The 57,671-nt window shown below is 69.3% G+C and carries 43 protein-coding genes and 3 rRNA genes (2 of these 46 running past the window's edge); 18 read left to right on the forward strand and 28 right to left on the reverse strand.

The window, feature by feature from the left end; genetic code table 11:
- From QF037_RS25110 to QF037_RS25125, 4 genes are all read right to left on the reverse strand, one after another.
- Nucleotides 1–1,111: the 5' portion of a PrsW family intramembrane metalloprotease gene (locus QF037_RS25110; RefSeq protein ID WP_307028831.1), read on the reverse strand. The gene continues 200 nt to the left of window position 1, outside the view; the window shows 1,111 of its 1,311 coding nt (coding positions 1–1,111); the start codon lies at nt 1,109–1,111; its stop codon lies beyond the left edge, outside the window.
- Nucleotides 1,112–1,221: 110 nt separating this feature from the next.
- On the reverse strand, nt 1,222–2,034 hold the full coding sequence (gene trmB, locus QF037_RS25115) for a tRNA (guanosine(46)-N7)-methyltransferase TrmB (RefSeq protein WP_307028833.1): 813 nt from the start codon (nt 2,032–2,034) through the stop codon (nt 1,222–1,224).
- 251 nt (nt 2,035–2,285) lie between these two features.
- Nucleotides 2,286–3,527 (reverse strand): L-2-hydroxyglutarate oxidase, encoded by a 1,242-nt coding sequence (gene lhgO / locus QF037_RS25120; protein ID WP_373463816.1) that lies wholly within the window; start codon nt 3,525–3,527, stop codon nt 2,286–2,288.
- Between the two features lie 259 nt (nt 3,528–3,786).
- Nucleotides 3,787–5,211, reverse strand: coding sequence for an MFS transporter (locus QF037_RS25125; RefSeq protein WP_266890456.1), 1,425 nt, complete (start codon nt 5,209–5,211; stop codon nt 3,787–3,789).
- 683 nt (nt 5,212–5,894) lie between these two features.
- Here QF037_RS25125 and QF037_RS25130 point away from each other — a divergent pair.
- Both QF037_RS25130 and QF037_RS25135 read left to right on the forward strand, forming a co-directional pair.
- Nucleotides 5,895–7,994: an asparagine synthase-related protein gene (locus QF037_RS25130; RefSeq protein ID WP_307028836.1), complete on the forward strand. Its 2,100-nt coding sequence runs from the start codon at nt 5,895–5,897 to the stop codon at nt 7,992–7,994.
- 247 nt (nt 7,995–8,241) lie between these two features.
- Nucleotides 8,242–11,577: an ATP-binding protein gene (locus tag QF037_RS25135; protein ID WP_307028839.1), complete on the forward strand. Its 3,336-nt coding sequence runs from the start codon at nt 8,242–8,244 to the stop codon at nt 11,575–11,577.
- Nucleotides 11,578–11,622: 45 nt separating this feature from the next.
- On the opposite strand, the gene QF037_RS25140 is transcribed toward QF037_RS25135, so the two are convergent.
- Nucleotides 11,623–13,509, reverse strand: coding sequence for a sigma-70 family RNA polymerase sigma factor (locus tag QF037_RS25140; protein WP_307028841.1), 1,887 nt, complete (start codon nt 13,507–13,509; stop codon nt 11,623–11,625).
- Nucleotides 13,510–13,789: 280 nt separating this feature from the next.
- Nucleotides 13,790–14,551 (reverse strand): TetR/AcrR family transcriptional regulator, encoded by a 762-nt coding sequence (locus QF037_RS25145; protein ID WP_307028843.1) that lies wholly within the window; start codon nt 14,549–14,551, stop codon nt 13,790–13,792.
- 376 nt (nt 14,552–14,927) lie between these two features.
- Between QF037_RS25145 and QF037_RS25150 the strand changes: the two genes are divergently transcribed.
- The gene (locus QF037_RS25150; protein WP_307028845.1) at nt 14,928–16,307 is read left to right on the forward strand and encodes an NAD(P)/FAD-dependent oxidoreductase; all 1,380 of its coding nucleotides are present in this window, start codon (nt 14,928–14,930) and stop codon (nt 16,305–16,307) included.
- Between the two features lie 171 nt (nt 16,308–16,478).
- Nucleotides 16,479–18,119, forward strand: coding sequence for an ATP-binding SpoIIE family protein phosphatase (locus QF037_RS25155; protein ID WP_307028847.1), 1,641 nt, complete (start codon nt 16,479–16,481; stop codon nt 18,117–18,119).
- Nucleotides 18,120–18,198: 79 nt separating this feature from the next.
- Here the strand turns inward: QF037_RS25155 and QF037_RS25160 are convergent, their stop codons facing one another.
- Nucleotides 18,199–19,455 carry an MFS transporter gene (locus QF037_RS25160; protein ID WP_307037361.1) on the reverse strand — a complete coding sequence of 419 codons (1,257 nt, stop codon included), beginning with the start codon at nt 19,453–19,455 and terminating at the stop codon, nt 18,199–18,201.
- Nucleotides 19,456–19,607: 152 nt separating this feature from the next.
- On the opposite strand from QF037_RS25160, the gene QF037_RS25165 reads away from it, so the two are divergent.
- From QF037_RS25165 to rrf, 4 genes are all read left to right on the forward strand, one after another.
- Nucleotides 19,608–20,168 (forward strand): MarR family winged helix-turn-helix transcriptional regulator, encoded by a 561-nt coding sequence (locus QF037_RS25165; protein WP_307028848.1) that lies wholly within the window; start codon nt 19,608–19,610, stop codon nt 20,166–20,168.
- Between the two features lie 645 nt (nt 20,169–20,813).
- Nucleotides 20,814–22,339 (forward strand): 16S ribosomal RNA (locus QF037_RS25170).
- Nucleotides 22,340–22,653: 314 nt separating this feature from the next.
- Nucleotides 22,654–25,777, forward strand: a 23S ribosomal RNA gene (locus QF037_RS25175).
- Between the two features lie 95 nt (nt 25,778–25,872).
- Nucleotides 25,873–25,989: ribosomal RNA gene (rrf, locus tag QF037_RS25180) — 5S ribosomal RNA — on the forward strand.
- Together the 16S, 23S and 5S rRNA genes form the textbook arrangement of a ribosomal RNA operon.
- A 42-nt stretch (nt 25,990–26,031) precedes the next feature.
- On the opposite strand, the gene QF037_RS25185 is transcribed toward rrf, so the two are convergent.
- Together QF037_RS25185 and QF037_RS25190 are read right to left on the reverse strand one after the other, a co-directional pair.
- Nucleotides 26,032–26,691 carry a response regulator gene (locus QF037_RS25185; protein WP_307028850.1) on the reverse strand — a complete coding sequence of 220 codons (660 nt, stop codon included), beginning with the start codon at nt 26,689–26,691 and terminating at the stop codon, nt 26,032–26,034.
- Entirely contained in the window at nt 26,688–27,929 is a 1,242-nt protein-coding gene (locus QF037_RS25190; RefSeq protein ID WP_307028852.1) for a sensor histidine kinase, read from the reverse strand. Before QF037_RS25190 ends, QF037_RS25185 begins: the two co-directional genes overlap by 4 nt.
- Before the next feature lie 95 nt (nt 27,930–28,024).
- On the opposite strand from QF037_RS25190, the gene QF037_RS25195 reads away from it, so the two are divergent.
- Nucleotides 28,025–28,588, forward strand: coding sequence for a GNAT family N-acetyltransferase (locus QF037_RS25195; RefSeq protein ID WP_307028854.1), 564 nt, complete (start codon nt 28,025–28,027; stop codon nt 28,586–28,588).
- A 19-nt stretch (nt 28,589–28,607) separates the two neighbouring features.
- Here the strand turns inward: QF037_RS25195 and QF037_RS25200 are convergent, their stop codons facing one another.
- From QF037_RS25200 to QF037_RS25240, 9 genes are all read right to left on the reverse strand, one after another.
- On the reverse strand, nt 28,608–30,053 hold the full coding sequence (locus tag QF037_RS25200) for a TraM recognition domain-containing protein (RefSeq protein ID WP_373463817.1): 1,446 nt from the start codon (nt 30,051–30,053) through the stop codon (nt 28,608–28,610).
- A gap of 14 nt (nt 30,054–30,067) precedes the next feature.
- On the reverse strand, nt 30,068–31,492 hold the full coding sequence (locus QF037_RS25205) for an ATP-binding protein (RefSeq protein ID WP_266825211.1): 1,425 nt from the start codon (nt 31,490–31,492) through the stop codon (nt 30,068–30,070).
- 13 nt (nt 31,493–31,505) lie between these two features.
- The gene (locus QF037_RS25210) at nt 31,506–33,065 is read right to left on the reverse strand and encodes an SCO6880 family protein (RefSeq protein WP_307028857.1); all 1,560 of its coding nucleotides are present in this window, start codon (nt 33,063–33,065) and stop codon (nt 31,506–31,508) included.
- Nucleotides 33,062–34,390, reverse strand: coding sequence for a hypothetical protein (locus QF037_RS25215; protein ID WP_307028859.1), 1,329 nt, complete (start codon nt 34,388–34,390; stop codon nt 33,062–33,064). Before QF037_RS25215 ends, QF037_RS25210 begins: the two co-directional genes overlap by 4 nt.
- Nucleotides 34,380–35,180: a hypothetical protein gene (locus QF037_RS25220; protein WP_307028861.1), complete on the reverse strand. Its 801-nt coding sequence runs from the start codon at nt 35,178–35,180 to the stop codon at nt 34,380–34,382. The genes QF037_RS25215 and QF037_RS25220 overlap by 11 nt, the downstream gene beginning before the upstream one ends.
- Nucleotides 35,181–35,366: 186 nt before the next feature.
- Nucleotides 35,367–35,675, reverse strand: a complete 309-nt coding sequence (locus QF037_RS25225; RefSeq protein WP_046262904.1) for a hypothetical protein — start codon at nt 35,673–35,675, stop codon at nt 35,367–35,369.
- Nucleotides 35,676–36,026: 351 nt separating this feature from the next.
- Entirely contained in the window at nt 36,027–37,319 is a 1,293-nt protein-coding gene (locus QF037_RS25230; RefSeq protein WP_307028863.1) for a S53 family peptidase, read from the reverse strand.
- 280 nt (nt 37,320–37,599) lie between these two features.
- Nucleotides 37,600–38,949 (reverse strand): S53 family peptidase, encoded by a 1,350-nt coding sequence (locus tag QF037_RS25235; RefSeq protein ID WP_307028865.1) that lies wholly within the window; start codon nt 38,947–38,949, stop codon nt 37,600–37,602.
- A gap of 245 nt (nt 38,950–39,194) precedes the next feature.
- Nucleotides 39,195–39,809 (reverse strand): TetR/AcrR family transcriptional regulator, encoded by a 615-nt coding sequence (locus tag QF037_RS25240; RefSeq protein WP_307028867.1) that lies wholly within the window; start codon nt 39,807–39,809, stop codon nt 39,195–39,197.
- A gap of 89 nt (nt 39,810–39,898) precedes the next feature.
- Between QF037_RS25240 and QF037_RS25245 the strand changes: the two genes are divergently transcribed.
- The gene (locus QF037_RS25245; protein WP_307028869.1) at nt 39,899–40,816 is read left to right on the forward strand and encodes an oxidoreductase; all 918 of its coding nucleotides are present in this window, start codon (nt 39,899–39,901) and stop codon (nt 40,814–40,816) included.
- An 18-nt stretch (nt 40,817–40,834) separates the two neighbouring features.
- On the opposite strand, the gene QF037_RS25250 is transcribed toward QF037_RS25245, so the two are convergent.
- Complete coding sequence (locus QF037_RS25250) at nt 40,835–41,611, reverse strand: SDR family NAD(P)-dependent oxidoreductase (protein ID WP_307028871.1); 777 nt, start codon at nt 41,609–41,611, stop codon at nt 40,835–40,837.
- A gap of 76 nt (nt 41,612–41,687) precedes the next feature.
- Entirely contained in the window at nt 41,688–42,941 is a 1,254-nt protein-coding gene (locus QF037_RS25255; protein WP_307028873.1) for an RNA polymerase subunit sigma-70, read from the reverse strand.
- A 138-nt stretch (nt 42,942–43,079) separates the two neighbouring features.
- On the opposite strand from QF037_RS25255, the gene QF037_RS25260 reads away from it, so the two are divergent.
- From QF037_RS25260 to QF037_RS25270, 3 genes are all read left to right on the forward strand, one after another.
- Nucleotides 43,080–43,796 (forward strand): trypsin-like serine peptidase, encoded by a 717-nt coding sequence (locus QF037_RS25260; protein WP_307028874.1) that lies wholly within the window; start codon nt 43,080–43,082, stop codon nt 43,794–43,796.
- Between the two features lie 68 nt (nt 43,797–43,864).
- On the forward strand, nt 43,865–44,872 hold the full coding sequence (locus QF037_RS25265; RefSeq protein ID WP_307037366.1) for a C40 family peptidase: 1,008 nt from the start codon (nt 43,865–43,867) through the stop codon (nt 44,870–44,872).
- A 197-nt stretch (nt 44,873–45,069) separates the two neighbouring features.
- Nucleotides 45,070–45,774 carry a phosphatase PAP2 family protein gene (locus QF037_RS25270; RefSeq protein WP_307028876.1) on the forward strand — a complete coding sequence of 235 codons (705 nt, stop codon included), beginning with the start codon at nt 45,070–45,072 and terminating at the stop codon, nt 45,772–45,774.
- Between the two features lie 26 nt (nt 45,775–45,800).
- On the opposite strand, the gene QF037_RS25275 is transcribed toward QF037_RS25270, so the two are convergent.
- Nucleotides 45,801–47,375, reverse strand: coding sequence for an FAD-binding oxidoreductase (locus QF037_RS25275; RefSeq protein ID WP_307028878.1), 1,575 nt, complete (start codon nt 47,373–47,375; stop codon nt 45,801–45,803).
- A gap of 685 nt (nt 47,376–48,060) precedes the next feature.
- Here QF037_RS25275 and QF037_RS25280 point away from each other — a divergent pair.
- The gene (locus QF037_RS25280; protein WP_307028880.1) at nt 48,061–48,903 is read left to right on the forward strand and encodes a hypothetical protein; all 843 of its coding nucleotides are present in this window, start codon (nt 48,061–48,063) and stop codon (nt 48,901–48,903) included.
- A gap of 97 nt (nt 48,904–49,000) precedes the next feature.
- Nucleotides 49,001–49,180, forward strand: a complete 180-nt coding sequence (locus tag QF037_RS25285; RefSeq protein ID WP_046262891.1) for a hypothetical protein — start codon at nt 49,001–49,003, stop codon at nt 49,178–49,180.
- Between the two features lie 51 nt (nt 49,181–49,231).
- On the opposite strand, the gene QF037_RS25290 is transcribed toward QF037_RS25285, so the two are convergent.
- Complete coding sequence (locus QF037_RS25290; protein WP_307028882.1) at nt 49,232–49,573, reverse strand: metal-sensitive transcriptional regulator; 342 nt, start codon at nt 49,571–49,573, stop codon at nt 49,232–49,234.
- 213 nt (nt 49,574–49,786) lie between these two features.
- Here QF037_RS25290 and QF037_RS25295 point away from each other — a divergent pair, with 213 nt between their 5' ends.
- From QF037_RS25295 to QF037_RS25305, 3 genes are all read left to right on the forward strand, one after another.
- Nucleotides 49,787–50,407 (forward strand): DUF47 domain-containing protein, encoded by a 621-nt coding sequence (locus QF037_RS25295; RefSeq protein ID WP_030043659.1) that lies wholly within the window; start codon nt 49,787–49,789, stop codon nt 50,405–50,407.
- Between the two features lie 5 nt (nt 50,408–50,412).
- Nucleotides 50,413–51,411 (forward strand): inorganic phosphate transporter, encoded by a 999-nt coding sequence (locus tag QF037_RS25300; protein WP_307028883.1) that lies wholly within the window; start codon nt 50,413–50,415, stop codon nt 51,409–51,411.
- Between the two features lie 101 nt (nt 51,412–51,512).
- Complete coding sequence (locus tag QF037_RS25305) at nt 51,513–51,935, forward strand: hypothetical protein (protein WP_307028885.1); 423 nt, start codon at nt 51,513–51,515, stop codon at nt 51,933–51,935.
- A 114-nt stretch (nt 51,936–52,049) separates the two neighbouring features.
- Here the strand turns inward: QF037_RS25305 and pstB are convergent, their stop codons facing one another.
- From pstB to QF037_RS25335, 6 genes are all read right to left on the reverse strand, one after another.
- On the reverse strand, nt 52,050–52,826 hold the full coding sequence (gene pstB, locus QF037_RS25310; protein ID WP_307028887.1) for a phosphate ABC transporter ATP-binding protein PstB: 777 nt from the start codon (nt 52,824–52,826) through the stop codon (nt 52,050–52,052).
- A 70-nt stretch (nt 52,827–52,896) separates the two neighbouring features.
- Nucleotides 52,897–53,943, reverse strand: coding sequence for a phosphate ABC transporter permease PstA (gene pstA, locus QF037_RS25315; protein WP_307028888.1), 1,047 nt, complete (start codon nt 53,941–53,943; stop codon nt 52,897–52,899).
- Nucleotides 53,940–54,944, reverse strand: a complete 1,005-nt coding sequence (pstC, locus tag QF037_RS25320) for a phosphate ABC transporter permease subunit PstC (protein ID WP_307028890.1) — start codon at nt 54,942–54,944, stop codon at nt 53,940–53,942. Before pstC ends, pstA begins: the two co-directional genes overlap by 4 nt.
- A 110-nt stretch (nt 54,945–55,054) precedes the next feature.
- Nucleotides 55,055–56,179, reverse strand: a complete 1,125-nt coding sequence (gene pstS, locus QF037_RS25325; RefSeq protein ID WP_307028892.1) for a phosphate ABC transporter substrate-binding protein PstS — start codon at nt 56,177–56,179, stop codon at nt 55,055–55,057.
- A 348-nt stretch (nt 56,180–56,527) separates the two neighbouring features.
- A complete protein-coding gene (locus QF037_RS25330) occupies nt 56,528–56,950 on the reverse strand; it encodes an NUDIX hydrolase (RefSeq protein WP_307028894.1) in 423 nt (140 codons plus the stop codon).
- Between the two features lie 25 nt (nt 56,951–56,975).
- Nucleotides 56,976–57,671 carry the 3' portion of a CHAD domain-containing protein gene (locus QF037_RS25335; protein WP_307028896.1) on the reverse strand. Its footprint extends 360 nt past the window's final position, so only the last 696 of its 1,056 coding nucleotides appear in the window; the start codon falls outside the window, past its right edge; its stop codon occupies nt 56,976–56,978.

Raw genomic sequence — 57,671 nt, forward strand, 5'->3', positions numbered from 1 at the left:
GGCCGCGGCGCCCCCGGTGACGGAGGAACGCCAGGGACGTCGCGTACGCCTCGTACTGCGCCACCGCCCGCGCCGCCCCCTTCCCGGCGTGGGCGCGGGCGTACTGGCGGGCGATCCGGCGGGCCCGCATCGAGCCGAGGGCGAAGGGTTCGGCGGGGGTGAGCCAGCCGGCGACGGCGTAGGCGGGCAGTTCCTCGCGCACGGTGCGCAGTTCGCGCTGCCGGGTCCAGATGACGAGCCAGGTCAGCAGGCCGAACGCGGGGACCATGAAGGCCGCGTACACGGCGAAGAAGCCGTACTCGCCGAAGGTCGAGGAGCCGTTCCAGACGGCGTGCATGCCCATCGCGAGCAGCAGGCCGGAGAGCGGCAGCAGCACGCGCCGTACGTGATGGCGGTCCGCCGACAGTGCCGCGATGCCGAAGCCGATGCCGGTGAGGACCGTGAACAGCGGGTGCGCGAACGGCGACATGATGACGCGGACGAAGAACGTGGCCGCGGTGACGGAGGCGATGCCGCTGTGGCCGGTGAGCTGGTCGGTGCCGAAGGCGGTGCCGAGATAGAGGATGTTCTCGGTGAAGGCGAAGCCGGTGGCGGTGACCCCGGCTATCACCACGCCGTCGACGATGCCGGTGAAGTCCCGTCTGCGGAAGAGGAAGACGAGCAGGACGGCCGCGGCCTTGGCGGTCTCCTCGACGACGGGCGCTATCACGGTCGCGCCGAGGGTGTCGGCGCTGGACGGATCCGCGGTCGCCGTCGCTATCCATCTGGTCGCGAAGCTGTTGGCGACGATCGCTATCAGTGCCGCCGCGCAGGCGCCCCAGGAGAACGCGAACAGCAGATTCCGCCAGGGGCCCGGCTCGACCCGGTCCAGCCAGCGGAAGGCGGCTATCAGCAGCGGTACGGGCAGGATCGCGAGGCCGAGCCCGACCAGGAAGCCCTCGGTGCCGGTCTGTTCGCGCACCAGGGCGAGGATGACGAGCCCGGAGAGCGCGAGCAGGGTGATGAGCGCGCCGTATCGCACCCACTTGCGCTGCCACCAGTGCGCGTGCCGGAGCGCACCGCCGCCGGGAGGACCGGTGGGATGCGTCGGGTACGGGGGAAAGGTGGCCACGGCATCGACCCTAACGAGTCAGGGGCGCCGCCCGCAGGTGGGCGAGGTGGTCTCGGGCGCCGGTGGGGGTTGGTCGTCGTGCGGTTCCTGCTCCCGCCCTTACTGCTGTCCTACCGCTGTACGCGACGGAACAACAGGTCGTTCACGACATGTCCCTTGTCCAGTCCCTGGCCCTCGAAACGGGTCAGCGGCCGGTAGTCCGGACGGGGCGCAAAACCGCCGTCGGCCTGTGTGTTCTCGAAGTCCGGGTGCGCCGTGAGCACCTCGAGCATCTGCTCGGCGTACGGCTCCCAGTCGGTGGCGCAGTGCACCACGGCCCCCGGCTTCAGCCGGGTCGCGGCGAGGGTGAGGAACTCCGGCTGGATCAGCCGCCGCTTGTGGTGCCGCTTCTTGGGCCAGGGGTCGGGGAAGTAGACGCGCAGCCCGTCCAACGAGTCCGGGGCCAGCATCTCGCGCAGCAGGATGATCGCGTCGCCGTTGCCCACGCGGACGTTGGAGAGGCCGCTCTGGTCGGCGAGGTTGAGCAGGTTGCCCTGACCGGGGGTGTGCACGTCGACGGCCAGGATGTTGGTGCCGGGATCGGAGGCCGCCATCCGCTCGGTGGCCTCGCCCATCCCGAACCCGATCTCGAGCACGACCGGGTTGTCGTTCCCGAACAGCTCGGCCAGGTCGAAGACCTGCTGCCCGTCGATGTCCAGCCCCCACTTGGGCCACAGCCGCTGCAACGCGTCGGCCTGCCCCGCCGTCACCCGGCTCCGCCGCGGCTGAAAACTCCGGATCCGCCGCTCGAAGTGCGACCCGGCCGGATCGGGCTTGGGCCCGTCGGGAAAACGGGGCTCGCCCTTGGCCCGGGTGTGCCGGACGGGCTCACCGTGGGCGTGGGCGGACTGGGACGCGTCGGGCGCGTTGCGGGAGTCAGACACAGTGAGGTCGATTTTACGGGGAGGAGGGAGAGCACATCCCGGGGGCGGCTGTGCGTCTCGACGTCGGTCCAGGCATTTCAGCCCGGGGGTGCCCCTCTGGGGGAGTTTGAGGACGAGGCCCCTCAAGGGCCGACGGGGGTCCGGGGGCGGAGTCCTCAGAGGCCGGGGTCGAAGGGGCGGCAGCCCCTGGAGGATGGGACGGGTAGGGGCGGCGGGGGCGAGAACCTCCGCACCGCAACCACCACGCCCCGTCACACGCCCCCCAGCGCGGCCAGCGCCCTCCTCGCCACCTCCCGCCCGATCGGCAGCGAGGCGGTCGCAGCCGGAGACGGCGCGTTCAGCACATGCACGGTCCGCGGCCCCTCCTTGATCAGAAAGTCGTCGACAAGCGTCCCGTCCCGCAGCACTGCCTGCGCCCGCACCCCCGCGGCAGACGGCACCAGATCACCGTCCTCGACCGCCGGCAACAGCCTGCGCACCGCATCCGCGAACGCCGCCCTGGACACCGACCGCCGCAGCTCACCCGCCCCGTACCGCCAGTGCCGCCGCGCTATCCGCCACGACCCCGGCCAGGCCAGCGTCGCCCCCAGCTCCCGAGGCCGTACGACCCCCCACCCGTACCCCTCCCGGGCCAGCGCCGGCACCGCGTTGGGCCCGATGTGGACGCCGCCGTCGATCCCGCGCGTGAGATGCACGCCGAGGAACGGGAACGCCGGGTCGGGCACCGGATACACCAGCCCCTTGACCAGCTCGGGGCGCGCCAGCGTGAAGTACTCACCCCGGAACGGCACAATCCGCATCCCGGGCTCGTCCCCGGTCAGCCGGGCAACCTCGTCGCAGTGCAGCCCGGCACAGTTCACCAGCACCCGCGCCCTCACGATGTCCCCGTCGGCCGTCCGCACGGCCACCCCGAGCTCCGGCCGCCGGTCGACGTGGACGACCCGGGCGCCGTACCGGATGTCCGCCCCCGAGGCCTCCGCCAGCTGCCGGGCGACCCCGACGAAGTCGCAGATCCCGGTCGTCCCGACGTGTATGGCCGCCAGGCCACGCACCTCCGGTTCGTACTCCATGATCTGCGCGGGTCCCAGCTCGCGCACCGGAATCCCGTTCTCCCGGCCTCGCTGGACCAGTGCGTGCAACCGGGGCAGCTCCGCCTGCTCGGTCGCGACGATCAGCTTGCCGGTGACGGCGTGCGCGATCCCGTACTCCGCGCAGAACTTCACCATCTCGGCCGCGCCCTTGACGGCGTACCGCGCCTTCAGCGATCCCGGCCGGTAGTAGATCCCGCTGTGGATGACCCCGCTGTTGCGCCCGGTCTGGTGCCGGGCCGGCCCCTGCTCCTTCTCCAGCACGGTCACCCGCGTCCCCGGCGCGGACCGAGTGATCGCATACGCGGTGGACAACCCGACGATCCCGCCCCCGATGACGAGCACGTCACAGTCGTAAGCGACCTCCGCCCGCACCTGCACCACCTCCCGCTTCCGATAGTGCACTGCGCCACTGACAGTGCCTTCAAACGCGGGGATGCGGGCGGACCCACTCCTAGGCCCTGTCGTCAAATTCCCGCCTGCCCCGCGACGCCATGCACGCTCCCCCACTGCCTTGAGGGCGTGGGAGGGGCCCCCACTCGCCGCACCGGGCACAGACCCACGTACAACCAGTACGAGGGCCTGTGCCCGGCACGCCGAGAGCACGCACCTGACGCCGCGGGGCCCGCCCTTCGGGCGGACGACGGGAATGTGACGACAGGGCCTAGGCCGGAGCCATCAGCAAAGGCCGTGCGCGCTCCCGCAGCTCCACCACGCGCGGCTCGTCACCGTACGGCTCCAGCCGATGGAGCAGGTCCTTGACGTACTCGGTGGTCCGGGCCGACGAGATACGCCCCGCGACCTCCACGGCCCGCACGCCCTGTTCGCACGCCGCGTCGAGATTGCCGGACTCCAGTTCCGCGACCGCCGAGACGACCAGCCGCAGCCCGTGCGACCGGACGAACTCCTCCGTCGGCTTCGACAGGGCCTGCTCGGTGAACCGCCGCACCTGGCGAGGCGCCTTCAGGTCGCGGTAGCACTCCGCGGCATCCGCGGCGAACCGGTCGTAGGAGTAGAAGCCCAGCCACGACGGATCCTGGTCCCCGTCCCGGGACCGCTCCAGCCACCCCTCCGCCGCCTTCAGCGCCGCCCCCGCCGCCTGCGCGTCACCCGCACGCGCGTGCGCACGAGCCTCGACGAGCCGGAAGAAGCTCATGGTGCGGGCGGTCGCCAGCCCCCGGTTCCGCTCCAGCGCGGCCTGCGCGAGGTCCACGCCCTCGTCGCCGAACCCGCGGTAGGTCGCCTGCAGGGACATCGACGCCAGCACATACCCGCCGAGGGGTACGTCGGCCGCCGCGCGGGCCAGGCGCAGCGCCTGGATGTAGTACCGCTGCGCGGCCTCCTGCTGACCGGTGTCGAAGGCCATCCAGCCCGCGAGACGGGTCAGTTCCGCGGAGGCGCCGAACAGCGCCCGGCCCACCTCGTCGGAGTACGAGCCGAGCAGCAGCGGTGCCGCCTCCACCCGTAAGCACTCCGGCACCATGGACGAACGCCAGTCGCCGCCTCCGTACTTGGAGTCCCAGCGCCTGGCGTCCTCGGCGGCCTCCCGCAGCTTCTGCACATCGCTGTGGCCGACTTTGAGCGGTGCGCCGGATGCCTCCGCGGAGTTCATCTCGCGCGCGACCGAACTGTCGGCCGGGGTTATCAGCCACCGTGAGGCAGGCGTTGCGTATGCGCTTACTGCGAACGATCCGGCCAGCGACTGCCAGATGCCACCGGCGCCCGAACGGCGGCCGGCGAGGTCGAGCCGGTACAGCTCCGTCGCCGAGCGGACGGCCTGTCCGACGTCCCTGGGGAAGGCGAGGCCCACCTCGGGTGCGGGATCCGCGTCCGCCAGACCGATCTCGTGGAGCGGCACCGGGCGGCCGAGCTTCTGGCCGATCGCGGCGGCGATGAGGTGCGGCGCGGCGCCCTGCGGCACCATGCCCTTGGACACCCAGCGCGCCACCGAGGTCTTGTCGTAGCGAAGAGTCAACCCGCGTTGAGAGCCAAGATCGTTGACGCGTCGCGCGAGCCCTGCGTTGCTGATTCCCGCGAGGGCGAGAACGGCGCCGAGTTTTTCGTTCGGCCCGCGTTGCTCCCTGGACATGAGCCACCCCTCGACACAGACGGCTGCCGCGCTGGCATAACCACGCGGCATTCGTAAACCCAGCGTAGTTCGCCGCATCCCATGCGTTAAGAGGCATTGTTCCGGATGGCGGGATTGTGGTCCGTACGCACGTACGGCCCCCTTACGCACCGTCGCGGCGTGCCCCCGTTGTGTGGCCGTGCGCCCGTGCGTGCGCTCTTCTCCGGCCATCGGGGGAGCGGTTCCATGGATCGTGCGTGGGTCGGCCCGCTGTACTGGATCCAGTGGGCTGGGGGATTCTGCCACCTCCATCCCCGCGGGTGGCGGAACGGTCCGGGGGGCGAACTCCGTTCCCCGGACTGCGCGTTACCGATGCGGTGCGCAGAGCCTGTACGGAGCGTGCGCGAGCCTGTCCCCGCTCCGCCAAGTTGGCTGAAAACAGACCCCGCATCTCCAGGGCAATTACCGCTCCTACCATGGAAATTGACGGCGCGAAGGGCGTCTTGGGGGAGCGTATCGGGGGCGCATTCGCGCCGCACTCGCCTTGTCCTGTACGGGCGTTCGCTTCCTCACGCGCAGGTGTACGGGGGCGCATTCGACGGAGCCCAAGCGGCTCCACCGCCTCTCCGGTGCGCCTCCTTCATGGCAGCATGGGGAACCGGTTCGTACGGTGCACTGGTTGTCCACAGTCTGTGGAGGCGTCCATGCGGTGGTTGGTGGGGTGGAGCAGCACCGCAGCGGGGGCAGCCGTGATCGGCTCCGCGGGGGCGACCGGAGGCGACGGCGAGACCGTGCATCCGGTGGGTTCCCACTTGCTGTGGGGCGACCCTGATCCGCTGTGGGCGGTCGGGGACTGGCGTCCCGACGAGGTGCGGGTGGTGAAGGCCGACGCGCAGAATCGAATCGCCGTCCTCGGTACCTGCGGGGCGACGGACGAACAACTGCGGGTCGGTCTCTTCGCCGCGCGCGGAGGCGCCCTGCGGCATCTGACGGCCTGGTCCGGCAGTTACACGGCCGTCGTCCAGGTGGGCCGCCGGATCACCGTCAGCGGCGATCTCGCGGGCGCCCGCCCGGTGTTCTACACCCCCTGGGCCGGCGGCACCGCCTACGCGACGGCGGCCCTCCCGCTGGCCGACCTCATCGAGGCCAACCTCGACTTCGGACATCTGGCGGCTCTCCTCGCGGCCCCCGACGTCCCTGCCGCGCTGCACGACTCCACTCCGTACGACGGCGTACGGCGCATTCCGCCGGGGCACGCGCTGATCCTGCGCAACGGGGCGCGTGAGATCGCGGGGTACGAGGCGGTCGCCTCCCTGGCGGTGGCGGCACCCTCCGCCGACCCGGACAGCGCGGTGGACGCGGTGCGGGACGCGCTGGTGGAGGCGGTACGCGCGCGTCTGTCGGCGCCCCGGCACGTGCCCGGCGCCGACATAGACCCGGGCCCGGTCCCGGGAATGGGCCCCGCCGAACGCCGTGCCGCGCGCGGGATGCCGGTCCCGGGAATCGGGGCGGACCTGTCGGGCGGCCCGGCGTCGGGAACGCTGGCGCTGCTGGCCGCCGGCCTGCCGGGCATGCCGGGGACGGTGCTGGGGCACGGCACGGGTGCGGGCGAGCGACTGCTGGCGGTCACCTTCAACGACCTGGTGGTGCGCGGGCGGGAGGCCGAGGTGGAGCGGGCGGGCTCGCTGGCGGCCAACCCGCGGCTGCACCACGTGGTGGTGGCCGGTGGCGAGGAGACACTGCCGTACGCCGACCTGGACGGCCCCCTGACGGACGAGCCGGGCCCCTCCCTGGTGACGGCGGCCCGCCACCGCGCACGCCTGGCGTCGGGCAGCGCGGACCACTTCACGGGATACGGCGCCCGCCAGGTCCTGGACGCACACCCGGCCCGCCTGGCCGACCTCCTGATGGACCGCAAGCGACGCCATCTGGTCCGCCCGGTGGCGGCGCTGGCGAAGGCGGACGGCTCGGTGATGGTCCCCGCGCGCGTGTACGGAGCGGCACGCCGCCTCGCCCGTACGCCGTACCGGACGGGCCTGGAGGTCCTCGCCGACCGGCTGATGGACCGCCGCTTCGACGAGCCGGGGGGCGCCGTGGGGGCGTCACTGGCCGCCCTGTCCTGGGCCAGACCCGGCCCCGCGGCGCGCTGGCTGACGGGGGAGGCGCTGGCTGAAGTATCGGTTCGCCTGCAAGGTGCGACGAGCCGCTCCGGGGTCGGCCCGGGCCAGCGCCCCGGCGACTACCGCGCGCGTGCGGCTCTGGCGAGGACCGCCGCCGACGTGCGCATCCTGGAGCAGGCCGCCGAGATCCGCTTCCAACGCCTGCACGCCCCGTTCCTCGACAACCAGGTCGTCCGAGCCTGCCGAGCCCTCCCGGAGGCGTTGCGGGTCCAACCGGGCGCACGGGCCGCGATCTTGCGCACGGTCCTCCAGGGCGCGGGCATCACCGACCTCCCGCCCGGCTGGGGCGCACCGTCCCACGCCTCGGCGGCGGTGGCGGCCCGCACCGGCCTTCGCGTGGCGGCGGACTCCCTGATGTCCCTGTTCGGCACACCCCTGCTCGCCGAGGCGGGCCTGGTGGAGGCAAGGGTCGTCCGCAAGGCGCTCCGCGCGGCAGCGGAGGGCGAACCCCTCCCCCTCGACGGCCTCGCCGACCTGGTCTCCCTGGAACTCTGGCTCCGCCGCCTACTGGCCCGCCGCGGAACCTGCTGGACAGGAACCCCGGCACGCGCCCGCGCGGTACCGGCGGGGATCACACCCCAGAGGGGGGCGTTGGGGGCGGGGGCGACGGCGAGGAGGGGCTAGGGGCTACGCCTCCCGACGCCGGTCCGTTTCACTCAGCCCGTCTGGGGGTGCCCCCTCTGGGGGAGTTTGAGGACGAGGCCCCTTCAGGGCCGAAGCGGGGGTCTGGGGGCGCAGCCCCCAGGGACGGGCCGGGTAGGGGCGGCGGGGGCGAGAAAAGCCCGGCGCGCACCCCCACCACCCCGCACCCACCCACGCCCAGGTCCCGAAAACCTGTGCCCCCCACAGCCGCCCCGGCGACAATGACCCGGTGCGGTACAGAATCCTGGGCGTCACCCAGGCCGAGGACGACCACGGCACCGTCGTAACCCTCGGCGGCCCCCGCCTACGCGCCCTGCTCACCGCCCTCGCCCTCCGCCCAGGAACCGCCACCACCCCCGACACCCTGATCGCCGACATCTGGGCCGACACCCCGCCCCAGGACGCCCCGGCCGCCCTCCACGCCCTCGTAGGCCGCCTCCGCCGCACCCTCGGCAAGGACACGATCACCTCCGCCCCCGGCGGCTACCGCCTCACCGCGACCCACGACGACGTAGACCTCTTCGTCTTCGAACGGCTCACCCGCCAGGGCACCGCGGCCCTCCACCGGGACGACCCCCGAGCCGCCGCCCACGCCCTGGACGAGGCCCTCACCCTGTGGCGCGGCCCCGCCCTCGCCGACCTCCCCGACCGCACCCCCGCGACCCGCCCGGAGACCCGCCGCCTGGAAGCGCTGCGCGCCCGAGCCGACGCGGCCCTGAGACTCGGCCGAGCCCAGGACGCCGTACCGGAACTGACGGAACTGACCACCGCGCACCCGTACGACGAGCCGCTGCACGCCCTCCTCATCCGCGCCCTGCGCGACACCGGCCGCAACGCCGACGCACTCGCCGCGTACGAGTCGGCCCGCCGCACCCTGTCCGAGGGCCTCGGCGCCGACCCGGGCCCGGAACTCCGCTCCCTGCACGCCGAACTGCTCAACCCGGCACCCGCGCTCCCTCCGACACCGGCCCACCCGGGTCCCGTGAGCCCTCACACCCCGGCGCCCGCCACCCGGCGCGGCAACCTCCGTCCGCGCCTTACCTCTTTCGTGGGCCGGGAACCCGAACTCGACGCCATCCGTTCCGGATTGCACAGGGCCCGCCTCGTCACCCTCACCGGACCGGGCGGCTCCGGAAAGACCCGTCTCGCCGAGGAGGCCGCCGCCGGGCGACCCGAGGCGTGGCTCGTCGAGCTGGCGCCGCTCGACCGGCCGGAGGCGGTGCCAGGGGCGGTGGTCAGCGCGCTCGGTCTGCGGGAGACCAAGCTGATCACCACCGAGCTGACGGACCGGCAGGACGACCCGCTCGCCCTGCTCGTCGAGTACTGCGCCCCGCGCAGCCAACTCCTGATCCTTGACAACTGCGAACATGTCATCGAAGCGGCGGCCCACCTCGCCGAGACCCTGCTGACCCGCTGCCCCGGGCTCACGATCCTCGCCACCAGCCGTGAACCCCTGGGCGTCCCCGGCGAGTCCGTGCGCCCGGTCGAGCCCCTCCTCCCCGCCCAGGCGCACCGCCTCTTCACCGAGCGCGCGACGGCGGTCCGCCCCGACGCGGACGTCGTCCTCCGCGACACCGAGGCCGTCACCGAGATCTGCCGCCGCCTCGACGGGCTGCCGCTCGCCATCGAACTGGCCGCGGCAAGGCTGCGGCTGCTCACCCCCCGCCAGATCGCCGACCGCCTCGACGACCGCTTCCGCCTCCTCACCTCGGGAAGCCGCACGGTCCTGCCCCGCCAGCAGACCCTGCGCGCGGTCGTCGACTGGTCCTGGGACCTGCTCGACGAGCGGGAGCGGACGGTGCTGCGCGAGGCGTCCGTGTTCGCGGGCGGCTGGGACCTCGCCGCCGCGGAGGCCGTGTGCACCGGCCCCGCCGCCGAGCTGATCGGGGCGCTCGTCGACAAGTCCCTGATCGTCGCCGCCCCGTGCGAGCGGACCGGCGACGCCATGCGCTACCGCATGCTGGAGACGATCCACGAGTACGCGGTCGAACGCGCGGCCGAGGCTCCCCACACGCGCGCCGACGCCCTGCGCAGGCACCGAGCGTGGGTGCGCGCCCTCGTCGAGGAGGCCGAGCCCGAGCTGCGTTCCGCCGGCCAGCTCCCGTGGATCTCCCGCCTGGAGACGGAGCTGGACAACATCCGCGCGGCCCTCCACCGCGCGGTCGAGGCCGGCGACGAGGCCGAGGCCGGTGCCCTGGCCGTCGCGATGACCTGGTTCTGGTGGCTGCGGAACTACCGCAGGGAGGGCGCGGACTGGACCGGCCAGGTGCTGCGGCTGGGCGCGGCCCGCGACGCAGCCGGGGGCACGCTCCCGGCGGAGCAGGACGCGGCGTGCTCCCTGGTGACGTCCCTGGACCCCGTCGACACCTTTCTGGCCCACCCGGACAGCGAGAGGCACCACCCGCTGCACACCCTGCGGATGGACCTCCGGATGCTGCATCTCTTCCTCATGGCCGAGGTCGACCCGCCCCTGGACGGGCTGGACGAGCGGATGCACGGGTACGTGGCACGGATCCGGGACCACTTCGGGAGCGGCGGCCCCCAGGCGGCCCGCCTCCCCGGCCTCGCCTGGCCGGTGACGGTCTTCCTCCCTCCCGCCCCGAGAGAGGACGCCCGGACCGTCCTGGACAGGGCGGTCGCCAACTGCCGTGCCCACGGCGGCGACTGGGAGACCGGCGTCGTCCTGATGTTCCGCGCGCACATGGTCGTCGACTCCCCGGGCGGCATGCCCGGCATCGACGGCGACCTGGCGGAGCTGCGGGTGCTGAGCCGGCGGGTCGGCGACCGCTGGCTGCGGGCCCAGGTGTGCAGCGCCGCGGGTGAGGCGGCCATGGCGCGGGGCCGCTTCGAGGAGGCCAAGGGGGAGTACGAGGAGGCCCTGCGGCTCGCCCACGAGGTGGGGGCCCACACCGAAACGCCGTTCCTCCTCGCCCGGCTCGCCGAGATCGCCTACCGCGCGGGCGACCGTACGACGGCACTGGCCACCCTGGACGAGGCGAGCGCCGCCGCCGAACGGTACGCCGTGGCGGACTCCCGGGCGTTCGTGCTGCTCCAGCTGGCCCTGATGGCGCTGGACGACAAGGACATCGACCATGCTCGCGACCTGTACGAAGAGGCGCGCGACGCCGTCGGGCGGGCGACGCCGCCACCGCAGTTCAGGGTCATGCTGCTGTCGGTCGACGCCATGGTGTCGGCGGCCGTGTCCGGCCCCGGGACCGCTCTGCCCAAACTGGCCCAAGCGCTCCGGACGGCGGTCGAGACGCGCTGCTCCGACGCGATGAAGGCGGCGCTCGCCGACGGCACGGCGGACCTGATGTCCCGCCTCGGCGACCATTCACGCGCCGCCCGGCTGCTCGCCGCTGCCGCCCGCTGGCGCGACGGTCTCCCGCGCCCCATGCCGGAGGGCGTGGCCGCGGAACGGGCCGAGGCCGAGGCCCGCGCGGCCCTCGGTGACGAACGCTACACGGCGGAGTGCGCCAAGGGCTCGGCGCTCACCCCGAACGACGTGCTCGGCGAAGTCGACGAGGCCCTGCGCACACACTCCGCGGACACGGCGGCGTCATGAGGCGAAGCCCCGAGCATCCGCCCGGCACCAGGAGCCCGCCCGGCGCTACGCACACCTGAACTTCGACTCCGCCCAGTCCGCGAGCGCCAGGTCGTCGAAGGAGCTGTGCGGCTCCACCACCACCAGCCGAACGGTCTCGCGTCCGGCGAGGTTCACATGGACCGGCACCGCCGCGTCCCCGCCCTCGACCAGCCCGGACTTCCACAGCTGGACCCCGTCCGCGTGGACGGAGTGGCAGACCTTGCCGAGCCCCAGCGCCATGTCGTCCACGCCGACCGTCGCGTCGTAGGAGGTGCACTCCCGGTTGAGGTCGATGGTGACGGAGGTCCGGCCGTGCACGGTGACGCCGTGCTCGTACTGCGTGCCGCCGACCGAGACACCCCACCGCTGCCACACCCAGCTGCTCTCGGAGATCCGCATCCCGGGCTCGCTGCCGTCGCCGTTGATGTCGTACGCCGGCTCGCTCCACTGGTAGACGGCTGGCGCGGGCGGAGGAGGCGGCGGCGGTGTGGGGGTAGGGGTGGGCTTGGGGGTCGGCTTCGGCGTCGGGGTGGGCTTCGGCGTCGGGGTGGGCTTCGGCGTCGGCTCGAGCGCGATGACCGGCGGCGCGGGCCCGGGCTCCTTCTTCGGCGGCTCGGGGATGTTCTCTGCGGGCTTGACCACCGGTGCGGTCGCGGGGGGCTGGGCCACGGGTTTGTCGTCGGCCGGCGTGTCGTTGCCGGACAGGGCGAGCGCCACCACGACACCCGCCGCGACCAGCGCACCGGCCGCGATACCGACCTTCACCGGCATGCCCACGCCCTCCGAGGCCGCCGCACCGCCCCCCGCGCCCGCGCCGCCCGACGAGCCGCCGCCCGACGAGCCGCCGCTCGCCACCGCCGCGCCCGCGACACCCGCCGCGCCCGCTCCCGTGCCACCGGTGATGAGCGCGGCGACCTTGGCGTACCCGGCGGCACCGAACCAGCCGATGACCGCGACCGGCACGACGGCGGGGATGCTGCTCGCGACCTCGGCGATCTGGCTGGCCGCGAGGCGGCACTCGGCGCACTCCTCCAGGTGTTTGCGCAACCCGCGTTCGGCACGGGTGCGCAGCCGGCCGCGGGCGTAGGTGCCGAGCTGGTCGGCGTAGCGGGCGCACTCCTCGTCGTCGGCGAGGGCGGCACTGACGTGGGCCTGGAGATAGGCCTGCTTGAGGCCCTCGCGGGCGCGGCTGGCGAGCACGCGCGTGCCGTTGGCGTCGAGCCCGAAGAGGGTGGCGACATCGCTCGGCGACTCGTCCTCGACCTCGGTGTGCCACAGCACGGCCTGCCAGCGCTCGGGCAGCGACCGGAAGGCCTGCATGGCCATGGACTGCTCGGCCACGTGCATGGCGCGCACATCGGCGCCCAGGTCCAGAGTGTCGTCGTGGGAGACGTCGGTCACGCGCGCGGACTGCGCGGCGAACACCGCGAAGTCGTCGACCAGTTGCTCCCGTTTGGCTGACTTCGTCCAGTTCGCGGCGACGCGCCGGACCGTCGTCAGGAGATACGCGCGTACGGCGTGCTCGGGGCCGGAGCCGCCGCGCACCGCCTGGAGCATACGGGCGAAGACCTCGGCGGTGAGGTCGTCCGCGGTGTGGGCGTCGCGACAGCAGGTGCGGGCGTACCCGCGGACCGCGTCCGCATGGCGTCGGTACAGCTCCTCGTAAGCGGTGTCGTCGCCCGCGCGCATCCGGCCGATCAGGTCGGCGTCACCGGGCGACAGCTCGATCGGCGGCGGCAGGACGCTGTCCTCACGGCGGTCGCGCTGGGTCGGGACGCGGCCCTCCATCGGGTTACCGCCGACCGGCGGGCGGCCCGCCCGGCCCCCCTGGCTCGGCACCTGGGGCGATGCCAGGCCACCGGCCTCCGCGTCCCCCTCGCCCTGTGACTCGTCCCGCCCGTCAACGCCCATCGCGGAAAGCCCCCGCCGCCTGCCCACCAGTCACGAACACCGGGTCAGCGTGCCATATTGGCTTTTGGTCAGGACCCGGCTGTGCGGGGCTTCCACTCGTCCGTGGGGTTTTGCCGCACCGCAGTACTAGCAGTCACCCATCCGGGGAAGGCTCGACTCTCGTGTGATGAGCGAGAGTTGGGGACACGCCGGGAAATCCGGGCATGCGAACGAGGCGCGGGCGGCGCAGCACCCACACCTCGTCGTCACCTGATCGAGGCACCGCGTCAAGCGGCCTTTACTACGGCCGCGACCGCAGCCCCTCCAGCAGGATGTCCAGCAGCCGCGCCGAGGCCGCCGCCTGCTGCGCCGCATCCGGCAGCGAGGGTGCCGCCGTCGCGATCACCAGCAGCACATCCGACACCGAGACATCGGCCCGCAGCTCACCCGCCGTCCGCGCCCGCTCCACGAGCTGGCCCACCACGTCGAGCAGCGCCGCCGCCCCGGAGTCGTCCTCGACCCCGTTCCCCGGGTTCTCCGACACCAGCCGCAGCTCGCCCGAGCCCGGCTGCGTCCGCTGCTGCGGCACCCGCGCCTCGTCGTACCCGGCACCGTCCTCGTGCTCGTCGGCCACCCCGACCCGCAGCACCTGCGGCGGCAGCAGCCGCCCGGCACCCGAGGCCACCGACGTCCGCAGGAAGCGCGACAGCGCCGACCACGGCTCGTCCTCCTGACCGAGTGCCGTACGCGCCTGGTCCGTCAGCCGGGAGGTCTCCTCCTCGGCTATCCGGCGCACCAGGACGTCCTTGCTCGGGAAGCGCCGGTACACCGTGCCGACACCGACCCGCGCGCGTCGCGCCACATCCTCCATCGGCGCGCCGTACCCCAGCTCGCCGAAGACCTCGCGCGCCGCACGCAGTACGTGCTCCAGATTGCGCTGTGCGTCCACGCGCAGCGGCGTCGAACGCGAACCGTCGCGTCCGTTCCCCACCGCCGCGCTCATCGCTCCGCCACCTGGTCCGATGGCAGACGCGGAAGACCAATGAGAGTCCTGAACATGCATAAGCGATCCCCCGGTAATGACGTCTCCCCCCGGAGACTTTCCCCGCCACTGAAAGCCGGAGCGCTATGGGGAACAAACCGCTTCACGGACCGCCCGTCGCGGATCCGATGAGTGCATCCCCCTACACCCCGTCGACACACGAACATAGTTGAGAGGGGGTCAATTCAGAAGGGGCAGGTTCCGCACGGAGCGCCCCCCGATCGGAGTACGGGTCGTATACGTCCCGATTACACCCCCTCAAGACCCCCGGCGCACACCCGCTGACCTGCAAATATTCCCCGCACGTCGCCGATTCGGCCAACCCGCTCGCGCAAAACGCGCGGTCACGCAAATTGCCGGGGCTGTGGACAAACTCAAGCGTCGGGTGCGTCATGGGGTGGTGAAGGAACGCGCGCGCATTCTCGTTGTCGGTGGCGGCTACGTCGGGATGTACACAGCCCTGCGTCTTCAGCGGAGGCTGAAACAGGAACTGAGGCGCGGCGACGTCGAGATCACGGTCGTCACCCCCGACCCGTACATGACCTATCAGCCGTTCCTTCCCGAGGCGGCCGCCGGCTCCATCTCCCCCCGCCACGTGGTCGTCCCCCTGCGCCGCGTCCTGGACCAGTGCCATGTCGTCATCGGCGAGGCCACCGCCATCGACCACGCCAAACGCACCGCGACCGTGACCACCCTCGCCACCGAGGAAGAAGGAACCGGGGCCCGGCAGCTGACGTACGACGAGCTCGTCCTCGCCCCCGGCTCGATCTCCCGCACCCTGCCCATCCCCGGCCTCGCCGACCACGCCATCGGCTTCAAGACCGTCGAGGAGGCCATCGGACTGCGCAACCACGTCATCGAGCAGATGGACATCGCCTCCTCCACCCGCGACCCCGCGATCCGCGACGCGGCCCTCACCTTCGTCTTCGTCGGTGGCGGCTACGCGGGCGTGGAGGCGCTCGGCGAACTCGAGGACATGGCCCGCTACACCGCGCGGTACTACCACAACGTCCAGCCCGAGGACATGAAGTGGATCCTCGTGGAGGCCTCCGACCGCATCCTCCCCGAGGTCGGCGAGGAGATGGGCCGCTACACCGTCACCGAACTGCGCCGCCGTAACATCGACGTACGCCTGGGCACCCGCCTCGAATCCTGCGCCGACCGCGTGGCCGTCCTCAGCGACGGCGCCCGCTTCCCGACCCGTACGGTCGTATGGACCGCCGGCGTCAAACCCCACCCGATCCTCGCCGCCGGCGACCTCCCGCTCACGGACCGAGGTCGGCTGAAATGCACCCCCCAGCTCACCGTCGAGGGCGCCACGCACGCGTGGGCGGCCGGAGACGCCGCCGCCGTCCCCGATGTGACGGCCGCCGAACCCGGCAGGGAGACCGCCCCCAACGCCCAGCACGCGGTACGCCAGGCCAAGGTCCTCGGCGACAACATCGTGCACGCGCTACGGGGCGAGGAACTGGAGACGTACTCCCACAAGTACGTCGGCTCGGTGGCCTCCCTGGGCCTCCACAAAGGTGTCGCACACGTCTACGGACGCAAGCTGAAGGGCTACCCTGCCTGGTTCATGCACCGCGTCTACCACCTCAGCAGGGTGCCCACCTTCAACCGCAAGGCCCGCGTCCTGGCCGAATGGACGCTGGCCGGGCTCTTCAAAAGGGAGATCGTCTCGCTGGGTTCCCTCGAACATCCCCGAGCGGAGTTCGAACTCGCGGCCGGTGGAAAGCCTCCTCAGGACCCCACGAACGACCCGAAAGGGTCGTCCTGACCGGACCCAGGAACTCCATCGGCAAGGTAGGCGTCTGACGGATGTCGACCCGGTCGGCCACACTGCCACACTGATCCCCGACCCAGGACGGGTGGACGCCCGCTCTCCGCACCACGAGGACCCAGGCCGGGTCCGGAGCCGGCCGAAGACGACGACACGAGGCAAGGATTCGTGAACTTCACGCGCTGGAGCGCCCGGCTCCCCGGAACACAGCGCCGCGCCGCAGCGCGGACCGACCATCCGGTCACCCCCGACCGACTCGGGGAGGGCGCCGTACCCGCTGCCCGCGCCGAACAACTCACCGACGAAGCAGTGCACGTGCCCGCCGTCGACGAACTCCCCGTGCGCGAGGTACTCGACCGCGTCCCGGCCCTCGTCGCCCTCGTCCACGGCACCGATCACCGCCTCGCCTACGTCAACGCCGCCTATGTGACGGCGTTCGGCGTACGAGACCCCGGCGCCCCCGCCCGCGAAGCCCTCCCGGAGCTCGACGAGATCGGCCTCCTCCCCCTCCTCGACCAGGTCCTGCGCAGCGGCAAGGCACGCACGGTCAAGTCCCGCAAAGCCCCCGACGGCCACTCCTACACCTTCACCTGCACCCCGGTGACGGAGGGCGACACCGGCGGCGTCCTCGTCTTCGCGACCGACGTCACCGACCACGCCGAGGCCGCGGAACGCCTCAGAGCCAGCGAACGCCGCCAGCGCGAGACGGCCGTGACCCTCCAGCGCTCCCTGCTCCCCCAGGTCCTGGAGGAACCCGACGACCTCCGCATCGCCGCCACCTACCAGCCAGGCGGCACCGAGGCCGCGGTCGGCGGCGACTGGTACGACGTCATCACCCTCGGCGGCGGCCGCACGGCCCTGGTCATCGGCGACGTCATGGGCAGAGGAGTCCGCGCGGCAGCGGTCATGGGCCAATTGCGTACGGCGGTCAGGGCGTACGCCCGCCTCGACCTCCCCCCGCACGAGATCCTCCAACTCCTGGACGGCCTCGCCGCGGAGATCGACGCCAACCAGATCGCCACATGCGTCTACGCCATCCACGACCCCAACGAGGGCCGACTGGTGTACGCCAGCGCCGGCCACCTCCCGATCCTCGTCCGCGACGAGAGCGGGGCGGTGCTGCGCGCCGACGAACCGACGGGCCCCCCGCTGGGCACCGGCGGCTGGATGCACGCGTCCGGCTCGATCCCGCTCGGCCCGGGCTCCACGGCCGTCCTCTACACGGACGGTCTGGTCGAACGCCGGGACGAAGACCTGGACGAGGGCATCGCCTCCCTGGAACGCGCCCTGTCCGGCGCGACCGGGACACCCCAGGTCGTCTGCGACCGCCTGGTCCGCTCCGCGGGCGTCACCGCGGACCACGACGACGACGTGGCGGTCCTGGTCCTCCAGCACCCCGCCCGTACGGGCCCCGACAGTGACCTCTTCCGCAACGCCGCACTGGAACTCCTCGGCGGCATGGAAGCGGCTCCACGCGCCCGTGCGTTCGCCTCCGGCGTGCTGACCAGCTGGCGGTTCCCCGCGGAGCTGCATGACCTGGGAGTGCTGGCGGCGAGCGAGCTGGTCGCCAACTCGCTTCAGCACGGGACGCCCCCGATGCGGTTGCGGCTGCGCCGGACGGACCGACGGTTGATCATCGAGGTGACCGACGGGGACGATCACCTGCCCCGGCGCCGGCGAGCCGAGCCCGGTGACGAGTCCGGTCGGGGCATTGCCATCGTGGCGACGATCGCCTCGAACTGGGGGTCTCGTCGGACGCCGGGGGGCGGGAAGGCCGTGTGGTGCGAGTTCGTGCTGCCCAAGGGGTAGAGGCACAGGGGTCGCTTGGCGGCTGCGGGTGCGTTGTGGCTGGTCCGCAGTTGCCCGTGCCCCTGAAGGGGCGCTCCGGTTACGCGGCGATGGACTCCACCGTCGCTCCACCCTTCGCCACCACGCGACTCCTGGCTCGCCAGGGGTGGTCCTGCACCGCGGTGAGCTGCCGTCCGAGCCGTAGGCCCAGGAACGTGATGCCCACCGAGAACACCAGGAACGTCACGATGTACGGCGCGTGCAGTGAGGCGCCCATCGGGCCGCCCACCGCCGGGCCCACGGCCAGGGCGAGCTGCTTGACCAGGGCGAAGGCCGAGTTGTACTGACCGGCCATCCCGCTCGGGGCGAGATCGGCGACCAGGGGAGCGACGGTCGGGGACAGCATCGCCTCGCCCAGCCCGAAGAGGGCGTACGTCGAGACGAACGCGGCCGTGGCCATGGCCTGGCTGCTGTGACCGAGACCGGCGTAACCGGCGGTGATCCACGCGACGGCCCAGATGATGCCGACCGCGGCGATCACCCTCGAGCGCCGACGCCGCTCGACGAACTTCAGCACGGCGAACTGCGCGATGACGATCATCGCGGTGTTGGCGGCCAGGGCCGACCCCAGCGCGGAGGTGGAGATCCCGGCGGCCTCGACGCCGTACGCGGCCAGGCCCGACTCGAACTGGCCGTAACAGGCGAAGAACAGCACGAAGCCCAGAACGCACAGCTGCACCATGGCCCGGTTGCCGAGGAGCTGCTTCCAGCTGCCCTTGGCCGAACCGGCGGGCGCGTCCCCGATCCGCGGCGCGCGCGGGATCCGTACGGTCGCCATCACCACGGCCAGCAGCAGGAACATCGCCGCCTCGATCGCGAAGAGCAGGGTGAAGGAGGAGGCGCTCGTCGTGTCGACGAGGTGACCGCCGATGAGACCGCCGACGCCCAGCCCGAGGTTCTGCAGGAAGAACTGCATCGCGAAGGCACGGGAGCGGGTCTCGGCGGTGGAGCAGTCCACGATCATCGTCGCGAGCGCCGGCTGCATCACGGCCTGCCCGGCGCCGAGCGCGGCCGCCGACAGCAGAACGGTGGTCGCATTGCTCGCGAGCCCCAGGCTCAGGGCACCGATCGCGGCGGTGACCAGGGCGGTGAGCAACACCGGAAGCGGGCCCTGCCGCACGATCGCCCGGCCGGCGAACGGCAGCACGATCAGCGCGGCCACCGCGAAGACGGCGAGGACGAGCCCCGCCGTCATGGCTCCCAGCCCCCGCACCTGCGCCACGTAGACGTACAGGTAGGGGACGGTGAAGCCGAGCCCGAACGCGCTGAGTGCGTTACCCACGTGAATCCGGCGCATCGCTGCGCCCATCGCCCTGGTCACGGTCACCTCAATCAGGTAGTTGGAGTCCCTCAGTACTTGAACCGAAGACTTCAAAGCTAAAGTTAGAAGCTAAACAGTACACCCAGAAGAACTTCAACACCAAGCAGCCCCGTGCGATACTTCCGCCCATGGGTGACACCCCCGGCAGCATCGGCATCGGCAGTGAGCCGACCCTCGAAGAGCAGATCGCCGCGTACCAGCGCGAGTTCCAGGACCTCGATCCCCAGGTCGAGCAGATCGTCTCGGCGCTGTCCCGGCTGAACCGCCGTATGAACGTCGCCTACGGCCGTCAGACCTCCGCCCTCGGCATCAGCAACGCGGAGTGGGAGGTGCTCAAGGCCCTCGTCCTCTCCGGCGCCCCCTACCAAATGGGCCCCAGCGACCTCGCCAAGGGACTCGGCCTGACGCCGGCCGCGATGACCCACCGCATCGACCGGATGGTCGCGGAGGGTCTGGTCACCAGGGAGCGGGACGAGTCCAACCGTGTCCGCGTGATCGTGGAGCTGACGGACGAGGGGCGCGAGAAGTGGCTGGAGGCCATGCGGCTCGCCACGGTCTTCGAGGAGGATCTCCTCCAGGACCTCTCCCCGGAGGAGCGGACCAGCCTCGGCGATGTCCTCACCCGTCTCCTGCGTCGGGTGGAGCATGCCCAGCCGGACGCCGGTGGTCGGCTCAGTGACCTGGGCTGATGTGCCACCCGAAAAGATCTTGACAGGCTTGGTTGACAGCCCCCCGTGCGATCCGTAGAGTTCTTCGGGTTGCCGCAGAGCCGTAACGGTTCTTCGACAACACCTCCCGCCGCATCAGCGGCACACAAACCACAGCACGACCTCCCAACGGGATCGAATTCGGCGTGCCCGAATTCAATTCGATTTGGGTTCGGCAGCTCGATTAGGAACTGCCGAGAGGATCCGCTAAGGTTTGAGACGTCGGAACGGCCTAACAGCCGGGAAGGCAAGCCCCTCTGACTGGGAGTCAGGCCCGAAAGGATCTGATAGAGTCGGAACCGCCGGAAAGGGAAACGCGAAAGCGGGAACCTGGAAAGCACCGAGGAAATCGGAGCCGGAAACGGTCTGATAGAGTCGGAAACGCAAGACCGAAGGGAAAAGCCCGGAGGAAAGCCCGAGAGGGTGAGTACAAAGGAAGCGTCCGTTCCTTGAGAACTCAACAGCGTGCCAAAAATCAACGCCAGATTAGTTGATACCCCGTCTCCGGCCGTCATGGTCGTAGATGAGGTTCCTTTGAAGAAAAACACAGCGAGGACGCTGTGAACCATCGGCTTATTCCGCCGGTGGTTCCGCTCTCGTGTGTGTGCACCCGATTACGGGTAAACATTCACGGAGAGTTTGATCCTGGCTCAGGACGAACGCTGGCGGCGTGCTTAACACATGCAAGTCGAACGATGAACCACTTCGGTGGGGATTAGTGGCGAACGGGTGAGTAACACGTGGGCAATCTGCCCTTCACTCTGGGACAAGCCCTGGAAACGGGGTCTAATACCGGATACCACTACCGCAGGCATCTGTGGTGGTTGAAAGCTCCGGCGGTGAAGGATGAGCCCGCGGCCTATCAGCTTGTTGGTGAGGTAATGGCTCACCAAGGCGACGACGGGTAGCCGGCCTGAGAGGGCGACCGGCCACACTGGGACTGAGACACGGCCCAGACTCCTACGGGAGGCAGCAGTGGGGAATATTGCACAATGGGCGAAAGCCTGATGCAGCGACGCCGCGTGAGGGATGACGGCCTTCGGGTTGTAAACCTCTTTCAGCAGGGAAGAAGCGAAAGTGACGGTACCTGCAGAAGAAGCGCCGGCTAACTACGTGCCAGCAGCCGCGGTAATACGTAGGGCGCAAGCGTTGTCCGGAATTATTGGGCGTAAAGAGCTCGTAGGCGGCTTGTCACGTCGGGTGTGAAAGCCCGGGGCTTAACCCCGGGTCTGCATTCGATACGGGCTAGCTAGAGTGTGGTAGGGGAGATCGGAATTCCTGGTGTAGCGGTGAAATGCGCAGATATCAGGAGGAACACCGGTGGCGAAGGCGGATCTCTGGGCCATTACTGACGCTGAGGAGCGAAAGCGTGGGGAGCGAACAGGATTAGATACCCTGGTAGTCCACGCCGTAAACGGTGGGAACTAGGTGTTGGCGACATTCCACGTCGTCGGTGCCGCAGCTAACGCATTAAGTTCCCCGCCTGGGGAGTACGGCCGCAAGGCTAAAACTCAAAGGAATTGACGGGGGCCCGCACAAGCAGCGGAGCATGTGGCTTAATTCGACGCAACGCGAAGAACCTTACCAAGGCTTGACATACGCCGGAAAGCATCAGAGATGGTGCCCCCCTTGTGGTCGGTGTACAGGTGGTGCATGGCTGTCGTCAGCTCGTGTCGTGAGATGTTGGGTTAAGTCCCGCAACGAGCGCAACCCTTGTCCTGTGTTGCCAGCATGCCCTTCGGGGTGATGGGGACTCACAGGAGACCGCCGGGGTCAACTCGGAGGAAGGTGGGGACGACGTCAAGTCATCATGCCCCTTATGTCTTGGGCTGCACACGTGCTACAATGGCAGGTACAATGAGCTGCGAAACCGTGAGGTGGAGCGAATCTCAAAAAGCCTGTCTCAGTTCGGATTGGGGTCTGCAACTCGACCCCATGAAGTCGGAGTTGCTAGTAATCGCAGATCAGCATTGCTGCGGTGAATACGTTCCCGGGCCTTGTACACACCGCCCGTCACGTCACGAAAGTCGGTAACACCCGAAGCCGGTGGCCCAACCCCTTGTGGGAGGGAGCTGTCGAAGGTGGGACTGGCGATTGGGACGAAGTCGTAACAAGGTAGCCGTACCGGAAGGTGCGGCTGGATCACCTCCTTTCTAAGGAGCATCTAGGCCGCCAAGCTTGCTTGGTGGTCCAGGGCCATTACGCAGGCAAACGTTCTGCGGTGGTTGCTCAAGGGTGGAACGTTGATTATTCGGCACACTTGATCGTCTTCTCCTTCCAGTACTGCTCGTCAGAGCGTGGAACGTTGAGGGAAGCGGGAAGTGTGTCGGGCACGCTGTTGGGTGTCTGAGGGTATGGCCGTATCGGCTGCCTTCAGTGCCGGCCCCAGTGCACTCGAACCGGATGGTTCGGGGTGATGGGTGGCTGGTCGTTGTTTGAGAACTGCACAGTGGACGCGAGCATCTGTGGCCAAGTTTTTAAGGGCGCACGGTGGATGCCTTGGCACCAGGAACCGATGAAGGACGTGGGAGGCCACGATAGTCCCCGGGGAGCCGTCAACCAGGCTTTGATCCGGGGGTTTCCGAATGGGGAAACCCGGCAGTCGTCATGGGCTGTCACCCATACCTGAACACATAGGGTATGTGGAGGGAACGCGGGGAAGTGAAACATCTCAGTACCCGCAGGAAGAGAAAACAACCGTGATTCCGGGAGTAGTGGCGAGCGAAACCGGATGAGGCCAAACCGTATGCGTGTGAGACCCGGCAGGGGTTGCGCATTCGGGGTTGTGGGATCTCTCTTTTACAGTCTGCCGGCTGTGAGACGAGTCAGAAACCGTATGGATAGGCGAAGGACATGCGAAAGGTCCGGCGTAGAGGGTAAGACCCCCGTAGCTGAAATCTGTACGGCTCGTTTGAGAGACACCCAAGTAGCACGGGGCCCGAGAAATCCCGTGTGAATCTGGCGGGACCACCCGCTAAGCCTAAATATTCCCTGGTGACCGATAGCGGATAGTACCGTGAGGGAATGGTGAAAAGTACCGCGGGAGCGGAGTGAAATAGTACCTGAAACCGTGTGCCTACAAGCCGTGGGAGCGTCGCGCATTGAGTTTACTCAATGCGTCGTGACTGCGTGCCTTTTGAAGAATGAGCCTGCGAGTTTGCGGTGTGTTGCGAGGTTAACCCGTGTGGGGAAGCCGTAGCGAAAGCGAGTCCGAATAGGGCGATATAGTAGCGCGCTCAAGACCCGAAGCGGAGTGATCTAGCCATGGGCAGGTTGAAGCGGAGGTAAGACTTCGTGGAGGACCGAACCCACCAGGGTTGAAAACCTGGGGGATGACCTGTGGTTAGGGGTGAAAGGCCAATCAAACTCCGTGATAGCTGGTTCTCCCCGAAATGCATTTAGGTGCAGCGTCGTGTGTTTCTTGCCGGAGGTAGAGCACTGGATAGGCGATGGGCCCTACCGGGTTACTGACCTTAGCCAAACTCCGAATGCCGGTAAGTGAGAGCACGGCAGTGAGACTGTGGGGGATAAGCTCCATGGTCGAGAGGGAAACAGCCCAGAGCATCGACTAAGGCCCCTAAGCGTACGCTAAGTGGGAAAGGATGTGGAGTCGCACAGACAACCAGGAGGTTGGCTTAGAAGCAGCCACCCTTGAAAGAGTGCGTAATAGCTCACTGGTCTAGTGATTCCGCGCCGACAATGTAGCGGGGCTCAAGCGTACCGCCGAAGTCGTGTCATTTCAGCATGAGGGCCAACGCCCGCTGGGATGGGTAGGGGAGCGTCGTGTGCCGGGTGAAGCCGCGCCGGAAGGCAGTGGTGGACGGTTCACGAGTGAGAATGCAGGCATGAGTAGCGATACACACGTGAGAAACGTGTGCGCCGATTGACTAAGGGTTCCTGGGTCAAGCTGATCTGCCCAGGGTAAGTCGGGACCTAAGGCGAGGCCGACAGGCGTAGTCGATGGATAACCGGTTGATATTCCGGTACCCGCTGTGAAGCGTCAAACATCGAACCCATTAATGCTAAGGCCGTGAAGCCGTTCCGGACCCTTCGGGGAATGGAAAGTGGTGGAGCCGCCGAACCACGGTGGTAGTAGGTGAGTGATGGGGTGACGCAGGAAGGTAGTCCAGCCCGGGCGGTGGTTGTCCCGGGGTAAGGGTGTAGGCCGAGTGGTAGGTAAATCCGCCATTCATTAGGGCTGAGACCTGATGCCGAGCCGATTGTGGTGAAGTGGATGATCCTATGCTGTCGAGAAAAGCCTCTAGCGAGTTTCATGGCGGCCCGTACCCTAAACCGACTCAGGTGGTCAGGTAGAGAATACCGAGGCGTTCGGGTGAACTATGGTTAAGGAACTCGGCAAAATGCCCCCGTAACTTCGGGAGAAGGGGGGCCATCACTGGTGATCCGATTTACTCGGTGAGCTGGGGGTGGCCGCAGAGACCAGCGAGAAGCGACTGTTTACTAAAAACACAGGTCCGTGCGAAGCCGTAAGGCGATGTATACGGACTGACGCCTGCCCGGTGCTGGAACGTTAAGGGGACCGGTTAGTCCGACTTCGGTTGGGCGAAGCTGAGAACTTAAGCGCCAGTAAACGGCGGTGGTAACTATAACCATCCTAAGGTAGCGAAATTCCTTGTCGGGTAAGTTCCGACCTGCACGAATGGCGTAACGACTTCTCGACTGTCTCAACCATAGGCCCGGTGAAATTGCACTACGAGTAAAGATGCTCGTTTCGCGCAGCAGGACGGAAAGACCCCGGGACCTTTACTACAGTTTGATATTGGTGTTCGGTTCGGCTTGTGTAGGATAGCTGGGAGACTGTGAACTCTGGACGCCAGTTCAGGGGGAGTCGTCGTTGAAATACCAGTCTGGTCGTGCTGGATGTCTAACCTGGGTCCGTGATCCGGATCAGGGACAGTGTCTGATGGGTAGTTTAACTGGGGCGGTTGCCTCCTAAAGAGTAACGGAGGCGCCCAAAGGTTCCCTCAGCCTGGTTGGCAATCAGGTGTTGAGTGTAAGTGCACAAGGGAGCTTGACTGTGAGACCGACGGGTCGAGCAGGGACGAAAGTCGGGACTAGTGATCCGGCGGTGGCTTGTGGAAGCGCCGTCGCTCAACGGATAAAAGGTACCCCGGGGATAACAGGCTGATCTTCCCCAAGAGTCCATATCGACGGGATGGTTTGGCACCTCGATGTCGGCTCGTCGCATCCTGGGGCTGGAGTCGGTCCCAAGGGTTGGGCTGTTCGCCCATTAAAGCGGTACGCGAGCTGGGTTTAGAACGTCGTGAGACAGTTCGGTCCCTATCCGCTGCGCGCGCAGGAATATTGAGAAGGGCTGTCCCTAGTACGAGAGGACCGGGACGGACGAACCTCTGGTGTGCCAGTTGTTCTGCCAAGGGCATGGCTGGTTGGCTACGTTCGGGAGGGATAACCGCTGAAAGCATCTAAGCGGGAAGCCTGCTTCGAGATGAGTATTCCCACCCCCTTTGAGGGGTTAAGGCTCCCAGTAGACGACTGGGTTGATAGGCCGGATCTGGAAGCACGGTAACGTGCGGAGGTGACCGGTACTAATAGGCCGAGGGCTTGTCCTCAGTTGCTCGCGTCCACTGTGTTGGTTCTGAAACCACGAACAGCCCCATACCCGTAATCGGGTGTGGTGTGGCATGATTCGACAGTTTCATAGTGTTTCGGTGGTCATAGCGTGAGGGAAACGCCCGGTTACATTCCGAACCCGGAAGCTAAGCCTTACAGCGCCGATGGTACTGCAGGGGGGACCCTGTGGGAGAGTAGGACACCGCCGAACAAATTTTAGAAAAGGCCCACGCCATCAGGTGTGGGCCTTTTTCTATTTCACCAGCTTTGTTTCGTAGGCCAGGATCACCGCCTGGATCCGGTCCCTGGAGCCCGTCTTTGCCAGGATGCGGCCCACATGGGTTTTCACCGTCGATTCGGCCAGGTGCAGACGGGCGGATATCTCTGTGTTCGTCCAGCCCTTGCCGATAACGGTCAGGATCTCGCGTTCCCGGTCGGTGAGGGCCGCGAGACGTGAGTCCGCCGGTTCGGCGGTCGGGGTTTCCGCCGGGAGGTGGTGGGCGTAGGCGTCCAAGAGGCGGCGGGTCAGGCTCGGGGCGACCACCGCGTCGCCCGTGGCCACCGCGCGTATGCCTGACAGCAGGTCCTCCGGCTGGGCGTCCTTCACCAGGAAGCCGGAGGCTCCGGCTCGTAGGCCCGCGTAGGCGTACTCGTCCAGGTCGAAGGTCGTGAGGATCAGGACGTGGGTGCGGGCGCCGGCCGCGACGATGCGGCGGGTGGCCTCGATGCCGTCGAGGCCGGGCATGCGGACGTCCATCAGGACGACGTCGGGGTGGAGCTCGGCTGACATGCGGATCGCCTCGGTGCCGTTCTGGGCTTCGCCGAGGACCGTCATGTCGTCCTGGCTCTCCAGCAGCATGCGGAAGCCGAAGCGCTGGAGGGGCTGGTCGTCGGCGATGAGGACGGTCGTCACTGCGGGGTTTCCTCCGGTAGGTGAAGGCGGACACGCCAGCCGCCCTCAGGGAGCGGGCCGGCCTCAAGTGTGCCGCTGTAGAGGGCTGTTCGGTCGCGCATTCCGGGCAGGCCTCGGCCGCCGGTGCCGTCTGTGTCGCCGCCTCGGCCGGTGTCGGTCACCGTCACCGTGACGGCGCCGCCGTCGCCGTACGACATCTCGATCTGTGAAGTGGCGCCGGGGCCGGCGTGTTTGAGGGTGTTGGTGAGGGCTTCCTGGATGACGCGGTAGACGGTGAGCTCGCGGCCCGGGGTGATGGCGGGGGTGCCGTGGACCGTTGTACTGACCGGGAGGCCGGCCTTGCGGACGCCGTCGATGAGTTGATCCAGGTCGGTGAGGGCGGGCTGGGGGGTCAGGTCGGCGGCCGGGCGGTCCTCTTCGCGCAGGACGTCCAGGAGGCGGCGGAGTTCTGTCAGTGCCTGGCGACTTGTGCCGGCTATCGCGTCCAGCGCTTGTGCCGCTCGGTCGGGGGACCTCGCGGCGGCGTAGCGGCCGCCGTCGGCGAGGCCGGTGATGACGGAGAGGTTGTGGCCGATGATGTCGTGCATCTCGCGGGCTATGCGGGCGCGTTCGGCGGCCGCGGCCAGCCGGGCCTGCTGGTCGCGTTCGGTCTCCAGGCGGCGGGCGCGGTCCTCGAGGGCCTCGGTGTAGTCGCGGCGGGTGCGAACCGTGATGCCGATGGCGGCGCAGAGGGCGATAGAGAGGAGGAGCGGGACCACCTGCTCGTCCCAACTCTTCTTCGAGTGGCGGGCGGCCGTTACGAACTCCGGTGTGATGACGAGGATCGTGGTCCACCACAGGGAGCGCAGCGGGCGGCGCAGGGCGATGTGATAGACGATGACCAACTGAAGCAGGGCGGCCTGGAGGACCGCGCCGCTCCAGGCGTTGGCGATGGCCATGGGGGCTATCGCGCACAGGACGGCTCGGGGATGGGTGCGGCGCCAGAGCAGGGGGAGCGAGAGGCCCAGACTCATGGTGAGGAGCAGGGAGGCGGGGACGTCCTTGTTGCGGGCCACGTTCTCCCAGCCGCCGCCGACGTAGTCGATGAGGGCCGCCGTCACCCAGAAGCCGGTGAAGGTCAGGTCCCAGGGGAGGGGATGGCGGCGGTCGAAGGCGCGCACCGCGTGGGCGATCCGCTGTACCCACTGGGTGAGGGGTTCGGCCGCTCTTGTCTCTTGCTCCTCCGGCATGGGGTCCATGGTGCGATGGTCCAGGGTGGGGCGGGTACCAGGCGTCCGACCTGGGGGCTTATATGAGGTGAGGGGTCCGGTACCTGGGTACTACCGTGATCGGTATGAGTGACTCGATCCCAGATTCGTACGTCGTCCGGTCCATACGTGCCGACGAGTGGCCCGCCGTGAAGGAGCTGCGGCTCGTCGCGTTGCAGGATCCTGCGGCACCGGTTGCCTTTCTGGAGACGTACGAGAAGGCCCTGACCCATCCGGACTCCTTCTGGCAGGAGCGGGCTGTCGGGTCGTCGAAGGTGGATGGCGGGGCGCTGCAGTTCATCGCTGAGGCCGCGGACGGGACGTGGGTCGGGTCCGTGGTCATGCTGATCGAGGAGGCCGGGACGGATGACTGGGCCGGGTTTCCCGTCGAGCGCGACCAAGGGCATGTGGTCGGGGTGTTCGTGCGGCCCGAGTGGCGTGGTGGCGGGGTGACCAAGGGGCTCTTCGAGGCCGCCGTCGAGTGGGCTTGGGGGCGTGGAGTCGAGGCCGTGCGGCTCATCGTGCACGAGGACAATCCGCGCGCCCAGGGGTTCTATCGCAAGGCCGGGTTCGTGCCGACCGGGAAGACCGTGCCGTTGCCCGGCAACGAGGGCGAGATCGAGTTGGAGTTCGTCCTCGAGAAGGCCTGAACTTCTCGGCGGGCCGTGGTCACACCGGCAGTTCGTCGTGCGGCCAGCGGGCCCTCGCCTGTTCCCGGGAGCGGAGCAGGGCCAGGGTCGGCAGGCCCCGGTCCGCCCCGGTGGCCAGCAGCTCCGGGAGCTGGGGAAGCGGAGCCACGGCGGCGACATCGTCCAGGACGAGCGTCAGTGGTGGGTCGAGGCGACCGGAGGATGACCGTTCGGCCATGCGCCGGCCACGCTCGACCACGCTGGAGACGAGCGCCGTCAGCAGTGGCATGGCGCCCGGGTTGGTCCGGGGGTCCTCGATGGATTCCCCCACCACGTAAAGCGTGCCCCCTTCGTCCACGAAGGAATCCAAGGCAAGGGCATCAGTTCGGTTGGGAGTGCACGCCTCGCGGATGTTGACCGTGAAGAGGGCGGAGAGCGCGCGGCCGGTCAACTCCTGGGCGATGTCCCGGCGTTCGGGATACGCGGTGAGCGCGGCCTCGAGCTCGCCCGCCGCTCCGGGAGCGGCCTTGGGGTTGGTGCGGAGGATGCGGACCGCGTCCTGGATCTGGGTGCCCTGGGACCAGCGGTGGACGTGCCGGATGGTGCGGCCGTCGATGGCGGCGGCATGCAGACAGCTCCGCAGGAGCGTTTCCGCTACGTCGGCCACGGCCTGGTCGATCTTCGCGGTGGGGCGGACCGGCGCGAGGAGGGCGTGGGCCCTCGCGGTCGCCGTCTGCTTCTCCTCGCAGCCCGTCGTGGGGGACCAGTGGAGGCGGGCCGGGGTGTCGCAGAGGTGGGCGGGGTCGTAGAGGTGGACCGGGCCCAGCTTGGTGCGGGCGTCCTTGGTGTCGGACCAGACGGCGGGGTTCGAGGTGACGATGAGGATGGCGCCCTCGGCGTCGCGGACCGCCTGGGCGGCGGAGGCCTGGCGGGTCTCCCTCGGGGCGACGAGAACCTTCTCCACCCGTGCGGGCACCGCCACCGTCGTGGGAACGGGAGGCTCCGGCTCGGCCCGCGGTGTTGGGACCTCGTGGTGCGTGACCGTCTCGACGACGGGCTCCGGAGCCGGCGGCGGCTGTTCGACGACGGCGACCGGAACCTCCGTCCGCCGTGCCCGCCGTACCGCCTTCCAGCGGGCCACCGTCCCCAGGACGAACACGGCGAGTACCACCAGGATCATCAGCTGCCCGATGAGCAGCCCCCAGAACAGCCCGTACCCGGAGAGCTGCCCGGCCGGGGTCTCCGGCCAGGCGCCCGGGATGTCTTGGGGCCGGCCGATGAGCTGGCGCATCGCCATGGGCGTACGGGCGAAGGTGACGCCCTGGGGCCAGTTGCCGTGGGCGAACAGGCCCGCCAGGCCGGTGGCCGACCAGACCATCAGGGTCATGCCGAGGAGGAAGGCGAGTATGCCGACCAACAGCCCGTCGGGGACGCCTCCCTGACCTCCCTGGCCCTGCTGCCCGCGGCGATCGTCAGGTCTCACCATGGCACGCCTCCCGCCTACGCCACCGTCGACTCGGAGTCGCCCATGTGCTGCTCCATGTGCTGTTCCATGAAGGCCGCCGCCCGCTCCTCGGCCTCCAGCTCGGCCGCGCGCAGGGCGTCGTCCGCGAGGTGGTCCTCGGAGGACTCGGTCATCGCGCGGTCGGTGAAGACCAGGGGGCGTTCCGTCTCGGTGATCAGGTGTTTGACCACCTGGACGTTGCCGTTGACGTCCCACACCGCGATGCCCGGTGTCAGCGAGGGGATGATCTCGACCGCCCAGCGTGGCAGACCCAGCACCCGGCCCGTCATTCTGGCCTCGTCCGCCTTCTGGGCGTAGATCGTCCTCGTGGACGCCATCTTCAGGATCGCCGCCGCCTCCTTCGCCGCCGCTCCGTCCACCACGTCGGACAGGTGGTGGACGACCGCCACGAAGGACAGACCGAGCCGTCGGCCGAACTTCAGCAGCCGCTGGAACAGCTGGGCCACGAAGGGGCTGTTGATGATGTGCCAGGCCTCCTCGACCAGGAAGATGCGCTTCTTCCGGTCGGGGCGGATCCAGGTGTGCTCCAGCCACACGCCGACGATCGCCATGAGGATGGGCATGGCGATGGAGTTGCGGTCGATGTGCGACAGGTCGAAGACGATGAGCGGGGCGTCCAGGTCGATGCCGACCGTCGTGGGACCGTCGAACATGCCGCGCAGGTCACCGTCGACCAGACGGTCCAGGACCAGCGCGACGTCCAGACCCCAGGCCCGTACGTCCTCTATGTCGACGTTCATCGCCTCGGCCGACTCCGGCTCGGGGTGCCGTAGCTGCTCCACGATGTCGGTGAGGATCGGCTGGCGTTCGACGATCGTCTCGTTGACGTAGGCGTGCGCGACCTTCAACGCGAAGCCGGAGCGCTCGTCGAGGCCGTGGCCCAGCGCGACCTCGATGATCGTCCGGAGCAGCGCGAGCTGGCCGGTCGTCGTGATCGCGGGGTCGAGCGGGTTCAGCCGGATCCCCATGTCCAGGGCGGCCATCGGGTCGAGGCGGATAGGAGTTATCCCCAACTCCTGCGCGATGAGGTTCCATTCGCCGACCCCGTCCTCGCCCTGTGCGTCGAGAACGACGACCTGCCGGTCGCGGAAGCGCAGCTGGCGCAGGACGTACGTCTTCTCCAGCGCCGACTTGCCGTTGCCGGACTCGCCGAGGACCAGCCAGTGAGGTGCCGGGAGCTGCTGGCCGTACAGCTGGAAGGGGTCGTAGATGTAGCCCTTCCCGGAGTACACCTCGCGGCCGATGATCACACCGGAGTCGCCGAGGCCCGGCGCTGCCGTGGGCAGGTAGACCGCCTGGGCCTGGCCGGTGGAGGTGCGGACGGGCAGGCGGGTCGTCTCGACCTTGCCGAAGAGGAAGGACGTGAAGGCGTCGGTGAGGACGGACAGCGGGTCCCGCATCTGAGCTCAGCCCCTACCTTCGGATGCCGGTGGCGAACGGGAGCGTGTTCACGAACGCGCGGTGGTGTTCGCGGTCGCACCATTCGAGCTTCAGGTACGACTTTCCGGCCGAGGCCCGGATGGTCCGCTTGTCGCGGGCCAGGGCGTCGGGGTTGCGGGAGGAGACGGTGATGTAGCCGACCAGGTTGACGCCGGCCGCGCCGCTCGCGAGGTCTTCGCCGCGCTGGTCGAGACGGTTGTGGGAGGCGACGTCGCGCGGGTCGACGGTGCGGTTCATCTTGGCCTGGCGGGAGGCTTCCGCCTCGTCGTTCGTCTTCTCGGTCAGCATGCGCTCGATGGCGACCTCGGTGGGTTCGAGGTCCATGGTGACGGCGACCGTGCGGATGACGTCCGGGGTGTGGACGAGGAGGGGGGCGAGGAAGTTGACCCCGACGGGGGTCATCGGCCATTCCTTCACCCAGGCCGTCGCATGGCACCAGGGCGCGCGGGTGCTGGACTCCCGGGTCTTCGCCTGGAGATACGTCGGCTCCATGGCGTCCAGCTCGGCCGGCCAGGAGTTGCGCTTGCTCATCGCCTGGATGTGGTCGATGGGGTGGTCCGGGTCGTACATGGAGTGGATGAGCGAGGCGAGACGGCCCTGGCCCAGCGGTTGCCGTACGCGGATGTCGGCCTCCTGCAAGCGCGAGCAGATGTCCGTCAGCTCACGTGCCATCACGACCGCGAGGCCCGCGTCGCGGTCCAGTTTGCGGCCGGACTGGGGGCGTGCCGCGCGGGCCATGGTGTGGGCCTCGGCGGCGAGTTCGCGGGTGAAGTGCATGCAGGCGACGAGGTAGGCGCGGTGCTGCTCGCTGCTCGTCGACACCATGGACTGGAGTTGGTCGTACGACTGCTGCAGCCATCCCGGTGCCCTGTCGTCCCCGCGGACGGCGACGTCCTTGGCGTGGGCGTCGGGGTCGGCGGGGAGGGTGCGGGCGAGCATCTGGAGGCGGGTGACGAAGCCGTCCCCGTTGGCGACGTGCTTGAGCAGGGTGCCGAAGCGGTCGACGAGGGCTTCCTGGTCCTCGGAGTCGCGCAGGCCGACGCCGGGGCCCTCGATCTCGATGGCGGCGGTGACGGTGCGGCGGTCCGCGTGCAGGAGTACGGCGATCTCGTCGGGGCCGAAGGGCGCGGCGAGCCAGGTGATACGGCCGATGCCGGGCGGCGGGCCGATCTCGACCTCGAGGCCGTCGGCCCTGACGCCGGCCTCCATGACGCCGGAGCGGTAGACGGTCCCCCGCTTCAGGGACCGCTTGTAACTGCGGTTGATCTCGAACCACTTGTAGAACGTGCGGTGCTTGTACGGCACGTAGACCGCCATCAGGGCGATCAGCGGGAAGCCCATCAGCAGCACGATGCGCAAGGCCAGGACGGGGACGAGGAGCCCGCACATCATGCCGAGGAACGCGCCGGCGATGATCAGCGCGATCTCGCCGGTCTCACGGTTGCGGCCGACGATCGCGTTCGGCCGGGCGCGGCCGATGAGATAGGTACGGCGGGGTGTGACCGCGTGGGACACGTGGGACTCGGTCGTCAACGCCCGTCACCTCCTGTGCGGTTGTTGCGGTTGTTGCTGGCGTGCGGGGTGTTGACCGCGTTGCTCGAACGGGGCTGGGGTGCGGCGGAGGGGACAGATCCGCCGCCGCCACCGTTCGGGGTGCGGGCGCTGTGGGCGGCTACGCCGCCGGAGGCGGGGTTGGAGGGGCGGGCGCCGCTCGAACCGCTGCCGCCGCCGTTGTTGTCGGCCCTGGTGCTGTGGGTCTTGATGCCCTGGGCGACGAGGGTCGCGGGGGAGCTGATGACCGCGGCCGCCTTTCCTTCGGCGCCCTGCATGATGCGGTTGTTGCGGGAGCCCGCGATCTCGTCGCCGAAGCCGGGGACGAAGCGGTAGATCATCGCGCTGGCGAAGATGGCGAGCAGGATGATGGCCAGGCCGGAGACCACGGCGGAGAAGGCGTCGGGGCCGTCGTCGGCGGACAGCGCGCCGGCCAGCCCCAGGACGATCACGATGACCGGCTTGACCAGGATGACCGCGATCATGATGCCCGCCCAGCGGCGGACGTGGCCCCACAGGTTCTTGTCGACCAGGCCCGCGTAGACGACGGTGCCGAGGAGGGCGCCGACGTAGAGGAGCGCGGCCCTGATCACCAGTTCCAGCCAGAGGACGCCGGCGGCGAGGATGGAGACGAGGGACACCACGATCAGCATGATCGGGCCGCCGCCGATGTCCTCGCCCTTCTCCAGGGCGCCGGAGAAGGTGCCGAAGAACGTGTCCGTCTGGTCGCCGGTGGTCTTCGCGAGGACCTCGCTGACGCCGTCGGTGGCCGAGACGACCGTGTAGAGGATCAGGGGGGTGAAGGCCGACGCCAGCACGGTCAGCCAGAGGAACCCGATCGCTTCGGAGATGGCCGTGCTGAGGGGCGCGCCACGGACGGCTCGCTTGGCCACGGCCAGCAGCCACAGCAGCAGCGTCAGAATCGTCGACGCCGCGAAGACGACCGCGTACTGCTGGAGGAACTTGGGGTTCGTGAAGTCGACGTTCGCGGTGTCCTTCACGGCCTCGCTGAGCTTGTCGACGGTCCATGCGGCGGCGTCGGCACAGCCCTTGGCGAGGGAGGAGAGGGGGTCGAGGGTGGAGGTGGGGTCGATGGTGGATCCGCCGGAGCGCCCGCCGGTTTCGCCGCGTTCGCAGTAGTCCTTGGCGGGGCCGTGGATCAGGTCGCAGGGGTTGTTGCTCGCGGTTGGTGAGGGCGTGGGGCTGGGGGTGGGCGCGGCGAAGGCACGCGTGGCCATGAGGACGGCTGTGGTCTGTACGGCCGTGACGACAGCGGCGAGCTTGAGTGCGCGTCGGCTACCGGGCATACGTGAACCCTCCGTACTCTTCGACGGCCTTCGCCATCTCGTCGGCGCTGGAGGCCCTGTCGTCGCCGGGGACGGGCGCTGGGCCGTCCTTCTGGGAGTGCGTCACGATCTTCCAGTCGCCATCGGTCCACTGGAGTTGCATGGTGATGGTGAACCAGGTGCTGGTGACCGGGTTGGTGGAGTTCTCGCCTGCGAGGCCGAGGAGGCCGCTGCACCAGACCTCGACGGTGGTGCCGTCGGCGGAGGACTGGGTGGTCTTGGTGCCGATCGGGCTCGTACGGGAGACGAAGGTGTAGCCGTTCGGTGTGGAGCCGTCCTCGTTCAGGCCGACGGCCTTGTTGAAGGCCGGCGTGTAGGCCTTGTCCAGTGTCGCTTCGAACTGCGACACGCGGGAGGGCGTGATGATGGCTTGCAGGATCGCGTTGCGCTTCGTCTTGTCAAACATCTCGGCAGAACCCAGCGCTACCGCGTAATTCGCCGCCGCACTCTGCGCCCCCTGCGCATCGTGCGCGAACCCCGCGGCCACCGGCTTCGTCCCGCTCGCCGCCGTGCTCGCCACCTCGGGTTTGTCGCTGGCCCCGGTTTTGGATGAGGAGTCGTCTCCTCCGCGGTTCGCGAAGGCGATCGCGGCGATGAGGAGGACGACTACGCCGACCACCGTGACCAGGCTGCGTGACGACGAGCGGGCGCGGGGACGCGCGCCGCCGTACACGTCGTCCGGCATGCGCGTGCGGGTCTGGCCGGAGCCCCCGTAGCCGCCGGAGGTGTCGTGTTCGTCACCGGGACTCATGCCGCGTACGCCCCCTCGACGTCGAGCGGAAACACGTAGGAGTACGACGGTAGCCGTGCTGGTTCCCGCGCGGGCGCGGTGTGGTGACTCGGCATCAGGGAAACGCAACCTCAGTCGGTGGGCACGACGGGCGGGTGGGGTGGAGGGGTACGACCGGGCGTGCCCGGGGGACTGGAGGAACGCCCGCTAGACGGCCATGCCGTACACGATGGTGAACAGCGTGCCGAGTGAGCCGATGATGAAGACCCCGGTGAGGCCGGCGATGATCAGGCCCTTGCCCTGTTCCGCGCTGAAGGTGTCACGGAGGGCCGTCGCGCCGATGCGTTGCTTCGCGGCGCCCCAGATGGCGATGCCGAGGCAGAGCATGATGGCGACCGCCATGACGACCTGGATCATCGTCTTCGCTTCCGTGCCCAGCGCCCCGAAGGGGCCCCAGTCCGGAGCGATCCCGCCGATGATGGTGTTGATGTCTCCCTTGTCGGCCGCAAAGAGCATGTAAGTCACCGCCCCTGGTGGGTAGTTCCGCTTCCCCCTGCAGGTGCGCAGAGGTCAGGCCTCATTCTCGCCGACAATTCTGCTGCCGGATGTCGACTTGGCGTCATTGATTGGCGGGTTTCGTACGAATGCACTGTCCGGTCACTCTGTGTATCACGGCAGGTTACGCCGGGCAATGAGGCCGGAGCGGAACCTTCGTGTGGTTCCGTCGTTGACCTCTTCTCGGCATCTGGTGTGCTGGTGGCACCCGAGTGCACCGATGTTCTGCGGGTGAAGGCTATCTCCGCACGGCACCGGCATGACGAACGGGCCGCGGCTGGTGCCGCGGCCCGTCTGCGTGGTGACTGAGCGTCAGCCTGTGAAGGCGGCCACTCCCTGCGGGGTGCCGAGGCCGGTCGGGCCGTCGTAGCCGGACTTGGCGGTGCAGAAGTAGCTCGTGGTGCAGGAGCCGTTGTTGCCGGAGGTCACGTCGTTGAGGGCGGAGGTGTCCTTGTAGGGGAACTGCGCCGGGTAGGAGCTGCTGGACGGCGTGCCCGCGAGGGCGTAGACGCCCGCGATGATCGGAGCCGAGGCGCTGGTGCCGCCGAAGGTGTACCAGCCGGCCGTGACGCCGTAGGAGTCGTAGACCGACACACCGGTCGCGGGGTCGGCCACCGCGGAGACGTCCGAAATCATGCGCTTGGTGCAGCCGGTGTCGGTCTGCCAGCTCGGCTTGGCGTCGTACGCGGAGCAGCCGGAGCCCGTCCCCTCGGTGCTGCTGGTCTTCCAGACGCTCTCGGTCCAGCCGCGGGTGTTCGAAGCCGTGGAGAGGGCGGTGCCGCCGACCGACGTCACGTACTTGGAGGCGGCCGGGTACTCGGCGCCGTAGCCCGCGTCGCCCGCGCTGACGGTGATGGCGACGCCCGGGTGGTTGAAGTAGGAGGAGTCGTAGGAGGTGTCGGACGAGGACTCCGAGCCGCCGTAGCTGTTGCTGACGTACTTCGCGCCCAGCTTGACGGCCTCGTTCACGGCCGTGCCCAGGTTGGCCATCGTCGCCGACTTCGCCTCGACGAGGAGGATGTTCGCGTTCGGGGCGATGGCGGAGACCATGTCGAGGTCCAGGGAGATCTCCTCGGCCCAACCGGAGTCGCCGGCGGGCAGGGAGGTCGTGGAGCCGGTCTGGCTGACCTTCTTGAAGCAGCCGTTGGCGGTGGTGCAGGCGGAGAGGCCGTAGTGCGAGCGGTAGGCCGCGAGGTCGGACTCGGCGTTGGGGTCGTTGTACGCGTCGACGATGGCGATGGTCTCGCCGGAGCCGTTCGAGGAGGAGGCGGCGGTCAGGCCGTAGGCGGCCTGGAGGTCGCTGGGGCCGTAGCCGGAGGGGGTGGACGCGTCGGCGGCCCGGGGGGTGATGCCGTGCGCCTTCTCGAAGGCGGTGGTGCCGCCGGTCACGCGCAGGGAGTTGCAGGCGAGTTCGCCGGATTTCCTGGGGGTGGCGCAGGGGGTCGCGGCCCAGGTGACCTTGGCGGCCTTGGCCGGGGCGGCGGCTTCCGCGTGGACCGCGGTGCCGAGTCCGGCGACGAGAAGCGCGGCGGTCGCTGCGGCCGCCGAGCCGATCCGGCGTCGGCTGCCGCGTAGGGAGGGTCTGGCGGGGGGTGTCGTGCGCATCGTGCAGCCTCCTGATGGTGGTGGAACAGGAGCAGTGCGGGTGCGTGCGTGCGGCGGTGGAATGACGGTCTCTTGTTGAGTACGTGACAACAAGGCGGGAGGCGGAATTCTGACCTCCGCCTTACCGGACCCCAGGCCTGGCCTTACTTACCTGCTGACGGCGAACGGGCCGCGATCGATGGTGCGTTGGTCGCGGCCCGTTGCCGTTGTGCCGCCGAGGGGACCCCACGTCCCCTGCCCGCCGGCGGCTCCCCGTGACCCGACGGGGAGTTCGGGGTCGTCAGCCGGTGAAGGCGTCGGTGCCCTGCGGGGTGCCGAGGCCGGTCGGGCCGTCGTAGCCGGACTTGGCGGTGCAGAAGTAGCTCGTGGTGCAGGTGCCGTTGTTGCCGGAGGTCACGTCGTTGAGGGCCGAGGTGTCCTCGTAGGGGAACTGGGCCGGGTAGGAGCTGCTGGACGGCGTGCCCGCGAGGGCGTACACGGAGGCGATGATCGGGGCCGAGGCGCTGGTGCCGCCGTAGGTGTTCCAGCCGGTGCCGTCGGAGCCGTAGGAGTCGTAGACGGAGACGCCGGTGGCCGGGTCGGCGACGGCGGAGACGTCGGAGATCATGCGCTTGGTGCAGCCGGTGTCGGTCTGCCAGCTGGGCTTGGCGTCGTACGCGGAGCAGCCGGAGCCGGTGCCCTCGGTGCTGCTGGTCTTCCAGACGCTCTCGGTCCAGCCGCGGCTGGTGGAGGACGTGGAGAGCTTGGTGCCGCCGACCGACGTCACGTACTTCGAGCCGGCCGGGTACTCGGCGCCGTAGGCCTCGTCGCCGGCGGAGACGGTGATGGCGACGCCCGGGTGGTTGAAGTAGGAGGAGTCGTAGGAGGTGTCCGAGGAGGACTCGGAACCGCCGTAGGAGTTGGAGACGAACTTGGCGCCCAGACTGACGGCCTCGTTCACCGCCTTGCCCAGGTTGGCCATGCTCGACGAACTCGCCTCGACCAGCAGGATCTTGGCGTTCGGGGCGATGGCGGAGACCATGTCGAGGTCGAGGGAGATCTCGCCGGCCCAGCCGCTGTCGGCGGTGGGGAGGGAGGTCGTGGAGCCGGTCTGGCTGACCTTCTTGAAGCAGCCGTTGGCGACGGTGCAGGCGGAGAGGCCGTAGTAGGAGCGGTAGGTGGCCAGGTCCGCGGCGGCGTTGGGGTCGTCGTAGGCGTCGACGATGGCGATGGTCTCGCCGGAGCCGTTCGAGGAGGAGGCGGCGGTCAGGCCGTAGGCGTCCTGGAGGTCGCTCGGGCCGTAGCCGGTCGGCGTGGCCGAGGTGGCGTTCGGCTTGACGGTCTTGGGGGTCGCGCCCTTGAGCGCGGCCTGCTTCTCCATGTAGGCGGTGGTGCCGCCGGTGACACGGAGCGCGTTGCAGGCGGCGTAGCCCTTCTTCGGGGTCGTGCCGCACGCGCTCTCGTACTGCACATGGGCCTTGGCGACCTGTGCGGCGACGGTCTTGGCGCTCACCTTGTGCGGCGTGGGGGTGGCCGCGTCGGCGTGAGCCGCGATGCCGAGCCCGGCGAGGAGGAGGGCGGCCGTGGCCGTGGCGGCCGTGCCGATCCGGCGCGATCTGCCGGATATGTGGGGGGTGTTGGGCGTACGCAACGTACAGCCTCCTGAGAGTGGGGTTGCAGAGGCCTGCGGTGGGGACCACCGGTGAGGTTCCCGGTGGGGGCGGCGACCCGCGTAGACCATCCCCTTGTTGAGTACGTGACAACAAGACGCGCGGTGGAATCCTGACTTCCGCCTTACTGAAGGGGGTTGGGGGGTTACTGATCAATGGCGGGGTGATGGGCGGCGAATGGCCTCGGCTTGACCATCTACACGCGTCGCGCCCAACGCTCGCGGGGTTACCGGGGCTTGAGGCCGTGCAGCAGGAGATGTACGAGCTCGGGAATGCCGTCGAGGGCTGTCTGCGGGTCGAGCTTGTCGGTGGCGGCGAACATGGCGGTGCCGTGCAGGGTGGCGCCCAGGGCGAGGGTGAGGCGGCCGGGGTCCCCCTGGACGATCTCGCCGCGCTGCTGGGCGTCCGAGATGATCTGCTCGAGGGCCCCCACCGTGCGGCCGACGGCGACGGCCATCTGCTCGGACGCCTCGGGGTCGTGCTTGCGGGCGTACATCAGCTCCAGGAGCTCGGCGTTCTCCAGGGAGAAGGCCAGATAGGCCCGGGCGAGGGCGGTGAACCGGGGCTCCAGCGGCAGGCCGGGGTCGTCGGCGGCGTCGAGCGCCCGGGTCAGCCGTTCGTAGCCGGCGAGGGCCAGGGCGTTGAGCAGGGCCTGCTTGTCCTTGAAGTGGCGCCCCGGGGCGGCGTGGCTGACGCCGATGTCGCGGGCCAGTTCCCGCAGGGAGAGCGAAGCCACGCCTCTGTCGCGCAGGGTGTGCTCCGCGCTCGCCAGCAGGGCGGAGCGGAGATCCCCGTGGTGGTAGGGGCGGGTCTCGGACTTCTCGGACGGCATGGACGCCATCGTATCCCGATGTAGGCGGCGTCACTATTGTTGGCATCGCCACCATTGTTGTCATTGACAGCATTGTTGGCATCGTCTACTTTGAGGGCATGGCTGACAAGAGCAAGCACGCATGGAACGCGGCCCACCTCCCCGACCTGACCGGCCGCACCGCCGTGATCACCGGCGCCAACAGCGGCATCGGCCTCACCGCCGCGGCCGCGCTGGCCGGGGCGGGCGCGCACGTGGTGTTCGCCGTACGGGACCCGCGACGCGGCGAGGCGGCGGCGCGGACGGTGCACGGCAGCGTGGAGGTGCGGCGCCTGGACCTGGCGGACCTGTCGTCCGTGCGGGAGTTCGCGGCGGCGTGGGACGGTCCGCTGGACCTCCTCATCAACAACGCCGGCGTGATGATGGTGCCGGAGCAGCGGACGCCGGACGGCTTCGAGATGCAGTTCGGCACGAACCACCTGGGCCACTTCGCGCTCACGAACCTGCTGCTGCCGTACCTCACGGACCGGGTGGTCACGGTGTCCTCGGGCGCCCACCGCTGGGGCGACGCGAGGATCCGCTTCGACGACCTGAACTGGACGAGCGGCTACCACCCCAACCAGGCCTACGCCCAGTCGAAGCTGGCGAACCTCCTGTTCACCCTGGAACTCCAGCGCCGCCTGACGGAGTCGGGCTCCGCGGTCCGCGCCCTCGCCGCCCACCCCGGCTACTCGGCCACCAACCTCCAGAGCCACGCGGCGAGTCCGGCGGCCCGGGTCTTCATGAAGTTCGGCAACAGGTTCCTGGCCCAGGACGACAAGGCGGGCACCCTGCCGACGCTGTACGCGGCGACGCAGGACCTGCCCGGCGCGAGCTACGTCGGCCCGGACGGGTTCGGCGAGATGCGGGGCGCCCCCACCCTGGTGGGCCGCTCGCCCGCGGCGAGCGACCCGGCGACGGCGAGGCGGCTGTGGACGGTGTCGGAGGAGCTGACGGGGACGCGGTTCCCGCTGGAGACGGCCGTACGACCCGGCTAGGCGCTGCCCGGTCGGTCGTCAGCTGGCGAACATTCCCGCCGTCGCGTTGATCCACGTGCCCGTGATGGTGACGCCCGCGTCCGAGGCGAGGAAGGTCGCCAGGGCGGCGATGTCGGCGATCTGCGGGGAGCGCCTGGTCATACGGAGGCTGTCGAGGTGGGCGCGGATGCCCTGTACGGCGGTCTCGTCCATGGCCGGGGCGCCGGCGGCGGTCAGCTTCTGAGGGGTGAGGGTGTCCGTCACGCCCGCCGTCCAGATCCCGCAGACACGCACGCCCGACGGACCGAGCTCCGCCGCCAGTTGACGGATCAGCGCGTCGATCGCCCCGTCGGCCGCGGCCGTACCGCCCATCATGGGGCTGCCGTTGGCGGATCCGCTGTCGAGGGAGAGGATCACGCCCGAGCCCTGCGCCGTCATACGACGCGCCGCCGCCCGCGCGGTGACGAACTGGCAGGCGATGCCCTGCACCACCGGCCGCGTGTAGTCCTCGACCGACATCTCCGTCAGCGGTACGCCCTGGAAGTCCCCGCGCGGTACCAGGTTGAGGGAGATGTCGATCCGGCCCGCCCGCTCCACGACCGACGCCGCGTGCGCCTCCACGGCGGCCTCGTCACGGGCGTCCAGTACGTCGTACTCGGCACCGGTCTCCTCCGCGACCTTGCGCAGCGTCGACTCCGTACGGCCGACGAGGAAGACCCGCGCGCCCGCGTCGGCGTACGCCTTCGCGACACCCGCGCCGAGCGAACCCGCACCGCCGTAGACGACCGCGACCTTGTTCTTCAGCAGGTTCAGCATGGTGACTCCTTGAATGGGGGCGCCGTGTGCGCCCGTCACTCATGGGACGTGCCCGCGCGGAGAACTCATCGCTGCCTCAGAGAGTCATCGGCAGACCGAACGCCGGGTACAGATGCGGCTCGAAGGTGGTGATCGCGGCGATCCTTCCGTCCTCGATCCGCAGCACGTCGATGTTCTGGCCCCGGAAGACGGTCGTACCGGGCCGTCGCAGATAACCGGCCACCGCCACCTGCCCGTTGGCGCGTACGGGCAGGTGACGCCAATGCCCGACGAACATCGGGGACGCCGGGTCGAGGTTCGGCCGGATGAAGGCGAAGAGGGCCTCGCGGGTCGTGAACCAGAACGGGTTCGGCGGCATGGTGAGCACGGCGTCCTCGCGGACCAGCTCGGCCATGGCGTCGAAGTCCACGCGGGCCACGGCGTCCATGTAGCGCTGGAGCAGGGCCAGTTCGTCGGCGCTGGGGGTGGCCGCCGACCAGTCCTCGCGCTGCCCCGGCAGCGCCTCCCGCAGGGCCGTTCTCCCCCGCTGCACCGCGCTGTTGGCCGACGCGAGCGACGATTCCAGCAGGTCGGCGGTCTCCTGGGCCGACCATCCGGCGATGTCCCGCAGGATCACCGCGGCGCGCTGGCGCGGCGGAAGGTGCTGGATCGCCGTGAGGAAGACCAGCTCCAGCGTCTCGCTCGCCACGGCCCGCGCGACGGGCTCGTCGGGGAGCTGGTCGTCCGGGAAGGGCTGGAGCCAGGGCATGGACGGGGGCGGGGGGCCGTCACCCGAGTCGATGCCGGGGACGGGCGCGTAGGGCGTGGGGCGGCGGTCGTTCTTCCGGAGAAAGTCCAGGCAGGCGTTGGTGGCGATCCGGTACAGCCACGCCCGCGGGTTCTCCAGCCCGTCCATCGACTCCCTCGCCCGCCACGCCTTGAGGAATGTCTCCTGGGTGAGGTCCTCCGCCTCGTCGTACGAGCCGAGCAGGCGGTAGCAGTGCACCCGGAGTTCCTTGCGGTGGGCCTCGATGAGAGCCGTGAAGTCGTCCTCGCCGGGATTCGTCACGTCCGCCGGTGTGACGTTTTCGGTACGGGCCTCCCGAGCGAGCCGCCGGAGTTGCGCGAACCGGGTGTGGAGGGCCTCGACGTCGGCGTGGAAGACGACCGGGGGTTCCAGCCGCAGCCGGTTCAGCTGGTCGCCGATGTCGGAGACCAGCTCCTTGGCGGCGGGGCTCCGCCGCTTCCGGTACGCCCGCTGCCGGCATGCCTGCGAACAGTAGGAGGCGGTCCGTCCGGGGCCCGCGGTGCGCTCGATGGGGCGCCCGCAGGTCCGGCAGGTGGCGGTCATACGGCTCGCCGCGCGATGAGCGTGGGCATGAGGGCTCCTCTGCTCGGGGGAGAACGCTGCCAGGGTAGGTGTCCGGGCAGGGGTCCTTTGACGCGCGCCTGACCCGGTTCTCACCTTCGTGCGGAAGGCTGCGTTCCGATGAAGCGCACGCCTCTCTACGCCGTCCTCGTACTCCTCGCCGCCACCTCCGCCTCCGAGGCGGCCGCCGATGCCGGTCCCGGCCCTTTCGGGGTCACCGTCACCGCCGCCGCGACCGCGGAAACCGTGCGTGTGGGGGCGCTGTTCTCCGGCGGGCAGCACTTCTGTACCGCCTCCGTCGTGCACAGCCCGCACCGGGATCTCATCGTCACCGCCGCGCACTGCCTGGACGGTGACACGGACGACCTCGTGTTCGCACCGGGCTACCGCAACGGCCGGGCGCCGTACGGGAAGTGGCGCGTCACCAGGCGGTTTCTGCCCGACGCGTGGGACGAGGACAGTGACGTGGCGTTCGCGGCCCTGGCCGAGCGGCGGGGCGAGGGCGTCGAGGACCTCGTCGGGGGGAACCGCTTCACCACCGGTACGGCCACCGGCGCCACCGGCGTGACCGTCACCGGCTATCCCGACTCCCGCGAGACGCCGGTCCGTTGCGCCGACAAGCCGGTCGCGCACAGCCGTACGCAACAACGCGTCGACTGTCCCGGCTTCAGCGGCGGCACCAGCGGCAGCCCGTGGGTCAACGGGGACGGGGAGGTCGTCGGAGTGCTCGGCGGGCACGAGCAGGGCGGGGCGACCGCCGCCGTCTCGTACAGCGTGGTGCTCGGGCGGGAGGCCGCTCGGCTGTACCGGGACGCGACGGAGTCTCCTTCCGCATGATCACCCCAGAACGACGAAGGCGCCCCTAAACTGACGTGGGCGTCGGACTCCGGGGCAGCGAGGGGCGGTTGACGGTGCGTAAGGCATGGCTCGTGGGGGGTGCCGTCCTCGGGGCGGGACTCAGCTTCGTGATGCTGCTCGTCGTCGGTGTGTACGTCGTCGCCGGGAACCTCGCGGGCGGGGTCGGCGGAGCCACGAAGGCGCTGGCCAAGGGGTCCGTGCCGGCGGCCTATCAGAACCTCGTGCAGAAGTGGGGCAACCTCTGCACCGCGATCAACCCGGCGCTGCTCGCCGCCCAGCTGTACCAGGAGAGCGGGTTCAACCCGAAGGCGCAGAGCGCCGCGGCCGCGCAGGGGATAGCGCAATTCATCCCCGGGACCTGGGCCACGCACGGAATCGACGGCGACGGGGACGGCGACCGCGACGTATGGGATCCGAATGACGCGATTCCATCGGCCGCGAAGTACGACTGCACCCTCGCCTCGTACGTGAAGGACGTCCCCGGGGACGCCACGAAGAACATGCTCGCGTCCTACAACGCGGGGGCCTACGCGGTGATCAAGTACGGGGGTGTGCCGCCGTACAAGGAGACCCAGAACTACGTGAAGACGATCACGACGCTGGAGGAGAGCTTCGCCGCTCCCGTCACGCGCGTGGACCCCTCGAAGCAGGCCGCCGGAGCCATCTACTACGCGCAGAAGAAGCTCGGCACGCCCTACCTCTGGGGCGGTGACGGTACTGCTCAGGACGGTGGCCGGTTCGACTGCTCGGGGCTGACGAAGGCCGCGTACGAGAGTGTCGGCATCACACTGCCCCGCGTCGCCAACGACCAGTGGAACGCGGGTCAGCATCCGGCCAGGGACGAGCTGCTCCCCGGCGATCTCGTCTTCTTCTCGGACGACCTCACCAACTCCCGGGCCATCCGGCATGTGGGGATTTATGTCGGCGGCGGATACATGATCGACGCCCCGAGAACGGGTGCTGTGATCCGGTTCGACCCGATCGACACCCCCGACTACTTCGGAGCCACCCGCGTCACCGAAGATGGCGCGAAAGCGCTCCCCACGACGGTCTGACAGCCTGTGAACCTGCCCCCTGAGCTGCGGCGATGTGTCTCTCTTCGATAACGTCTGCGTGATCATTCAGTGGAGGGTGGAACGTATTAACGGGGACCGTGCGTTCCTGTTCTCGTAGCGATCTACACACCACGGGGGTGGAACAGCGGCGCGCGACCTCTGCGCGCCGGGAGAGCCGACGAAGGGGCCGCAGCACCATGGCTGGACTCGCCGCATCCGGGTCGAACCCCGACGTCGACCTGCTCTACGACATCAACGGCCTGGCCAAGGACGCACCCGTGTGGTTCGACCGGGTCATGGAGTACGTCGGTGAATACGGGATCCTCCTGGCCACCGTGGTGCTCGTGCTGTGGTGCTGGCTGTCCGTGCGCAAGCGGGGCGGCGAGGACGCGCCTTCGTCCGTGGCCGCGCTGGTCTGGGCGCCGCTCGCGGCCGGTGTCGCCGTGCTGATCAACGTGCCGATACGAGGATTCGTGGAGCGGCCCCGGCCGTTCCTCCAGCACGAGGGACTCGAAGTCCTGGTCTCCGGCAAGACCGACTACTCCTTCGTGAGCGACCACGCCACGATCACCATGGCCATGGCGGTCGGACTGTTCGTCGCCAACCGGAAGTTCGGCTTCTTCGGTATCGGCCTCGCCCTGCTCGAAGGCTTCTGCCGGGTCTACATGGGCGTGCACTACCCGACCGACGTCATCGGCGGCTTCGCCCTCGGCACCGCCGTGGCCCTGCTGCTGTCCCCGCTGGCCATGGCCCTGCTCACCCCGCTGATGAAGGCGATCGAGCGGTCGCCGCGCGCGGGATGGCTGATCCGGGCGCGCGGGAAGTCCTACGACGGTCAGGACACCCTGCTCCCCGGCGCCCGGAAGGAAACGGGCGCCGAGGAGCGCGACCTCGCCGCCTGATCCGCCGCACAGGCCCTGGAAGCGCCCTAGAGGGCCTGCGGGAACGTGAAGAAGCCCTTCGGGTCGTACTGCTTCTTCAGGGCCGAGAGCCTGGTCGCCGCGTCTCCGTAGTACGCCTTGCGCCAGTCCGTCAGGGACGGGTCGGTGTAGTTCTGGTAGGCCGCGCCCGACGCATAGGGCTTCATCGCGTTGTGGGCCTGGGTCAGCCAGGACTGGGCGGCCGTGCCCGAGGTGCCCGCCTTCCACGCGGCGATGTACTGGGCCAGCATGCGGGAGCGGCGGTGGACGAACGCCGTGGCCGTCGGGGAGACGCGGTTGACGGCACCGCCCAGGGCCGTGAGGGCGATGTCGCCGGCCCCGCCGCGCACCGACTCCAGCTGCTTGAGCATCGCCTGGATGCCGGCCGTGGACAGGGAGCGGTCGAAGAAGTCCGACTTCGCGGCGTACGTCTCCCGGCCGAGCGCGCCCTGCGGGGAGCGGCCCGGGGTCTTGCCGGGCAGGTGGCACTGGGCGTCCGTGCTGAAGGAGGAGCACCCGGCGTAGACCTCCATCGCGTCCTCGTACGAGAGGCGCTTGAGGGAGACGCTGGTCGCGGGGGCACCGATCTTGTCGGCCAGGCGGTCCACGGCGTTCTGGAGTTCGCCGTAGGTACCCAGGGAGAAGGCGGCGACGGAGACCGTGGTGTAGCCGCCGGAGGTGCCCGCCAGGTGCAGGGACGACCAGATCTCGTCGGGCTGGGCCGGGCCCCACTCCTGCCACGCCTTGGTCACGGCTGCGGCCTTCGCCCACGGCCAGGACAGGTACGCCTTCACCGCCTGGGGTGCCGGGTGGGTCTTGAAGCGAAGCTCGGTGACGACGCCGAAGTTGCCGTTGCCCGCGCCGCGCAGCGCCCAGAAGAGGTCCTTGTTCTCGGTCGCGTTCGCGGTGAGCTGCTTGCCGTCCGCCGTGATCAGCGTCGCCTGGGTGAGGCTGTCGCAGGTCAGGCCGTAGGCGCGGGAGACGACTCCGTGGCCGCCACCGAGGGTGAGTCCGGAGACGCCGACGGTGGGGCACGAGCCGGCGGGGATGGTGACGCCCTTTGCGGTCAGGGCGCGGTAGACGTCGATGAGTTTCGATCCGGCGCCGACCACCGCTGTGCCGCCGCTGCTGCGGACCTTGTTGAGCTTCGAGACGTCGACGATCAGGCGGTTGTTGCCGGAGGACCAGCCGGCGTAGGAGTGGCCGCCGTTGCGGATCGCGATGTGGAGGTGGTGGGCTCGGGCGTAGGCGAGGGCGGTGCGGATGTCTTCCGCGTGGGCGATGTACGCGACCGCCGCGGGCTTCAGGTTGTCGAAGCGGGTGTTGTAGAGCTGGTGGGCGGTGGGCCAGTTCGTGTCGCCCGGGCGGACGAGGGTGCCGTCCAGGTCGCGGGCGAGGGCGGTCCAGTCCGCGGGGGCGGGGGCGGGGGTGGCGGCGGTGGTGCCGGTTCTGGTCGACGTACGTGGGGATGTGGCGGCGGTGGCCGTCTGCGCCGCGTCGGCCTTGTCGTCGCCGTTGCACGCGGTCGCGGTCGCCGCGGCGATTGCGGCTACGCCGCCGCCGATGAACGTACGCCGTTCCATGTCGCCTCCTGGGGGTTCGTGGAACGAGACGAGGTGGTGGGGTCGGGGGTTCCATCGTGCCGGTCGGTGGGGGTGCGCGCCGGGCGGGTTTCGCCCCCGCCGCCCCTACCCGTCCCATCCCTGGGGGCTGCGCCCCCAGACCCCGCTTCGGCCCCGAAAGGGCCTCGTCCTCAAACGCCGGACGGGCTGGGATTGTCTGGACCGGTGTCGAGTGGCGAAGCCCTCAGCGGGTGGGTGGGGGTTTGGGACGGTGTGTCCTTGGCCTCGGACGCCGGAGGGGCTGGGATTGTCTGGGCCGGTGTCGGGAGGTGAAGCCTCAGTGGGTGGGTGGGGGTTTGGGACGGTGTGTCCTTGGCCTCGGACGCCGGGCGGGCTGGGATTGTCTGGGCCGGCGTCGAGAGGCGTGCTGTTACGTGTCTGTGTGGTGTTTTGCGTCTGTTCTTGCCTGGCTTCTTGCTCTTCTTGCCGGGCCGCGCCAGCCGCAGGTGCAGCGGGCTGTGCAGAAGGGGCCCTGGTCGACTGTTGTCGTCAGGTGTTCAGGGGAGTCGTGGGGCGGGGGGACCCTGTCCTGGTGTGCCACGGCGACAACGTTACCGAGCCCGGGTAAAGGGCTCGTATGCGCGTGACGGGCTCCGCATGGTCGTCGTTAGCGGAACGGACAGGGGGTCCGTGACGGAGGCAGGCGATGGCGGAGCGGCAGCAGAGGCGGACGGGTGGGGTCGGTGTTGTGGCGGGGGTCGTGGCCGTCTTCTGTGCCGGGGCCGCGGGGTGTTCGGGGAGCGGGGTCGCCGCCGAGGACGGGCGGAGCTCGGGTGACGCCGTCGAGGTGGTGCGTGTTGCCGCCGACCGGCTTGTGGAGGCGCGGAGTTCCAAGGCCCGGACCTCCATGGAGATGGCGTCCGGGGGGACCCGCGTCACCATTCGCGGGGAAGGGACCTACGACTATCGGCGCCGGCTCGGGGAGCTGAAGGTGCTGCTGCCGCAGGATCCCGCCGGGACCAGCGAGCATCGGCCCATCACCGAACTGCTCGCTCCCGGTGCGCTGTTCATGAAGAACCGCGGCGCCGGGGTGCCCTCCGACAAGTGGGTGCGGGTCGAGACCGCCTCGCTGTCGGACGGGAATCTCGTCACCGGGGGCGCCACCGACCCGTTCGCCGCCGCCGAGTTGCTGCGGGGGACGCGGTCCGCGGCCTATGTCGGGAAGACCGAGGTCGCGGGGACGGAGGTGCGGCACTATCGGGGGGTGGCCGATCTCACCGTCGCTGCTCGGGACGCCTCCGCCGAGAACAGGTCCGCCCTGGGCGCGGCGGCGAAAGGGTTCGCCACGGCCCGGGTCCCCTTCGACGTCTACCTCGACGACGACGGGCGGATCCGCAAGGTCCGGCACCGGTTCAGCTTCGTCAACCGGCAGCAGGAGGGGACCGTGGCGGTCGCCTCCACGACCTTGCTCTACGACTTCGGGGTCGCCGTCGACGTACGGCTTCCGGACGACGACGACATCTACGCCGGGAAGATCGCCGAGGAGTGAGCGGCCGTGACGGGCGTCAAGAACTAGCCCGTCCGTGCCATGCGCGGTGCGTAGGCCGCTCCCTACTCTAGGAAGCGGTAACGGCAGAGAAGAGGTGATGCACGTGGCTCCGGTCGGCGGTACGGCAGTTCAGGACCACGTGGCCCTCGCCGAGATCGAGCTGTGCGGGGACCTGATCATCGCGGCCTCGGCCGCCCACGAGGACAGGCTCAGCCTTGAGAGCATCGACGAGGTGCTGAAAGTGGCCCAGGAGCGCGAGGACGCCTCCGGCGCGTGAGCCGCCCGGGGGCGTCCCCTCAGTCCCGTCGGTCCTGCGTCCCGGTTCGTCTCACGTCCGCAGCAGCCGGCCGATCGCCTTGGTCGCCTCTTCCACCTTCGCGTCGATCTCCTCGCCGCCCTTGACGGCCGCGTCCGCGACGCAGTGCCGCAGGTGTTCCTCCAGCAGTTGCAGCGCGAAGGACTGCAGGGCCTTGGTGGAGGCGGACACCTGCGTGAGTATGTCGATGCAGTAGACGTCCTCGTCCACCATGCGCTGAAGGCCGCGGATCTGGCCCTCGATGCGGCGCAGGCGCTTGAGGTGCTCGTCCTTCTGCTTGTGGTACCCGTGCACCCCGTGGTCGTGGTCCGTCTCCGCGGAGGGCACTTCCGCGCCGGCCTCGGTGGTCGTCATGGCGTCCTCCACATCTGCGGGCCAAACTGAGGGCAGACATATACCCCCACTGGGTATATCGTACCCAACTTTGGCGGGTATAAGGGCCTGCGGAAGGCCCCCGTGCCGACCACTGTGCCTGATGGGCGACACTGGGGGACGGCCCATTAGCCGTGGCCGGATGATGCACTTAGCATCAGCCTGACCGAAACCCATGCACCCCGAGGACCCCTTGTGCGCTTTCGTCTGACCCCCAGGGAGACGAGCTTCTACGACATGTTCGCCGCATCCGCGGACAACATCGTCACGGGCTCGAAGCTCCTCATGGAACTGCTCGGGGCGGACACCGCCGGCCGGGCCGAGATCGCAGAGCGGATGCGGGCGGCGGAACACGCAGGTGACGATGCCACGCATGCGATCTTCCACCAGCTGAACTCCTCGTTCATCACGCCGTTCGACCGTGAGGACATCTACAACCTCGCGTCGTCCCTCGACGACATCATGGACTTCATGGAGGAGGCCGTCGACCTCGTCGTCCTCTACAACGTCGAGGAACTCCCCAAGGGCGTCGAGCAGCAGATCGAGGTGTTGGCGCGGGCCGCCGAGCTCACCGCCGAGGCCATGCCGAACCTGCGGACCATGGACAACCTCACCGAGTACTGGATCGAGGTCAACCGGCTGGAGAACCAGGCCGACCAGATCCACCGCAAGCTGCTCGCCATGCTCTTCAACGGCAAGTACGAGGCCATCGAGGTGCTGAAGCTCAAGCAGATCGTGGATGTGCTGGAAGAGGCGGCTGACGCGTTCGAACACGTCGCCAACACCGTGGAGACCATCGCGGTCAAGGAGTCCTGAACCACGTGGACACCTTCGCTCTGATCGTGACCATCGGCGTCGCGCTCGGCTTCACGTACACCAATGGTTTCCATGATTCGGCCAACGCGATCGCGACCTCGGTCTCCACGCGCGCGCTGACCCCGCGGGCCGCGCTCGCGATGGCGGCCGTGATGAACCTCGCGGGTGCGTTCCTCGGCAGCGGGATCGCCAAGACCGTGAGTGAGGGCCTGATCGAGACGCCGCACGGCAACAGGGGGATGTGGATCCTCTTCTCCGCCCTCGTCGGCGCGATCGTCTGGAACCTGGTCACCTGGTACTTCGGTCTGCCCTCGTCGTCCTCGCACGCGCTGTTCGGCGGCATGGTGGGAGCGGCACTCGCGGGCGGGATCGAGGTGATCTGGTCCGGGGTGCTCGACAAGATCGTCATCCCGATGTTCCTGTCGCCGATCGTCGGTATCGTCACCGGCTATCTGGTGATGGTCGCGATCATGTGGATGTTCCGGAAGTCGAACCCGCACAAGGCCAAGCGCGGTTTCCGGATCGCGCAGACCGTGTCCGCGGCCGGTATGGCCCTCGGTCATGGTCTGCAGGACGCGCAGAAGACGATGGGCATCGTGGTGATGGCGCTCGTCATCGCCGATGTCGAACAGGCCGGCGACCCGATCCCGGTGTGGGTCAAGATCGCCTGCGCGGTGATGCTGTCGCTCGGCACGTACGCGGGCGGCTGGCGGATCATGCGGACCCTCGGGCGGAAGATCATCGAGCTGGACCCGCCGCAGGGCTTCGCCGCGGAGACCACGGGCGCGGGGATCATGTTCACCACCGCGTTCGTGTTCCACGCGCCGATCTCGACGACCCATGTCATCACCTCGGCGATCATGGGCGTGGGTGCGACGAAGCGGGTGAACGCCGTGCGGTGGGGTGTCGCGAAGAACATCATCCTGGGCTGGTTCATCACCATGCCGGCGGCGGGGCTGGTCGCGGCGGGTGTGTTCGGTGTCGTGAATCTGGCGTTTCTGTGAGCGTGGTCAAGTAGTGGAAAAACACCCGCCACTCCCGCCCCTTTCGTGAGACCTTGGGGATCACCTGTTCTATGAACGCGTGTTCGAAGGGGGATTTCTTCATGAACACTCTCAGCAGGCGTCTGCTGTCCGGCGCGGGAGCGGTGGGTGCCGCGGCGGCCACCATGCTCTACGTGGCAGCGCCGGCCTCCGCGGCTACCGAGATCTACAGCGTGTCGACCTACAGGTCCGGTGACTACGCGTCGTCCGCGGGCTCGGAGGCCTTCTACACGGACGACGACTCGTTCCACATCTGCGACAACTCGACCGACGGTGCCGGTGTCCTCGGGTACTGGAAGGTCGGCAGCTCCGGCACGGTCCACTCCAAGTACAACGGCAACGGCTTCAACACGTGCGTGACGTCCGACGAGGACTTCGCCGAGTCGGCCACGCTCTACATCAGGGTCTGCCTCCGCAACGACGGCACCGTGGTCTCGGCCACGTGCAGCGGCTGGAAGACGGCCTACGCCGACGGCGTCGCGTAACCGCCGGCCGTACGAAACGGGCCCGCCCCCTGTTGAACCAGGGGGCGGGCCCTTTTTCGTCCTCGCGGTGGCACCGCCATGCAGCACCGCGAGGGGTCTTCAGCGGGCGCCGGTCTAGCCGAAGCGGCCCGAGATGTAGTCCTCCGTGGCCTGGACCGACGGGTTGGAGAAGATGCGCTCCGTGTCGTCGATCTCGATCAGCTTGCCGGGCTGGCCGACCGCCGCGAGGTTGAAGAACGCCGTGCGGTCCGAGACACGGGCGGCCTGCTGCATGTTGTGCGTCACGATGACGATCGTGAAGCGCTCCTTCAGCTCGCCGATCAGGTCCTCGATCGCCAGGGTGGAGATGGGGTCCAGGGCCGAGCAGGGCTCGTCCATCAGCAGGACGTTCGGCTCGACCGCGATCGCGCGGGCGATGCACAGACGCTGCTGCTGACCGCCGGACAGGCCCGATCCCGGCTTGTTCAGGCGGTCCTTGACCTCGTTCCAGAGGTTCGCGCCCTTGAGGGACTTCTCCACGATGTCCGCGAGCTGGGCCTTCTTGTACGAGCCGTTCAGCCGCAGGCCCGCCGCCACGTTGTCGAAGATCGACATCGTGGGGAACGGGTTCGGGCGCTGGAAGACCATGCCGACCTCGCGGCGCACCGACACGGGGTCGATGCCGCTGCCGTACAGGTCCTCGTCGTCCAGGAGCACCTTGCCCTCGACGCGGCCGCCGGGGGTGACCTCGTGCATCCGGTTCAGGGTGCGCAGGAACGTCGACTTGCCGCAGCCGGAGGGGCCGATGAAGGCCGTCACCGAGCGGGGCTCGACGGTCATCGAGATGTCCTCGATCGCCTTGTGGGAGCCGTAGTAGGCGGTCAGTCCGCTTACGTCGATTCGCTTGGCCATGATTACTTCACTTCCAAAAAGTCTGGGAGTCGCTGAGGGCCCCGCGCGGCGGTAGCCGCATAGTGATGCTTTAGCGACCGGTCTTCGGGGCCTTCCAGCGGGCGATGCCGCGGGCCACCAGGTTGAGGATCATCACGAAGGCGATCAGCGTCAGTGACGCCGCCCAGGCGCGGTCGTACGCCGCTCCGGAGCCCGCGCTGTTCGCGTACTGCTGGTAGATGTACAGCGGCAGCGAGGCCTGCGCGCCCTCGAAGGGGTTGTTGTTGATGAACGGGTTACCGAACACCAGCAGCAGGACCGGAGCGGTCTCACCGGCGATACGGGCGACCGCCAGCATGACGCCGGTCGTGATGCCGCCGATCGAGGTCGGCAGGACCACCTTCAGGATCGTGCGCCACTTCGGGACGCCGAGGGCCAGGGAGGCCTCGCGCAGCTCGTTCGGGACGAGCTTGAGCATCTCCTCGGTGGAGCGGACGACCACCGGCATCATCAGGATGGCCAGGGCCAGCGAGCCGGCGAACCCGAAGGGCTGCATCTCGAACATCAGCATGAGGCTGAGGATGAAGAGGCCCGCGACGATCGACGGGATGCCGGTCATGACGTCGACGAAGAACGTGATGGCCCTGGAGAGATTGCCCCGGCCGTACTCCACCAGGTAGATCGCGGTGAGCACACCGATCGGGGCGGCGATGACCGTGGCGAGGCCGACCTGCTCGAGGCTGCCGAGGATGGCGTGGTAGATACCGCCGCCCGGCTCGGTGTCGGCGACCACACCCATGGAGTGGGTCAGGAAGTAGACGTCCAGGACCTTCACACCGCGCGCGACCGTCACCCAGATCAGGGAGACCAGCGGGATGAGGGCGATCAGGAAGGAGACCCAGACCAGCGAGGTGGCGATCCGGTCCTTGGCCTGCCGCCGGCCCTCGACACGGGCGGCGATGCCGTAGGTCCCGACGAGGAAGAGGATCGCGGCGATCAGGCCCCACTGGACCTCGCTGTCGAGGCCGGCGCCCAGCCCTATGCCGACCGCGACGGCGACCGAGCCGGCCGCGATGGCGTACGGGGACCACTTGGGCAGACGGGCACCGCGCAGGGTGCTGACGGTTGCGGTGCTCATGCGTTGGCCCCCGAGTACTCCTTGCGGCGGGCGATGATCGCGCGGGCCGCGCCGTTGACCAGCAGGGTGATGACGAACAGGACCAGACCGGAGGCAATCAGCGCGTCACGGCCGAACTCCGTCGCCTCGCCGAACTTGCTGGCGATGTTCTGCGCGAAGGTGCCGCCGCCCGGGTCGAGCAGGCTGGCCTGGATGTCGAAGGTCGGGGAGAGCACGGTGGCCACGGCCATCGTCTCGCCGAGCGCGCGGCCGAGGCCGAGCATCGAGGCGGAGATCACGCCGGAGCGGCCGAAGGGGATCACCGAGATGCGGATGACCTCCCAGCGGGTGGCGCCGAGCGCCAGGGCCGCCTCCTCGTTCATCCGCGGTGTCTGCCGGAAGACCTCACGGCTGACGTTGGTGATGATCGGCAGGATCATGATCGCGAGCAGGATGCCGACGGTCAGCATCGAGCGGGGCGCGCCGCCCTGCCAGGAGAAGATGCCGGTCCAGCCGAGGTAGGTGTCCAGCCAGCCGAAGAGGCCGGTCATGTTCGGTACGAGGACCAGGGCGCCCCACAGGCCGTACACGATGGACGGGACGGCGGCGAGCAGGTCGATCACGTAGGCGATCGGGCCGCTCAGCTTGCGCGGGGCGTAGTGCGTGAGGAACAGCGCGATGGCGACCGCGATCGGGACCGCGATGGCCATCGCGACGATCGAGGAGACGACCGTGCCGAAGGCGAGCACCGCGATGCCGAAGACCGGCGGGTTGAGGCCGGTGTTCCACTCGAAGGTGGTCAGGAAGTTGCCGTCGTCCTTGCTGATCGCGAGGGACGCGCGGTAGGTGAGGAAGACCGCGATCGCGGCCATGATCACCAGCAGGAAGATGCCCGAACCGCGGGACAGGGCGAGGAAGATGCGGTCGCCGGGGCGGGTGGCGCCACGGGCCGCGGCCTTCTGCTCGGTCACGGTGGGATGCGGGGCGGGGGGAGGGGTGTCAGCTATCTGTGTGGTGTCCATCGGGTTCTCCGGTCTGCGGAGCCGTGCGGCTGTACGGCTCCTGGCGGCGGTGCACCGGACGGTGCGGTCCGGTCCGGGGTCTCAGGCCCTGGACCGGACCGCACGCGGGATCAGCTCAGGCCCTCGATGGTGGTGCGGACCTTGGCGATGATGTCGTCGGGGATCGGGGCGTAGCCGGCTTCGGCGAGCGCGCCCTGGCCGTCCTCGGAGGCGATGTAGCGCAGGAACGCCTTCGTGGCGGGCAGGCTGTCGGCCTTGTTGCCCTTGTCGCAGACGATCTCGTACGTGACCAGGGTGATCGGGTAGGCGCCGTCGGCCTTGGTCGCGTAGTCCAGCTTCAGCGACAGGTCCTTTCCGGTGCCGACGACCTGGGCGGCCGCGATCGCCTTGGTGGCGTTCTCGACGGTGGCCTCGACCGGGGCGGAGGCGCCCGTGTCGATGGTGACCGGGACGATGCCGTCCTTGGCGTACGACAGCTCCATGTAGGAGATGGCGCCGGAGGTCTGCTTGACCTGCTGGGCGACACCGGAGGAGCCGGAGGCCGACTGGCCGCCCTTGGCCTGCCAGGCCTTGCCGCCCTCGTACTTCCAGTTCGCCGGGGAGGCGGCGATCAGGTACTTGGTGAAGTTGTCCGTGGTGCCGGACTCGTCGGAGCGGTGGAACGCCTGGATCTTCAGGTCGGGGAGCTTGGCGTCGGGGTTGAGCGCCTTGATCGCCTTGTCGTTCCAGTTGGTGATCTTGCTGTCGAAGATCTTGGCGAGCGTCTCGGCGTTCAGGACGAGCTTGTCCACGCCCGGGACGTTGAAGCCGACCGCGATCGGGCCGCCGACCATCGGCAGGTCGATGCCCTGGCCGCCCTTGCAGACCGACTTGGAGGCGGTGACCTCTTCGGGCTTCAGCGCGGAGTCCGAACCGGCGAAGGCCACCTGGCCCTGGGTGAACGCGGTGACACCGGCGCCGGAGCCGCCGCCCTTGTAGTTGATCTGGACGCCCGAGCAGGCGGCCGTGAACTGCTTGACCCAGGCGTCGATGGCGTTCTTCTGCGCGGAGGAGCCGTCGGCGAGCAGCTGACCCTTGGCGTCGTCACACTTGATCGAGCTGTTGGCGGCGGTGGCGTTGCTCCCGCCGTCCGAGGAGCCGGTGTCGTCGGAGCCGCACGCCGTGAGGGCCAGGGCGCCGGAGACGGCGATCGCGCCGAGAGCGAGAGCCCGCCGGTTCTTGCGCTGAAGCTTCACTGAGGGAGTTCCTTCCGAGAGCCGCCGTCCTGAATCCGGCGGCGTGCGAAGACTGGGTGATGCGGACACGTCTTCGAGGTGTTCTTCCGAGGAGCGGTCCGCACCGCGTAAGGCTGAAATTAGGCAGATCAGGTGAAGGCGCCGACTGGCGTAAATGAACGCGGGGTGAACCCCTGCGGAAGGTGCGGTTAGGTCACGGAAGGCTTACGTCGAGGACACGGGGGCATTCCATTGGGTTGAGCGGGGCGGCCCAGGGGGTGGGGGGTGTGGGGCCGTCGCCGGGTGCGGGTCCGCTGTGGCTTGTCGCGCCCGCGCGGCGGAGCCGCACATCGATACAGCCCCGCGCCCCTAGGTGAGATGCAGTGATACCAGTAGAGAGTCCACCAGCGTGCGGTCCCGGGGTTGGGTCAGGCGGTTTCGGGCCGCTGCGGGGGAGAGCCAGAGGATGCGGTCGACCTCGGTGTTCGGGGTGAAGGTGCCCGCCATCGCCTCCGCGGCCCAGTAGTGGACCTGCTTGGGGCGGCCGTTCGCCAGGTAGCGCACGGTGGGGAGCGGGGCGCCGGTGCGGGCCTCGTAGCCCGTTTCCTCCGCCACCTCGCGCAGAGCGCCCGCCAGGGGGTCCTCGTCCCGCTTCAGCTTGCCCTTGGGGTGCGACCAGTCGTCGTATTTCGGCCTGTGGACGAGGCATACCTCGAGCTCGCCGTCGAAGGGCGAGCGGCGCCACAGAACGCAGCCCGCCGCCTGGACGGTGCTGTTGCCGGGAGAGCTCACCGAGGGCTCACCGCCTCCGTGTCGGCTACGAGGTGCTGACGGGTTCCATCTGCCACGAACGCTGGAAGGCGAACCTGGCGGCTTCCACTTCGTGGCGCTGGTCGGCGTGGAGCACACCGAGGGCGTAGGCGGTCGCCGGCGCGATCCGGGGCGTGCGGGCCGCCTGCGCGGCGGCCGCGGCGGCCTCGGACGCGTCGCGGTGCCGGTCGAGGGCCTCGCCGGCCGCGAGCAGCCGTACGTCGGTCAGGTCGCCGCGCAGGACCTCGCGGGCGTACCGGTGCAGACGCAGCAGCAGGCGGACCTGGTGCCAGGGGGCGTCCTGGGGGTGCGGGGCCGGGTCCGGGGAGAGGCCGTGGACGAGGGCCTCCGCGTTGTACGGGTGGCCCGCGGTGACCAGGGGGAGGGCGGCCGCGGCGTCCTTGAGGCGGTCCTCGGCGGCCTGGGCCAGGGGGTGGAGGTCGGTCGCGGGGGCCGCGGGGGTGAGGGGCACCTCGCTGGCCAGTACGGCGATGTTGTCGGCGACCGCGTGGAAGCGGGAGGAGCCGAGGGCCTGGAGGGCGGTGGAGTGCGCCCGGGTACGGGCCAGGGTCAGCTGGCGGTCCAGGAGGGCGCCCGCTTTCGCCGCGCCCACCGTGAGGTTGCCGCGGTCCGGGGAGGACGCCGGCTGGGCCGTGGCGACTGTCCCGCCGGCCGCCTGCGCCGGAAACACCGTCGCCCCCGA

Origin of the sequence: Streptomyces canus, from assembly GCF_030815415.1 — a bacterium.
Lineage (GTDB): Bacteria > Actinomycetota > Actinomycetes > Streptomycetales > Streptomycetaceae > Streptomyces > Streptomyces canus_F.

Bases quoted from the DNA above. Each gene is read 5' to 3' on its own strand.
- QF037_RS25130 (WP_307028836.1), top strand. From the start codon at position 5,895: ATGCGGTGGTTGGTGGGGTGGAGCAGCACCGCAGCGGGGGCAGCCGTG.
- QF037_RS25275 (WP_307028878.1), bottom strand. From the start codon at position 47,375: ATGGAACGGCGTACGTTCATCGGCGGCGGCGTAGCCGCAATCGCCGCG.
- QF037_RS25200 (WP_373463817.1), bottom strand. From the start codon at position 30,053: ATGGTGAGACCTGACGATCGCCGCGGGCAGCAGGGCCAGGGAGGTCAG.
- QF037_RS25190 (WP_307028852.1), bottom strand. From the start codon at position 27,929: ATGGACCCCATGCCGGAGGAGCAAGAGACAAGAGCGGCCGAACCCCTC.
- QF037_RS25165 (WP_307028848.1), top strand. From the start codon at position 19,608: ATGGGTGACACCCCCGGCAGCATCGGCATCGGCAGTGAGCCGACCCTC.
- QF037_RS25270 (WP_307028876.1), top strand. From the start codon at position 45,070: ATGGCTGGACTCGCCGCATCCGGGTCGAACCCCGACGTCGACCTGCTC.
- QF037_RS25125 (WP_266890456.1), bottom strand. From the start codon at position 5,211: ATGTCCAGGGAGCAACGCGGGCCGAACGAAAAACTCGGCGCCGTTCTC.
- QF037_RS25195 (WP_307028854.1), top strand. From the start codon at position 28,025: ATGAGTGACTCGATCCCAGATTCGTACGTCGTCCGGTCCATACGTGCC.
- QF037_RS25250 (WP_307028871.1), bottom strand. From the start codon at position 41,611: ATGCTGAACCTGCTGAAGAACAAGGTCGCGGTCGTCTACGGCGGTGCG.
- QF037_RS25160 (WP_307037361.1), bottom strand. From the start codon at position 19,455: ATGCGCCGGATTCACGTGGGTAACGCACTCAGCGCGTTCGGGCTCGGC.
- QF037_RS25145 (WP_307028843.1), bottom strand. From the start codon at position 14,551: ATGCATGTTCAGGACTCTCATTGGTCTTCCGCGTCTGCCATCGGACCA.
- QF037_RS25140 (WP_307028841.1), bottom strand. From the start codon at position 13,509: ATGGGCGTTGACGGGCGGGACGAGTCACAGGGCGAGGGGGACGCGGAG.
- pstC (WP_307028890.1), bottom strand. From the start codon at position 54,944: ATGGACACCACACAGATAGCTGACACCCCTCCCCCCGCCCCGCATCCC.
- pstB (WP_307028887.1), bottom strand. From the start codon at position 52,826: ATGGCCAAGCGAATCGACGTAAGCGGACTGACCGCCTACTACGGCTCC.
- QF037_RS25260 (WP_307028874.1), top strand. From the start codon at position 43,080: ATGAAGCGCACGCCTCTCTACGCCGTCCTCGTACTCCTCGCCGCCACC.
- QF037_RS25285 (WP_046262891.1), top strand. From the start codon at position 49,001: ATGCACGTGGCTCCGGTCGGCGGTACGGCAGTTCAGGACCACGTGGCC.
- QF037_RS25305 (WP_307028885.1), top strand. From the start codon at position 51,513: ATGAACACTCTCAGCAGGCGTCTGCTGTCCGGCGCGGGAGCGGTGGGT.
- QF037_RS25220 (WP_307028861.1), bottom strand. From the start codon at position 35,180: ATGAGTCCCGGTGACGAACACGACACCTCCGGCGGCTACGGGGGCTCC.
- QF037_RS25290 (WP_307028882.1), bottom strand. From the start codon at position 49,573: ATGACGACCACCGAGGCCGGCGCGGAAGTGCCCTCCGCGGAGACGGAC.
- QF037_RS25245 (WP_307028869.1), top strand. From the start codon at position 39,899: ATGGCTGACAAGAGCAAGCACGCATGGAACGCGGCCCACCTCCCCGAC.
- QF037_RS25225 (WP_046262904.1), bottom strand. From the start codon at position 35,675: ATGCTCTTTGCGGCCGACAAGGGAGACATCAACACCATCATCGGCGGG.
- QF037_RS25205 (WP_266825211.1), bottom strand. From the start codon at position 31,492: ATGCGGGACCCGCTGTCCGTCCTCACCGACGCCTTCACGTCCTTCCTC.
- QF037_RS25215 (WP_307028859.1), bottom strand. From the start codon at position 34,390: ATGCCCGGTAGCCGACGCGCACTCAAGCTCGCCGCTGTCGTCACGGCC.
- QF037_RS25240 (WP_307028867.1), bottom strand. From the start codon at position 39,809: ATGGCGTCCATGCCGTCCGAGAAGTCCGAGACCCGCCCCTACCACCAC.
- QF037_RS25230 (WP_307028863.1), bottom strand. From the start codon at position 37,319: ATGCGCACGACACCCCCCGCCAGACCCTCCCTACGCGGCAGCCGACGC.
- QF037_RS25255 (WP_307028873.1), bottom strand. From the start codon at position 42,941: ATGACCGCCACCTGCCGGACCTGCGGGCGCCCCATCGAGCGCACCGCG.
- QF037_RS25280 (WP_307028880.1), top strand. From the start codon at position 48,061: ATGGCGGAGCGGCAGCAGAGGCGGACGGGTGGGGTCGGTGTTGTGGCG.
- pstA (WP_307028888.1), bottom strand. From the start codon at position 53,943: ATGAGCACCGCAACCGTCAGCACCCTGCGCGGTGCCCGTCTGCCCAAG.